This is a genomic window from Paraburkholderia sp. RL17-373-BIF-A (assembly GCF_046030175.1).
Lineage (GTDB): Bacteria > Pseudomonadota > Gammaproteobacteria > Burkholderiales > Burkholderiaceae > Paraburkholderia.
In genome coordinates this window covers 1-56,695 of the sequence record NZ_JARESO010000016.1, presented here as the reverse complement: position 1 = coordinate 56,695, position 56,695 = coordinate 1, and the positions used below count along the sequence as shown (strand labels likewise).

Sequence of the window (56,695 nt, the reverse complement as noted above, 5' to 3'; positions counted from 1 at the left end):
CGCGTGTGCGAACAGCGGCACCAAGCCGGTCACGCTCGAACTGGGCGGCAAGAGCCCGCAAATCGTTTTCGCCGACGCGCCGCGTCTGGACGACGTGGCGCGCCGCATCGCCGGCGCGATCACGGGCAACGCGGGGCAAGTGTGCGTGGCGGGCTCGCGTCTGCTCGTTGAGCGAAGTCTCGCCGAGCCGCTTGCCGAGCGCATCGGCAAGATCTTCGCCGAGCTGAAGCCCGGCGCGACATGGGCCGCCGGCACCACGCTTTCGCCGATCATCTCGGCGCCGCAGGCGGCGCGCATCGAAGGCATCGTGGGACGCACGCTGGAAGCCGGCGCGACGCTGCGCTACGGCGGCGTCCGTGCCGACGGCGGCGCGGACGGCGCGTTCTACAGCCCGACCTTGCTGACGGACGTCACGGCGCACTCCGAAGCGGTACGCGAAGAAGTCTTCGGGCCGGTGCTGACGCTGCAAACCTTCGATACCGAAGAAGAAGCGCTCGCGCTCGCGCAGCATCCCGAGTACGGCCTCGCGGCTGGTGTGCATACCGCCGACCTCGGCCGGGCGCTGCGTTTCGTGCGCGGACTCGAAGCGGGCACGGTGTGGGTCAACCGTTATGGCCGCACCTCGGACTTCATGATTCCCACGGGCGGCTTCAAGCGTTCCGGCATCGGCAAGGACCTGGGCCGCCAGGCCTACGAGGCCAACCTGCGTTTCAAGAGCGTCTTGATCGACCTGCGCGCCTGATCGCGTGTCATCCGCCTGGCATGCCGGCCGCAAACCCATCATGGGCAAGGCTTTCAGGCCGATCGCCGCATTCTGTGCTGTCCGCGGCCTCAAAACGCCTGGTTTGTGTCACCAGCCATGCCCTAATCAGGAACATCTATGTTTTTGCGCTGATTAAATCTTTAACAGGAATGAGCTTTTGCCTGTTTTCGCCAATGAGCTCCGACAGCGAGTTCACCATCACGATAGGACTGCACCATGATCGAATTCGAACCGAAATACATCACCTTCGACTGCTACGGCACGCTGACGAAATTCCACATGGCCGACATGACGCGCGAACAGTACGGCCACTTGCTGAACGGCGAAGACCTGGAAAAGCTCATCGCGTTTTACTCGGGCTATCGTCGCGATGAAGTGCTCGGTGCGTGGAAGCCGTACCGCGAGGTGGTGGTCAATGCGCTACGCCGTGCCTGCAAGCGCATGAACGTCGAATTCAACGAAGCGGGCGCCCAGAGCATCTATGAAGCAGTGCCGACGTGGGGTCCGCATCCGGACGTGCCGGAAGGCGTCGCTCGTCTGGCGAAGAAGTACAAGCTGGTGATTCTCTCGAACGCTTCGAACAACCAGATCCAGAGCAATGTCGACAAGCTCGGCGCGCCGTTCCATAAGGTCTTCACGGCGGAGCAGGCGCAGTCGTACAAGCCGCGCATGCAAGGCTTCGAATACATGTTCGATCAGCTCAACTGCAATCCGGAAGACGTGCTGCACGTGTCGTCGAGCCTGCGCTATGACCTGATGACCGCGCACGACCTGGGCATCAAGCACAAGGTGTTCGTCAAGCGCGGCCACGAACCGTCGACGCCGTACTACCAGTACTACGAGGTCAACGACATTCCGCATCTGGCTTCGGAACTCGGCCTGTAAGCGCCGTTTTTTCACGTCCTAAAGACTGCCTGCCGCCTCGCTCATTGCCCATCTCAAGGACAGAACGGATGAAGCTCGATTCCTACTGGCTCGACACCGCGCCGCCACTGCTGTCGGCGTGCGAGGGTCCGGTCGACGGCCAGACCGATGTGGTGGTGATCGGCGGCGGCTTCACCGGACTGTCGGCGGCGCAAGCGTTGGGTAAGCGCGGCGCCGCGGTGACCGTGCTCGACGCGGGCCGCATCGGCGGCGGCGCGTCCGGGCGCAACGGCGGACAGGTCAATACCGGGGTCGCGCAGGACTTCGTCGCGCTGGTCGCGCAACTCGGTGTGGAGCGCGCGAGCGCGTGCTACCGCGCGTTTTCGGATGCGGTCGACACGGTCGAGCGGTTGATCCGCGAGGAAAACATCGACTGCAATTACATTGCGACCGGCAAGCTGAAGCTGGCCTCCAAGCCGCATCACCTCGCGCATCTGGAGAAGACGGCGGAGGCAATCCGCCGTGAAGTCGATACGGATATCGAACTGATCGACCGCAGCCGCATCCGCAGCGAAATCCAGTCCGACAGTTTTTACGGCGGATTGCTGCAACGGCACGGCGGCCAGATGCATATGGGCAAGTTCACCGTCGGTCTCGCCGAGGCCGCGGTGCGCCGCGGCGCCAAGTTGTATGAGAACGCGGCGGTCACCGCCATCGTGAAAGACGGCGGCGGCTTTCGCATCACCACGGCGCGTGGCGAAGTGCGCGCGAAGCAGGTGCTGATCGCGACCGGCCCGTCGCGGCATGGTCCGTTTGGTTGGTATCGGCGGCGTCTCGCGCCGGTCGGTTCGTTCATCGTCGTGACGGAGCCCGTGTCGCCGGAGTTGCTGGCGCAAGTGTTTCCGAACCGGCGCGCGTATACCACGACGCGTTTGATGCACAACTACTTCCGCGTGACGCCCGATTCGCGTTTGCTGTTCGGCGGCCGCGCGCGCTTCACGGCGTCCGAGCGGCCGTCCGATGCGAAGAGCGGACGCATCCTGCAGGAAGGCCTCGCCGCGATGTTCCCGATGCTCGCGAGCGCGCGCATCGACTATTGCTGGGGCGGTCTGGTGGATATGAGCGCCGACCGTTTGCCGCACGCCGGCCAGCACGACGGCATCTATTTTTCTATGGGCTACAGCGGTCACGGCACGCAAATGTCGACGCACATGGGCCAGGTGATGGCCGACGTGATGGACGGTCATGAAGACCAGAATCCGTGGCGCGAGTCGGAGTGGCCCGCGATTCCCGGCCATACCGGCAAACCCTGGTTCCTGCCGCTCGTGGGCACGTACTACCGCATCAAGGACATTTTTTATTGATCGTTCGTTGTTCGATTGGCAATTAAAACCACGCAGCCAAGTCTGCTCAACCCCATTGCTCACCCTCGCGGAGAAGTTCGATGAATAAGGAAAACTCGCAACATGGCGCTCTTCATCTCGGCAGCGAGTTGGAGCGGTTGACCGCCAAAGGTGCGTCGCGGCGCGGTGTGCTGCGCGCGATGGCCGCAGCCGGGATGATGTCAGTGACAGGCGCCGGTCTTCTGACCGCTAGCGGTGAGGCCCTGGCGCAAGCCAAGCCGAAGCAGGGCGGCAAGATCCGCGTGGCGACGCAGTCCGCCTCCGCGGCCGATACGCTCGATCCCGCGAAGGGCGCGCTCGGCACCGACTACGTTCGTGGCTTCATGTTCTACAACTGCCTGACCGAGCTCGACCCGCATCTCGGCGCGAAGATGTCGCTGGCGACCTCGCTCGATACGAAAGACGCGACCGTGTGGGTCGTCAAGCTGCGCAACGGCGTGCAGTTCCACGACGGCAAAGCGCTCGCCCCGGCCGACGTGGTGTACTCGATCATGCGCCACAAGGATCCGGCGACCGCTTCGAAAGCGAAGACACTGGCCGACCAGATCAAGGAAGTGAAGGCGACCGGCCCGAACGAAGTGACCATCACGCTGGACGGCCCGAACGCCGATCTGCCGGTGATTCTCGCCACCTCGCATTTCCAGATCATCAAGGACGGCACCAAGGATTTCAAAACGGCGGTCGGCACGGGCCCGTTCAAGCTCAAGGAATTCTCGCCGGGCGTGCGCACCGTCGGTGTGAAAAACGAGAAGTACTGGAAGCCGGGCATGCCGCATCTCGACGAGGTCGAACTGATCGGCATCGGCGACGAATCGGCGCGCGTGAACGCGCTGCTCTCCGGCGACGTGCAACTGATCAACGCGGTGAGCCCGCGTTCGACCGCGCAGATCAAAGGCGCCGGCGGCTTCTCCGTGCTGGAGACGAAGACCGGCTTGTACACCGATCTGATCGTGCGCGACGAAGGCGGCCTGACCGGCAACGACGATTTCCGGCGCGGCATGATGTACCTGCAGGACCGCGAGCAGATGCGCCGCGCGATCTTCCAGGGTTACGGCACGATCGGCAACGACCAGCCGATCGATCCGACCAACAAGTACTACCTCGCCGGCTTGCCGCAGCGCGCCTTCGATCCGGACAAGGCGAAGTTCCATTTCCAGAAGGCCAAGGTCGGCAGCGCGCCGATCCAGATCTTCGCGTCGCCGGCTGCGGAAGGCTCGGTTGAAATGGCGATGTTCCTTCAGCAGGTCGCGCCGCAAGCCGGCTTGAATCTGCAGGTCTCGCGCGTGCCGGCCGACGGCTACTGGTCGAACCACTGGATGAAGCATCCGCTGGGTTTCGGCAACATCAACGCGCGGCCGAGCGCCGACGTGATCTTCACGCAGTTCTTCAAGTCGGACGCACCGTGGAACGAAGCGAACTGGAAAAGCCCGAAGTTCGACCAGATGCTGGTGGCCGCGCGCGGCGAACCGGACGACGCCAAGCGCAAGAAGATCTACGGCGACATGCAGGTGCTGGTGCATGAAACGGGCGGTATCGGCATTCCTCTGTTCCAGAGTTCGCTCGACGCGTATACGAACAAGCTGAAGGGCCTCGGCTCGATTCCGCTTGCCGGGCTGATGGGCTTCATGTTCGCGGAAAACGTCTGGCTCGAAACCTGAGCCGGACCCAGGTCACACCCTGCAACACGCGCGCCGCGGATCGAGCGGCGCGCGGCTTTAACTGCAACTCCGTTGCATGGGACCAGAGTAAGCGCTAAACCGCTAACTCTGGTCGACAGAGGAGACTCACGATGAAAGCACATGCGCAACGTCTCATCGCCGCACGCCTCGGCCTCGCGCTGCTCACGCTGCTGCTGGTGTCGGCGGTCGTGTTCGCCATCACCGGGCTGCTTCCCGGCGACGCGGCCCAGCAGGCGCTCGGCCAGGCGGCGACCCCCGAAGCCGTGGCCGCCTTGCGGCATCAGTTCGGCCTCGACCAGCCCGCGCTGCAACGCTACTTCGTGTGGCTTCTTCACGTGGTGAGCGGCAACTTCGGCACGTCACTATCGAACAATCTCCCCGTCAGTCAACTGATCGCGACGCGCCTGCCGAATTCGCTGGTGCTGGCCGGTCTGACGGCGCTGGTCTCGGTGCCGGTGGCGCTGTTGATCGGCATTTCGTCGGCGATGTTCCGCGGCTCGCTGCTCGATCGCACGCTCAACGTGCTGACCCTCTCCACGGTGGCCGTGCCGGAATTCCTGATCGCGACGATCGCCGTGCTGATCTTTGCCGTCAAGCTGCGCTGGCTGCCGGCGCTGTCGTATCTGTCGGAGGTGCATTCGTTCGGCGCGCTGCTGCGCATCTACGCGATGCCGGTGATGACGCTGTGCTGCGTGCTGGTCGCGCAGATGGCGCGCATGACGCGCGCCGCTGTGCTCGATCAGCTGAATTCGTCGTATGTGGAAATGGCCTTGCTCAAGGGCGCCTCGCCGGTGCGCGTGGTGTGGCGGCATGTGTTGCCGAACACCATCGGCCCGATTGCCAACGCCGTGGCGCTGAGCCTGTCGTATCTGTTCGGCGGCGTAGTGATCGTCGAGTCGATCTTCAACTATCCCGGTCTCGCGAGCCTGATGGTGGACGCGGTGACCAACCGTGACATGCCGCTCGTGCAGGGCTGCGTGATGGTGTTCTGCGCGGCGTATCTCGCGCTCGTGCTGATCGCCGACCTGTGTCAAATCATATCCAACCCGAGGCTGCGTCGATGATGAGCCAACCTACCAATCCCCACCACGTGCCTCACGCCGGCACGGAGCTGTACGACGTGCGCCGTGACGAAGTGGTCGTCGAACCGGCTCCTGTTGAAGCGCAGGCGCTGAAACACGGCGTGCTCAAACGCCTCGTGCACCGCTTCTCCATACTCGGCCTGATCGGTCTGCTGATGGTGGCGTTCTGGCTGCTGGTCGCGTTCATCGGACCGCTGGTCGCGCCATACAAAGGCGGCGCGCTGACCTCGACGGAAATTTTCGGCCGCTACAGCGCGGCCTATCCGCTCGGCACCGACTATCTGGGCCGCGACATGCTCAGCCGGATTCTCTACGGCGCGCGCTACACGGTCGGCCTCGCGCTTGCCGCGGCGGTGCTCGCCAGCGTGATCGGCACGTTCTTCGGGCTGCTCGCGGCGGTGTCGGGCCGCTGGGTCGATGAAATCCTGAGCCGTCTGTTCGACGCGCTCATTTCGATTCCGAGCAAGGTGTTCGCGCTCGTCGTGATCGCCGCGTTCGGTTCGTCGATCCCGATGCTGATGACGGTGGCCGCGGTGGCCTACATTCCCGGCGCGTTCCGCATTTCGCGCTCGCTCGCGGTGAACGTGATGGGCCTCGAATACGTGCAGGTGGCGAGAGCGCGCGGCGAAGGCATTTTCTATATTGCGCGGGTCGAGGTGCTGCCCAACATGATTCATCCGATGCTCGCCGATTTCGGTCTGCGCTTCGTGTTCATCGTGCTGCTGCTGAGCGGGCTGAGCTTCCTCGGTCTCGGCGTGCAGCCGCCGAACGCCGATTGGGGTTCGCTCGTGCGCGAGAACATCGGCGGCCTGTCGGAAGGCGCCCCCGCCGTGCTGATGCCGGCCGTCGCGATCGCGACGCTGACCATCGGCATGAATCTGCTGATCGACAACCTGCGGCGTCGCAGCCGTAGCCACGGAGGTGCGTGATGGCTGATCGCGACATGATCGAAGTGAAGGGCCTGAGAGTCGTCGCGGGGGCCGCGCCGGGGCCGGTGACGGAGATCGTCAAGGGTGTCGATTTTTCGGTGAAGAAGGGCGAAGTGCTCGCACTGATCGGCGAGTCCGGTTCGGGCAAGACCACCATCGCACTGTCGCTGCTCGGCTATGCGCGTGCGGGCTGCGCGATCAGCGGCGGATCGGTGCGCATCGGCGAACTCGAGGTGTTGTCGCTCGACGCGAAGGGCCGCCGCGCGTTGCGCGCGCGCACCGTGGCGTACGTCGCGCAGAGCGCGTCGGCCGGCTTCAATCCGGCGCGTACGATCATGGATCAGGTCACCGAACCGGCGCTGCTGCATCACCTCATGACGAAAGAAGCGGCACGCGCCAAGGCGATCGGGCTGTTCCGCGCGCTCGCGCTGCCCGCGCCGGAAACGATCGGCGAGCGCTATCCGCATCAGGTGTCCGGCGGCCAGTTGCAGCGTTTGATGGCGGCGATGGCCTTGATCACCGATCCGGCCGTCGTCGTGTTCGACGAGCCGACCACCGCGCTCGACGTCACCACGCAGATCGAAGTGCTCGCGGCCTTCAAGAAGGTGATTCGCGAACTCGGCACTACAGCCGTGTACGTGTCGCACGATCTGGCGGTGGTTGCGCAGATGGCGGACCGCATCGTCGTGTTGAACGGCGGCGCGGTGAAGGAGAACGGCGCGGTCGCGCAAGTGCTCGACGCGCCGGTGGATGCGTACACGCGTCAGTTGCTGGCGGCCACGCGTCGTCCTGAAGCCGTGCTGACGTTGCCGCCGAACCTGGGCAAACATGTGCCGCCGCTGCTGGAGATTCGCGGACTGTCCGCGGGCTATGGCCGCATCGACCGCCACGGCGCGCCCGCCGTGCGAGTGCTGGACGACGTCAGTCTGTCGATTCCGCGCGGCAGCACGCTCGGCGTGATCGGCGAATCCGGCTCCGGCAAGACGACGCTCGCGCGCGTGGTGGCGGGTCTCGTCGACCGGGCGCGCGGCGAGGTGCTGTTCAACGGTGAACCGCTGCCGGCGCAAATCTCGCGCCGCACGCCGGAGCAGTATCGGCAGATTCAGATCGTGTTTCAGAACGCCGACACGGCGCTCAACCCGAGCCATTCGATCGCCGATATCCTCGGCCGGCCGCTCGCGTTCTATCACCATCTGCGCGGCTCGGCAGCGAAGAAGCGCATGCTGGAACTGCTCGATCTGGTGAAGCTGCCGGCCGGCATCGCCACACGCACGCCGGCCGGACTGTCGGGCGGCCAGAAGCAGCGCGTGAATCTGGCGCGTGCGCTCGCCGCGGATCCCGCCTTGATTCTGTGCGACGAAGTGACCTCCGCGCTCGACACGGTGGTCGGCGCGGCGATCCTCGATCTGCTCGCCGAATTGCGGCGCGAACTCGGCGTGTCGTACATGTTCATCAGCCACGATATTTCGACGGTGCGCGCGATCTGCGACGAAGTGATCGTGCTGTATGCGGGGCATCGTGTGGAAGCGGGCCAGCGCGAGGTGCTCGCGGCGCCGCCGTATCACCCGTACACGGGCTTGCTGGTGGATTCGGTGCCGGCATTGAAACCCGGCTGGCTCGACGCGCGCCGTGACATCGTCGCCACTGCCTTGCCGGCGATGGGCGAGAGTGCCGACGTTGCCGAGTTGTGCTCGTTCCGCGCGCGTTGTCCGGTGCGTATCGACGGCAAGTGCAACATGACGCCGCCCTCGTTGAAGAAGCTGCCTTCCGGCGCGGAGATTCTGTGCCACCATCCGGTCGCCGAACTGAACCGTTTGCAGACGGTGGAGGTGACCCCGGCATGAGCGGACGATTCGTGCGCCTTGCGGAAACGGGCCGCAAGACCTTTCCGATTACCGTGGACGGCGTCGTGCGCGAGGCCGCCGAAGGGGACACGCTGATGGTCGCGTTGCTCACCGGCACGGCCACCTTGCGCGATTCCGAATTCGGCGACGGCCGGCGCGCCGGTTTCTGTCTGATGGGCGCCTGCCAGGACTGCTGGGTGTGGACCGCGCAAGGCGAGCGCGTGCGTGCGTGCAGCACGCCGGCCGTGCCGGGCATGTCGATCGTTACGAAGCTGGCGGAAGCCGGGGAGGGCGTATGGCCCCGCGCGTAGTCATCATCGGGGCCGGGCCGGCGGGCGTGCGCGCGGCGCAGGCGCTGGTCGAAGCGGGGCTGCGGCCTGTCGTGGTCGACGAAGGGCGGCGTGACGGCGGGCAGATTTATCGACGTCAGCCGGAAGGGTTTTCGCGCAGCTACGAGACGCTTTATGGCACCGAGGCCGAGCGTGCCGCGTCGCTGCATCAGAGCTTCGATGCGTTGAAGAGCCGCATCGACTATCTGCCGGAGACGCTGGTCTGGAACATCTCGCCGAATACCGTACATCTGGTGAGCGGCACGCGCTATCACACGCTCGTGTTTGACGCGCTGATCGTCTGCAGCGGCGCGACGGACCGGCTGATGCCGGTCAAGGGCTGGCACCACGCGGGCACTTATAGCCTGGGCGGCGCGCAGGTCGCGCTGAAATCGCAAGGCTGCGCGATCGGCTCGCGCATCGTCATGATGGGCAGCGGTCCGCTGCTGTATCTCGTGGCCGCGCAATACGTGAAGGCGGGCGCGCAGGTTGCCGCGGTGCTCGACACTTCGACGTTCATGCAGCGCGTGGCCGCGCTGCCGCGCCTGCTGGCGATTCCCGCCGCGCTCAGAAAAGGCATTGCGTTGACGCGTGTGCTGGCCGACGCGCGCGTGCCGGTTCATCGTGGCGTAGAGCCGCTCGAAATCAAAGGCTCGCCGCAAGACGGCGTGAACGCGGTTGAAGTCGCGCTACCCGGCGGCCAGCGCCTCGAACTCAAGTGCGATGCCGTCGCGCTCGGTTATCACTTGCGGCCCGAGACGCAACTCGCCGATCTCGCGGGTTGCCGCTTCCTGTTCGACGAAAACGCTCGGCAGTGGCTGCCGCAAATCGACGCCGACGGCCGCAGCAGCATCAAAGGCGTCTATCTGGCGGGCGACGGCGCACGCGTGCGCGGCGCCGACGCGGCGGAGCGCTCCGGCCGTCTCGCGGCGCTGGCCGCCTTGCAGGATCACGGCCTGCCGGTCAATGGCGTGGAGCGCTTGCGCGCCGAACTCGTGCGCTTCTCACGATTTGCCGCGGGCTTGCGTGAAGCGTTTCCGTGGCCGGCGAAATTCGCCGCGTCGCTGCCGGACGAAACGATAGTTTGCCGATGCGAAGCGATCACGGCCGGGGAATTGCGCCGCGTGGTGCAGGCGACCGGCGCTAAAGAGGCCAATCGCGCGAAGGCGTTTTCGCGCGTCGGCATGGGCCGTTGCCAGGGACGCTATTGCGGCCACGCGGGCGCGGAGATCATCGCGGCGGCCGCATGTGTGCCGCTGTCTTCAGTGGGACGGCTGCGCGGCCAGGCGCCGGTCAAACCGCTGCCCGTGGCGCTGACCGAAGAGGTGAGCGACGAGGTGAGCAAATGAGCGCGACGACCCGCAACGAAGCCGATGTGATCGTGATCGGCGGCGGCATCATGGGAACGACGACGGCGTTCTTCCTGCGCCGGCGCAACCGCTCGGTGATTCTGCTCGAACGCGGACTCACCGGACAGCAGGCGAGCGGCGTGAACTTCGGCGGCATTCGCCGTCAGGGCCGCGCGCTGCCGCAACTGGCGATGGCCAACCGCGCGCTGCGCACGTGGCAACGCTCGGCGGAACTGCTCGGCGAGGACATCGAGTTTCTGCCGTCGGGCCACACGCGCGTGTGCTACCACCAGAAGGACGTCGAGAATTTCGATCAGTACGCCATCGACGCGCGCGTCTACGGTCTCGAACTCGAAGTGCTGCACGGCGAAGCGCTGTTCAGGCGTTTTCCGTTTCTCGGCCGCGAGGTGCTGGCGGCTTCGATCTCGCCGCTCGACGGCCACGCCAATCCGCGCCTCGCCGCGCCCGCGTTCGGCCGCGCGGCGGCGCGGCTCGGCGCGCAGGTGATCGAAGACGCGGAGATCGTGCGCGTCGAAAAAGACGGCAGCCGGTTTCGCGTGGAAAGCGCGCGCGGCGACGTGTACTGGGCGGCACAACTCGTGATCTGCGCGGGCGCGTGGGCGAGCCGGCTGACCGAACAGTTCGGCGAACACGTGCCGCTGACCGCGCGCGGGCCGCAAATGTGCGTGACCGAACCGGTGCCCTACGTGTTCAAGTCGTCGATGGGCGTGTTCACGTCGATCAAGGAAGAGAGCATTTACTTTCGCCAGATTCCGCGCGGCAACATCATCGTCGGCGGCGGTCCGGCCGGTCCCGCCGACGCCGTGACGAGCCGCGCCTCGGTGCTGCCGGTCAACACCGTGCGGCAAATGGCGCAGATGCGCCGGCTCGTGCCCGCGTTGGCGCCGCTGCATGTGATTCGCGTGTGGAGCGGCGTGGAAAGCTATTTGCCCGACAGCGAGCCGGTGATCGGTCCGAGCGGCCAGGTCGACGGTTTGTTCTACGCGTTCGGCTTCAGCGGGTCGGGTTTTCAGATCGGGCCGGGCGTCGGCGAGACGCTGGCGGAGCTCGTCGATACGGGCAGCACGGCGATTCCTCTCGACGCGTTTTCCATCCGGCGTTTCACGACACAACCGGCGGCCCGCTCGAGCATCGTGACGTCATGAAACAGTCCATCAGCCTCAATGCCGCCCGCGCCTTCATCGAAGCCCATTTCGACGAACCGGTGACGCTCGCCCAACTCGCCGCGCTGTCCGCGCTCAGCGTGTCGCGCTTCGCCACGGTGTTCCGGCAGCAATACGGATCGTCGCCGTATCGTTATCTGTGCGGCCTGCGGATTCAGCGCGCGCAGACGCTGTTGCTCGAAGGCGTGCCGGGATCGGTCGTCGCGACGGAGGTGGGCTTCTTCGACCAGAGCCATTTCGGCCGCCATTTCAAGCGATGCTGCGGCATGACGCCCAGCATGTTCATCGCGCGCGCCGCAGCCAATGCGGCGCGGCATGGCGGCGCGAGTGGTTCGATCGGCTTGAGTGGCGCGCCTACGGCGTCGCGTTCAGCTTCCGCCATAACGTCGTCTTGCTGATGCCGAGCGCCTCGCAGACCGCGTCGCGATCGCCGTCGTGCGCGGCAAGCGCGGTGCGAATTTCGTCGGCTTCCACGTGACGGCTGCGTTCGCGCAGGGTTAAGGCTGACTTCTTCGCACGCGCGTGCGGCTCGACGATTTCAGGCGCGACCGTGCGCAACATGTCGCGTGTGAGAACGGGTTCGGTGGCGTCTTCGGGCAGTGCGTCTACGTCCACGTCGGCGAGTTCGACCGCGATCCGTTCGATCACGTTCTGCAATTCGCGCACGTTGCCAGGCCACGCGTAACGCTTGAATGGCTCGTCGAGCGCGGCGAGCAGGCGTTCGGCGGCGGCCGCGTCCTGCAGGCGCGCCGCGAGCCTCGGTTCGCGCGCCGCGGCTTGCAATAGCAGTTCGACGGCGAGCGGCAGCAGGTCGGTCGGCCGCTCGCGCAGCGGCGGCAGCGCGATGCTCAGAATATTGAGCCGGTAATAGAGGTCGGCGCGAAAGCTGCCCGCTTCGATGCCCTCGGTCAACGCGCGATGCGTCGCCGCGACCACGCGGATATCGACCCGCGTCGGCTCCGTCGAACCGAGCCGCACGACTTCGCGCTCTTGCAACACGCGCAGGAGCCGGCTTTGCAACGACAACGGCATCTCGCCGATTTCATCGAGAAACAGCGTGCCGCGGTGCGCCACTTCGATCAGCCCCGCCTTGCCGCCCTTGCGCGCGCCGGTGAACGCGCCTTCCTCGTAGCCGAACAGTTCGCTCTCCAGCAGCGCCTCGGGAAACGCGCCGCAATTGATCGCGACGAATGCGAAGTCGCGCCGTGCGCTCAACTGATGCATGCTCTGCGCCACCATCTCTTTACCCGTGCCGCTTTCGCCGAGAATCAGCACGGTGGCATCCGATCGGGCATAACGCCGCACGAGGGCGCGCACCCGTTCGATCGATTCGGACGCGCCGACGATATCGTCGAGCCGGTAACGCGCGCTGAACTGCTGCACGCGCTGGCGTGAACGCAGCGTCCGGTCGAGCCGTTCGACCGCGCGCGATTCCTGAAACGTCAGCACCGTGCCCGCCGCCGCGCTGCTGCTGGCAAGCGGCCCGCGATGCACGACATAGCTCACGCCACGTACCGTGCATAACGTGTCGCCGTCCGCGTCCGGCAGGCTGCCGGCGAGATCGGGCGCGAGTTCGAGCAGCACGCGGCCCACGGCATTCGCCGCGTCGAGGCCGAGCACGCCGGCGAGGCGCTGGTTCATCGCTTCGACGCGGCCTTGCGCGTCGAGCGCGACGACGCCGTCGCGCAGATGCTGCAGCAGATTGTCGAGCCGTTGACGCCGGATCGTTTCGCGGCGCGTGGCCTGCGCGACTTCGAGCGCGGTGTCGAAGGCCGCGCGCACCGACGCGCGCGAATACAAAAATACCGCCCCCATGCCGGCATTCGCGGCGAGATCGGTGACGAGTCCTGGGCCGACCACCACGTCGATGCCGCGATCGCGCAGATCGAGCACGACGCTCTCCGCGTCCTGCGCCGATTGATAGGAAGCGAACGTGACGTCGAGTGCGTAGGAAGTCGCGAAACGCCGCACTTCGTCAGGCGTATTGCCGTGTGTGACGAGCGCGACCTTCGCGCCGTCGCGGCGCGCTCGCGCGAGCGCATGCATCACGTCGAAGCCGGTCGGGCCGATCAGCACGACCGGCACCGATACGCGCGTCTTCAGATACGCGCCGTTCGAGCCGCCGGCAATCACCACATCCGGACGGCCCGCGCCTGCGGCGTCGACTTCGCGCACGGCGTCTTCGAAGCCGTGCGCGACGATACGCAGGTCCGCGCGTTCGACATATTCGCCGGCGATGTCAAAAAACAGATCGCGCAGGCGGCTGATACTGACCGCCCAGATGCGGGGGCGCTGGGCGGGTTCGAAAAGAGGTGTGCTCAAGGCTGGGCGGCTCGCGGCGGGGTGAGAACGTCCGCCTATTATGCGCGCTTCCATTTCCAATTTGAAATTCGCATTTCAGTTATGAAACGAAATGCAAACCATCGTGGACGTCCGTCTTTTGTGAAATCAGGCACTTAGCGTGCGTCGGAGCGGCTGGCCCATTCTTTGCTCTTAAGGCTGCGGTCAAAGCATCCCCCCATGCATCAGGAGACGAACCCATGAGCGAAGCAGACAACAGCACGCCGAACGCAGGCGCATTCAAACCGAAGAAATCCGTCGCCCTGTCCGGTGTGACGGCCGGCAACACGGCCCTTTGTACGGTCGGCAAGACCGGCAACGACCTGCACTACCGCGGCTACGACATTCTCGATATCGCCAGCGCCTGCGAATTCGAAGAGATCGCGTACCTGCTCGTGCACGAAAAGCTGCCGACCCAGGCCGAACTGACCGCCTACAAGACGAAGCTCAAGGCGCTGCGCGGCCTGCCCGCCAACGTCAAGGCCGCGCTCGAATGGATTCCGGCCGCCGCCCATCCGATGGACGTGATGCGCACCGGCGTGTCGGTGCTAGGCACCGTGCTGCCGGAGAAGGACGATCACAATCTGCCGGGCGCGCGCGACATCGCCGACAAGCTGATGGCCTCGCTCGGCTCGATGCTGCTCTACTGGTATCACTACTCGCACAACGGCAAGCGCATCGAAGTGGAAACCGACGACGATTCGATCGGCGGCCACTTCCTGCATCTGCTGCACGGCGTGGAGCCGTCGAAGGCGTGGGTCGACGCGATGCACGTGTCGCTGAACCTGTACGCCGAGCACGAGTTCAACGCATCGACGTTCACCGGCCGCGTGATCGCGGGCACGGGATCGGACATCTATTCGGCCATCACCGGCGCGATCGGCGCGCTGCGCGGGCCGAAGCACGGCGGCGCCAACGAAGTCGCGTTCGAGATCCAGTCGCGCTACCAGACGCCGGATGAAGCCGAAGCGGACATCCGCCGTCGCGTCGAGAACAAGGAAGTGGTAATCGGTTTCGGCCACCCGGTGTACACGATCTCCGACCCACGCAACAAGGTCATCAAGGAAATCGCGAAGAATCTCTCGAAGGAAGCGGGCAACAGCAAGCTGTTCAATATCGCCGAGCGGCTGGAGTCGGTGATGTGGGACGCAAAGAAGATGTTCCCGAATCTGGACTGGTTCAGCGCGGTCTCGTATCACATGATGGGCGTGCCCACGGCCATGTTCACGCCGCTCTTCGTGATCTCGCGCACGGCCGGCTGGAGCGCGCACATCATCGAACAGCGCGTCGACAACAAGATCATCCGTCCGAGCGCGAATTACACCGGACCTGACGACCTGCCGTTCGTGCCGCTCGCGAAGCGCGTTTGAGGGTGCCTTTTATCGAAGTCGGGCGCGTGAACGCGTAGCCGCGCGAATGCAAGCGTTTCTCCTCCATTGCGTCTTAAGAGCGCGGCGCAATGAAGTTGGGCCTTGGCTCGCTGAAACCCCGGGCCGAGGCCGTTTTTTGCGGCGCATTCACGTGGCCGCGCGCAAACCCGACCGGCACGCCGCCGCAAGCTAAACTACACGTACTGCCTGACTGGCCCGCCAGGGAGACGCGGTTAAAAAAGGGGCCGCCGACGTGATCGGCCGCCGCCATCGTCCCCGGATCATTACTGTTTTGTCCCCTACGCCATGAATACTGCAAACCGCAAACGCCTTCCCGGCACCCAGCTCGATTTCTTCGACACGCGCGCCGCGGTCGACGCAATCCAGCCCGGCGCTTACGACAAACTGCCGTACACGTCGCGCGTGCTGGCCGAAAACCTCGTGCGCCGGTGCGATCCGGTCACGTTGAACGCATCGCTCAGGCAGATCATCGAACGCAAGCGCGAACTGGATTTTCCATGGTTCCCGGCGCGCGTGGTGTGTCATGACATTCTCGGCCAGACCGCTCTGGTCGACCTTGCCGGCCTGCGCGACGCGATTGCCGCGCAAGGCGGCGATCCGGCGATGGTCAATCCGGTGGTGCCGACACAACTCGTGGTGGACCATTCGCTCGCCGTCGAGTGCGGTGGTTTCGATCCGGACGCGTTTGCGAAGAACCGCGCGATCGAAGACCGCCGTAACGAAGACCGCTTCGACTTCATCAACTGGACCAAGCGCGCGTTCAAGAACGTCGACGTGATTCCGCCGGGCAACGGCATCCTGCACCAGATCAACCTGGAGCGCATGAGCCCGGTCGTGCAGGTGAAAGACGGCGTCGCGTTTCCCGATACGCTGGTCGGCACCGACTCGCATACGCCGATGGTGGACGCGCTCGGCGTGATCGCGATCGGCGTGGGCGGGCTCGAAGCGGAAAGCGTGATGCTGGGCCGCGCGTCGTATATGCGCCTGCCGGATATCGTCGGCGTGGAACTGACGGGCAAGCCGGCTGAAGGCATCACGGCGACCGACGTCGTGCTCTCGCTGACCGAATTCCTGCGCAAGGAAAAAGTGGTCGGCGCGTACCTCGAGTTTTTCGGCGCGGGCACGGCCAAGCTGACGCTCGGCGACCGCGCGACCATCGCCAACATGGCGCCCGAATTCGGCGCCACGGCCGCGATGTTCTACATCGACGAACAGACCATCAAGTATCTGAAGCTCACCGGCCGCGACGACGAACTCGTCAAGCTGGTGGAAACCTACGCGAAGGAAACCGGCCTGTGGGCCGACAGCCTTGCGCAGGCCGAATACGAACGCGTGCTGAAGTTCGATCTGTCGACAGTGGTGCGCACGCTCGCCGGCCCGTCGAACCCGCATCGCCGGTTGCCGGTGTCGGAACTGGCGGCGCGCGGCATCAGCGGCAAGGTGGAGAACGAGCCGGGCCTGATGCCGGATGGCGCGGTGATCATCGCCGCGATCACGAGCTGCACGAACACCAACAATCCGCGCAATATGATCGCTGCGGGTTTGCTCGCGCGTAATGCGAACCGGCGCGGACTGACTCGCAAGCCGTGGGCGAAGACCTCGCTCGCGCCGGGCTCGAAGGCGGTCACGTTGTATCTGGAAGAAGCCGGGTTGCTGCCCGAGCTGGAGCAACTGGGCTTCGGCGTGGTCGCGTATGCGTGCACGTCGTGTAACGGCATGTCCGGTGCGCTGGATCCGGTGCTCCAGAAAGAGATCGTCGAGCGTGATCTGTATGCGACCGCCGTGCTGTCGGGCAATCGCAACTTCGACGGCCGTATCCATCCGTACGCGAAGCAGGCTTTCCTCGCGTCGCCGCCGCTGGTGGTGGCGTATGCGATTGCGGGCACGATCCGTTTCGACATCGAGAAGGACGTGCTCGGTATCGATGCCGACGGCCATGCGGTCACGCTGAAGGACATCTGGCCATCGGATGCGGAGATCGATGCGATCGTCGCGTCGAGCGTGAAGCCGGAGCAATTCCGCAAGGTGTACGAGCCGATGTTCGCCGTTTCTGTCGACACGGGCGAGAAAGCCAATCCGCTCTACGACTGGCGCCCGATGAGCACGTACATTCGCCGTCCGCCGTATTGGGAAGGTGCGCTCGCGGGCGAGCGCTCGCTCAAGGGCATGCGTCCGCTCGCCGTGCTCGGCGACAACATCACGACCGATCACCTGTCGCCGTCCAACGCGATTCTGGCGGACAGCGCCTCGGGCGAATATCTGGCGAAGATGGGCTTGCCGGAAGAGGACTTCAATTCCTACGCGACGCACCGTGGCGATCACCTGACGGCGCAGCGCGCCACCTTCGCGAACCCGACGCTGAAGAACGAGATGGTGCTCGAAGACGGCAAGGTGAAGGCGGGTTCGCTGGCGCGTATCGAGCCCGAAGGCAAGGTCACGCGCATGTGGGAAGCCATCGAAACCTACATGGAGCGCAAGCAGCCGCTGATCGTGATTGCCGGCGCCGACTATGGGCAGGGTTCGTCGCGTGACTGGGCGGCGAAGGGCGTGCGTCTTGCCGGCGCGGAAGCGATCGTCGCCGAAGGATTCGAGCGGATTCACCGCACGAATCTGGTGGGCATGGGCGTGCTGCCGCTGGAGTTCAAGCCTGGTGTGAACCGGCTCACGCTGGCAATCGACGGCACGGAAACCTTTGACGTGGTCGGCGAGCGCAAGCCGCGCGCGGACCTCACACTGGTGATTCAGCGCAAGAACGGCGAGCGGGTCGAGGTGCCGGTGACGTGCCGGCTCGATACCGCCGAAGAGGTTTCCATCTACGAAGCCGGCGGTGTGCTGCAACGCTTTGCGCAGGACTTTCTCGAGTCGTCGAAGAAGGCGGCTTGAGGCTGGCTGGTTTTTAGGTCGCTTCGCTCGATGCGACGAACGTTTTAACGCGGAACGGGTGATATGGCGCGATAGGCCATGGCACCCGCTCTCATCAGGACAGGACTTTCATGGCCCACCAACCCCAGATCAAGATTCCGGCCACCTACATGCGTGGCGGCACCAGCAAAGGCGTGTTCTTCCGCCTGCAAGACTTGCCCGAAGCGGCCCAGGTGCCCGGCGCCGCACGCGACGCGCTGCTGATGCGCGTGATCGGCAGCCCCGATCCGTACGGCAAGCAGATCGACGGCATGGGCGGCGCGACGTCGAGCACCAGCAAGACGGTGATCATCGCCAAAAGCAGCCGGCCCGATCACGATGTGGATTATCTGTTTGGCCAGGTGTCGATCGATAAGGCCTTCGTCGACTGGACCGGCAATTGCGGCAACCTTTCCGCCGCCGTGGGGCCGTTCGCGATCAGCGCGGGTCTCGTCGATCCGAGCCGGATTCCGCGTGACGGCGTGGCGACCGTGCGCATCTGGCAGGCGAACATCGGCAAGACGATCATCGGACACGTGCCGATGACCGATGGCGCCGTGCAGGAAACCGGCGACTTCGAACTCGACGGCGTGACGTTCCCGGCGGCGGAAGTGCAGCTCGAATTCATGGACCCCGCAGCGGAAGAAGAGGGCGCGGGCGGCTCGATGTTCCCGACCGGTAACCTGGTGGACGATCTGGAAGTGCCCGGCGTCGGCACGCTGAAGGCGACGATGATCAACGCGGGCATTCCGACCATCTTCGTCGACGCCGAGTCGATTGGCTACAAGGGCACGGAGTTGCAGGACGCGATCAATAGCGACGACAAGGCGCTCGCGATGTTCGAGACGATCCGCGCGCACGGCGCGCTGCGCATGGGGCTGATCAAGCATCTCGACGAGATCGCGACGCGCCAGCACACGCCGAAGGTCGCGTTCGTCGCGAAGCCGGCTGACTACGTGGCGTCGAGCGGCAAGCGCATCGGCGCGGGCGACGTCGATCTGCTGGTGCGGGCGATGTCGATGGGCAAGCTGCATCACGCGATGATGGGCACGGCGGCGGTCGCGATCGGCACGGCGGCGGCGATTTCGGGGACCCTCGTGAATCTCGCGGCGGGCGGCGGCGCGAAGGAGTCGGTGCGCTTCGGGCATCCTTCGGGAACGCTGCGGGTCGGCGCCGAGGCGAGCGAAAGCGGTGGCGAGTGGACCGTGACGAAGGCCATCATGAGCCGCAGCGCGCGGGTGCTGATGGAAGGCTGGGTACGGGTACCGCAGGAAAGATGAGGCGGCCGGCGCGAACGCGCCGATTCGCTTGTTAGTCTGTCGAAGGCCCGCTCGCCGCCGGTGGAGGTGACGCTCTCAGCGTGTCGATATGCGTCAACTCCGTCCGTCCGCCCTTGCTGGCAAAGGTGAAGACAGGGAAGTTGCGGCCGTGAAATTCCGGTCCCGCTTTTGACAGCATCTCTTCGAACTTCGGCTTGCTGTTCTGCCACGTCGTCCTGCCTGCCTGCCCCGACATGGGATCGAACATCAAGGCGGCGATACTGCCCGGCGCGATGCCGACCGTCTGAATCTCCGAATTTTCCAGCGAGCCGTGCTGCGCCTGATTGGATTTCAGCGTGCCGAGAAGGCCGCCTATCTGCTTCTTCCTGTCGTCCGGCGTGAGGGGTTTCATCGTATCTGTGATGCCGCCCGAGGAATGGTCTTTGTCATACACGCCGACCACGTGATTGCCGACCAGGTCGGGCATCGCGAGAACCGCACACGGACGGGCCATGGTGGACACGTTAGCGCCCATCTTGTAGTACTGCGGCTCGAGTTCCGCGTGGGCCAATGACCATTTGCGCAGGCCGCCGTGTCCGCCCGTTTTTGCCTGTTCGCGGGCAGCGTCGATCGAGACGTTGCAGTTGTGGAACTCGTGGTGCGCGTTCTTCATTTGCAGCGTACGGATCAACAGGCCGCTTGTCTTGAAGGCGTGCTGTATTTCCGCGGGCGTCCGGTCGTCGTGGTGAGCGGAGGCGACGTTTGCGGCCGCGCCGACGTTGCTCGTGGCCGAGGTCGGTCCAATCGCGTGCGTGGGCGCGACGCTGGAGACCTCGGTAGGCGCTGAGGTGCTCGACCTGGACGTCGAGGCGGATTGCACGTTTGCAGTAGATGCTTTGGCCAGGCGGAAAGAGGCCGGCGGGTCGTTGCGATTCGACACGGAGGGACCGCTCAACGTCGCGTTCGATTCTTCTTCGTTGCCCGCCGGCGCCTCGCCCTCGTTCTTGCTGGATGTTCGAGCATTGCCGGAGTGGCCGACCAGACTCGATGTCTTCACGGTCAGTCCCTGCGGCTTCGGTTTGATTGGCGGCGGCCCGGCCTTCGCACCCGTGGTCGTGCTCGCGCTCGTGGCCGTGGATTGTCCCAGCGGCTGTTTGTTGCTTGCGCCGGACGTGAGCGCGAAGCTGGCCGATGGCGTGTGCGGGGTGACGGCTGCCGGCGAGCGCGTCGGCGGCTGCTTCAGTGCTTCGAACGCCGCGATTTTTGACGACACCGAGGGCTGCGCAGCACTCTCTTTCTTTTCCTCTTTGGGGGTGGTGGCCTGATTGCTCGTGCCGGCGAGGTTCGTTGTCGACTGCGTTTCGTGTGTGCGCGTGAACATGTGGTTCTCCCATCTATCCGGGAGCCATCATGCGCGCAACGTCACGGGTGCTTTGTCGCGCTTGCGCAGGCGTGTCCAGTAAGACGAAGCGAGCCGTTCACGTCATGAGCCGGGGTAACGCATCGACCAATGCGTCGACCGCCAGACGCACCTTGCGCGGCAAGTGAGGTGTTTGCAGCCAGAGCGCGTACGCGTCGTAGAGAAAAGCCGGCTGATCCGGCAGCACCTGCACGAGCTCGCCCGCCTGAATGCGCTCGCACACCAGCCAGGAGGGGAGCCACGCCAGACCCATGCCCGTGGTCGCGGCGTCGGCGATTGCGTCGAGGTCGTCGAGCCGCAACCGGTTCGGTGGCGTGATCGCTATCGGCGGGTGGCCGGTTTGCGGAAACAGCCACGGGCGAATCCGGCCGGAGCGCCGGTAGATGATCGCCTGATGTCCGCCGAGTTCCTCGATCCGCCGTGGCTCGCCACGCATCTCCAGATACGACGGCGACGCGCACACGATCATGCGTTGACGCGCGATGCGCCGCGCTATCACCCCCGCCTTGTCCTCCAGTTCGCCGGTCCGGATGGCGAGATCGTAGTCGTCCTCGGCGAGGTCCGTGAAGCGGTCGTTGAACGACAGATCCAGTTCCAGCGCCGGATTATGTCGTGCGAACGCCAGCAGGACGGGCGCGACGCAGCGTCTGCCGAAGTGCACCGGCATCGTGACACGCAGCTTGCCGCGTGGCTCGGCAAGCTGGCCGGCGGCGAGCGCATCGGCCGCGTCGGCTTCGGCGAGCACGACGCGGCAGCGCTCATAGTAGGCGCGGCCGAACTCCGTCAGGCTCTGGCGGCGCGTCGTTCGCGTGATGAGCCGCGCGCCCAGGCGCTCCTCCAGAAACCGCACGTGCTTGCCGACCATTGGTCCCGACAGAGCCAGCGCGTCCGCCGCGGCCGCGAACGAGCCCAGATCGACGGCTTTGACGAACACGGCCATGCTCATGAGGCGATCCATATTCGGAAGCTCCGGTTTCGACTGTTCTAGTTATTGCGTCATTTATCCAGCTGATGCGGGCTGTCATAGTGTATTCGGTTCAATTGATTCCGAGTGGAGGCTATATGGCGCGCGCGATCCGTTTTGATCGGCATGGTGGGCCCGACGTGCTGCGTATCGAAGACGTGGAGGTTCCACGGCCCGCAGCGGGCGAAGTTCAGATTCGTGTGAAGGCGTTGGGCCTGAACCGCGCCGAGGCGTTGCTGCGCGCGGGCACTTACATCGAGACACCGGCGTTGCCGTCCGGTCTCGGGCTTGAGGCGGCGGGCGTGGTCGCAGCGGTCGGTGCGGGTGTGGGGGATTTCGCGTCCGGCGATGCCGTCAGCACAGTGCCGCCGGTATCGATGGCGCGCTGGCCCGCTCATGCCGAGTTGATCAATGTGCCGGCGGGGCGTGTGGTCAAGCACCCGTCGTCGCTCGGTTGGGAGGTAGCCGCGGCCCTTTGGATGCCCTACCTGACTGCCTACGGCGCGTTGATCGACATTGCCGGACTGAGGCGGGGCGAGTGGGTTGCTGTGACTGCGGCATCGAGCAGCGTCGGTCTGGCCGCGATCCAGATCGCCAACATGGTCGGCGCGAACCCGATTGCCGTGACGCGGACGTCTGCCAAGAAGGCGGCTTTGCTCGAGCAGGGCGCGGCTCATGTGATCGCTTCGGCTGAGGAAGATTTGGCTGCCAGATTGAGAGACGTTGCCGGGCCGGACGGCGTGAGGGTGGTGTTGGATCCGATCGGCGGTCCGATATTCGAGCCGCTCACGGCGGCGATGTCTCGCGGCGGCATGCTCATCGAATTCGGCGGCCTGAGCGCCGAGCCGACGCCGTTCCCGTTGTTCACCGTGCTGAGCAAGTCACTCACGCTGCGCGGCTACCTCGTGCACGAGATCCTGAGCGATCCGGCGCGCCTGGCGGCCGCCAAGGTGTTCATTCTCGATGGACTCGCGGCGGGGTCACTGAAGCCGGTCATTGCCGCCACATTTCCGTTCGAGCGCATCGTCGACGCGCATCGCTTTCTGGAGTCGAACGAACAATTGGGCAAGATCCTCGTGACGGTTTGACAACGGCGCGAAGTCAAACGGTCACGCGACCTTGCGGACATCCGGTTTCGTCCGGAAAGGACGAAGCCGGGAAAAATCGGGTTTGATGCAACGGTGAAGCCTAAGACATCAGCCCGAAGCTGGCGAGAACGAACCGAAGACCGAAGAAGCAAACGGACGAAAACAGCGGCAGGCCGAAAGCCAGCGACATACACCGCAAGCCGACGACGCTGGCCTTTGGCCATCGATTGAAAAAGTAGACAGCCGCGCCGGCCAGTACGCGGCCGACCCCGTTCATTGCCGCACCATCACGATCTCGAGATACTCGCTGGGCAGCACGAGTGTCCCGTCGCCGGAACGGTTGCGGCTTTCCATCAGCGTCATGAGATCGCGCTGGAAGGCCGCTTGCCGTTCGTCGTCCATCGCGGCGAATGCCTTGTTGATGGGGCCGTAGTAAGTCCGGAATACCTCGAGCCAATGCGCGGGCGAGCGGTAACGGAACATGAATTCGCGGCTCGTTACGGCGACACTCCGCACATTCCCGTGAAAGAGTTCGTCGAGCCGCGCCCTGGTGCCCCACAATGCCGGCGACTTGAGGCCAGGCGGCGGAGGCAGGTATTTGCCGATCGTCTTGAACACCTGGCCGATGAAGCTATCGGGCGTCCAGTTCGCGAGACCGATCTTGCCGCCGGGTTTGCACACGCGCGCCAGTTCGCTTGCCGCCTTCTCCTGATTGGGCGTGAACATGACGCCGAAGGTCGACATGACGACATCGAAGGTGGCGTCCGCGTAGGGCAGCGCTTCGGCGTCGGCTTCGCGGAACTGCACCGTTGTCAGACCTTCCGCTCGCGCGCGAGCCTGACCCGCGTCGAGCAGCGAGGCCACGTAGTCGGTCGAATCGACATCGCACCAGCGGCGCGCGGCGGCGAGCGTGCCATTGCCGTTGCCGGCCGCGACATCGAGCACGCGGCTGCCGGCGCGTAGATCGAGTGCCTCGCACAAATTTTCTCCGACGATCTGCAGCGTCGTGCCGACGACGGCGTAATTGCCCGTTTCCCACGCGGCGTGCTGGCGCGCTTTGACGTCAGCGAATTCGGAGGTGTGTGATGAAGAAGAGTGGACTTCAGACATGGGGATGCTCCAGAGAAAAATTTGTGCGATGCACGCTAGTGTTATGGCGCCAAGACTTATGAATTCATGTGGTGCCTCCTTAATTGACGTTAAGTATTCGATTCATTCAAGATTCCTTAGCATTGTTGTAAGGGATTCGCATGGATGCTAGTATCAGTGCGGCTGTTGAATCGATGAATGACCAGGCGTCCAGATCTTTTGTGCAGGACGCCGAAGTTCCTGGAAACAATGATGGATGCGCTCTCCGACGTCCTCCGCCTGGTTCGCCTTGGTGGTGCGGTGTATCTAAACGGCGACTTCACTGCACCCTGGTGTTTGTACGGCCAGGCGAACGCAGCGTTGTGCGGCAGTTTCCTTCCCCCAGCGGAACGTATCGTCTCCTACCACCTGATCACCGAGGGCGGCTGCTGGGCTGCGCTCCCGGACGACCCTGAATCCGCCATTTACGTCGCTGCCGGCGAACTGCTCGTCGTGCCGCAAGGCGAAGCGCATCTGCTCGGCAGTTCACTCGACATCACGCCCGGACCCACCGGCGAATTGCTCGAGAGTCAGCTGCGGAATTCACCGGGACAGTTGATGGCGCTTCGCTACGGCGGTGGTGGAGAGCGCACGCGTCTGGTGTGCGGCTTTCTCGCGTGCGACGACACGTTGAGCAACCCGGTGCTGTCCGCGCTGCCGCGCATCTTCAAGGTCGACATGCGCAACGACCCGCAGTCCGCGTGGCTCGAATCGTCGTTACGGTTTGCGGCGGCCGAGGCGGCGGAATGGCGTGTAGGCAGCGCGATCGTTCTCGCGCGTCTATCGGAACTGCTTTTCGTGGAGGCGGTGCGGCGTTGCATCGATGCGCTGCCGTCCGACCGGAAAGGCTGGCTGGCGGGCGTGGGGGATCGGTTTGTCGGTCGTGCGCTCGCGCTGATGCATGCGCAGCCGGCGCATGGTTGGACAGTCGACGAGCTGGCGCGCAAAGCGGGCTTGTCCCGGTCCGCGCTGGCGCAGCGATTTACGCAGTTGCTCGGTCAGCCGCCTATGCAGTATCTCGCGCATTGGCGTTTGCAGATCGCCGCGCAGGAGTTGCGTGGCGGGACGAAGTCGCTGGCGGCGGTGGCGGATCAGGTAGGGTACGAGTCGGAGGCGGCGTTCAATCGGGCTTTCAAGCGGGAGTTCGGGATGCCGCCGGCGGGGTGGCGGCGGAGCCGGGGTGAGATGGCTGGTGTTTCTGCTGCTGCCGTTGCGGCGGCAGGCGGCGTGGACGGTGCGTTCGATGAAAGAGGTGCTTAGACGCCACGGCCGTGTAGGCGAAGCGGCAAGAATCTGAAATTAGCGTCACTCCCGTAGAAATCTGGCTTTGTCGCCGCGGGGAGTGAGCAGCCCTAAAACGAGCGCCGCGAGTAAAAGCGCCGGCACGTCTCCGAGAAGATGGCCGCGGTACGGGGCATTCATCAGGGCCTGGATCGCCATGATCCCGCCATGCACCACGCTCGACCACACCGCGAACCCAGATGAGGCTCAGATGAGCGAGTGGATTCAGGGCCGCGAAAATCAGGAACACACCCAGCGTGGCGTACATGCCGACAATCATCAGGGGATATTCCGAATGTCCCGTATGCCAGACCCAACCGTCGGGCCAGACGATCATTAGCGGGTAAAGTCCAATGGACGTGATGCCCGTCAAGACCAGCGCGACGCGTAGGTAATTGAGCCGCTGAGTGTCGGTCATGATCGTCTCCTTCGAATCGCGCCGGGCCCTCACTTCACCCCATGCTTCGCCTGCCAACTCTTCATGAATGCGATCTCGTCATGCTGCGCCTTGATGATGTTTCTGGCCAGCCGCTTCAGCGCCGGATCCTTGCCGTACTTCAACTCGACCTGCGCCATTTCGATCGCCCCTTGATGATGCGGAATCATGTGTGCGACAAAGTCCTTGTCGGCGTTGCCCGTATAGTCGGCGCTCATGTCCTGCATCATCTTGTCGTCGGCGGCCTTGAAAGCTTGCGTCGCATCGCCGGAGCCTGCATCCGCTGACTTGGACATGTCCATGCCGGGCATGGCGGCCGGTTGCTGGGCGTGGACGGGCACGGCCGCGACAGCAAACGCAAAGCCGCTGAAGAGGTAAAGGGCACGAAAGGCGCGAAGTTTTTTCATTGTGATTGTCCGTTGGGAAAAAGGTTGTCCATCAGGCTCTCAGCGACGGATGAAAGCCCGCCGCCTCGATGGCCTCGATGAGTTGTTCGGCTGCCAGCGTCGACGTGACCTTGACGATTTTAACGGGGACATCGACTTCGAGCTTCGCTGCAGGGTCGAGACTCGTGACTGCACGCGTGATGGCGTTGGCGCAACCGCCGCACGACATATCCGGGATGGCAAATTCCATTTCCTACCTCCAATGAAAAGTCATGACTCAAGCGTGGACCTTCCCACGGCGGTAAGGTCAAGCAGGTTTTCGTGATTGGCTGAAAACCGTAGCCGCGTACGCAAAGCCATCACGCGCGGCATCGTCCCAGCCTTACGATTTTGCAAACCTGCGTGCTAGACTTCGTACCCATGTCTTACTGGCGCAAACTCTTCACTGTCGTGCTGCTTGTGCTGAGCCTCCCGGTTCAGTCGTTCGCGGCCGTCTCCATGAAATGCGAGTCCTCGCATTCCGTGGGCGATGCGACGCCCGCGCGCCATGAGGCAGGCGGTGCAATGGCCCAGCATCACGACCATGTCGCGATGATGGCCAAGCAAGCCGACAATAGCGGCAGTACCCATCTTCAGCATCATGGTTCCGCGGGCGGCGAGCATCATGCGCACGCGTGCTCCACTTGCGCGTCCTGCTGTTTCGGCGGCGCGCTGCCGATCACGCCCGTTGCGTCCCCGTCCGCCAACGCGGTTCATTTCGCTGTTCCCCTGCCTCCCACTGTCCGCGTCGCGTCGTTTCTGACCGGCGGCGTCGAACGGCCTCCCCGCATTTCTCTCGTCTAGTTCTTTCGCAGCCTCACGCTGCGTTGTTCCATTTCGCCTTGATGGACGGCTGTGCGTCGTCCGTCATGGCCGTACTTGACGAGACGAATCATGCGAACGTTCATTGCGGCGCTGCTCGGCGCGACGGCATGTCTGCCGACGCTCGCGCATGCTACACCCATACTTCCCGAGCCGACGGACCCGGCGGCATCCGTGCCGGCGATCGATGCGCCCTCCGCGCTGGCCGACTATCGCCCATACCGTGAGCAGCAAGCGCCGAGCTGGCAAGCGCTCAATCGCGAGGTGACGAATCCAGCGGGGCACGCTGGAGCGAGCCACGGTTCGATGCAGTCGAGCAGCGCTGACGCTAAAGAAGACGGCCACGGTTCTGACCGCGAAGGGGCGGAAAAATGAGGCCGTGCCTGTTTCCAGCCACCCGCACAATTGGAATTGCCATCGCGGTGACGCTGCTCGCCGGCTGCGCGACGTTCTCGAACGACGGCGGCTTCGGCACGGTGTCGACCGCCGCGTCCGAGCGGCTCGGCAAAGACGCCGTACTGATAAAGACCGACGAGGATCGAAATGCCGTCGCCAACCGCACGCGAGAACTGCTTTCCGCGCCGCTCAACATGGACGCCGCCGTCCAGATCGCGCTGCTGAACAACCGCGGTTTGCAGGCCTCGTACAGCGAACTGGGCATCGCCGAAGCGGACCTCGTTCAGGTCGGGCGCTTGCCGAATCCCGGCTTCTCGTTCAGCCGCACGCATGGTGGCGATGACCTGAGTATCAGCCGCACGTTCACGCTCGGCATGTTGCGCGTATTGACGATGCCGTTGACGACGCGCATCGAAAGCCGCCGTTTCGAACAGACCCGCTTACTGGCCGCCAACGCCATGCTCGAGGTCGCCGCCGATGCGCGGCGCGCCTACCTCCGCGCAGTCGCTGCCACGCAATCGGCCGCCTACGCGGAGCAGGTGAAGGACGCGGCCGAGGCCAGTGCCGAACTCGCATGGCGCATGCAGCAGGCCGGCAACTTCAGCAAGCTCGATTACGCGCGCGAGCAGGCCTTCTACGCGGAAGCCATCGCGCAAGTGGCAAGAGCGCAACAGCAGTCGGTGTCCGCGCGAGAAAAGCTCACTCGCGTGATGGGCCTCTGGGGTTCGCAAGCGCACTACGCACTGCCCGAGCGTCTGCCGGATCTGCCTGCCACACGCCCGGAGTTGCGCGATCTGGAAACCTTTGCGATGCAAAACAGGCTCGACATCCAGGCCTCGAAACTGCAAACGCAAAGCGTGGCCAGTTCACTGGACTTAAGCAAAGCGACGCGTTTCATCAACGTGCTGGACGTCGGCTATCAGAACAATTTCACGACTTCCGACGGGCGCGAGCAGGGCTACGAGATCGGCGTCGAGATTCCGGTTTTCGATTGGGGCAGCGCCAAAGTCGCGCGTGCCGAAGCGATCTACATGCAGTCGGCGAATCGCGTCGCACAGACCGCGATCAACGCGCGTTCCGAGGTGCGCGAAGCGTATTCCGCCTACGTGTCCGACTACGACCTCGCGAAGCACTATCGCGACGAAGTCGTGCCGCTGCGCAAGACCATCTCCGACGAGTTGCTGCTTCGCTACAACGGAATGCTCGCAAGCGTGTTCGAACTGCTCGCCGATTCACGTGACCAGATCGGCGCGGTGAATAGCGCTATCGACGCGCTGAAGGACTACTGGCTCGCGCAGGCCGATTTGCAACAGGCACTCGGCGGCCGTTTGCCGGTTGCCACTAACGCGACGCCACTCGCCTCCACGACGCAAACGGCGTCGTCCACTGAATCCGAAGGTCAATAGCATGATGTCACGTCGACATTTTATGAGCGGCTCGGGCGCCGCTTTGCTGGGAGCCGCGCTGGTGAGCAAGGCCGGCGCCGCGTCGCTGCCCGAAGCACCCACGATGGCCACAGCCTCGATGCAGCCGCCGCGCGCGCCGTCGAGTGGCCGGCCGTACATGCCGGTCGCCACGCTCAACGGATGGTCGTTGCCGTGGCGCATGAAGAACGGCTGGAAGGAGTTTCATCTGATCGCCGAACCGGTGGTGCGCGAACTCGCGCCCGGCATGAGCGCGAATCTGTGGGGCTACAACGGCCAGGCGCCGGGGCCGACCATCGAGGCGGTCGAAGGCGACAAGGTGCGCATCTTCGTGACCAACCGGTTGCCGGAGCACACCACGGTCCACTGGCACGGCATGCTGCTGCCGTGCGGCATGGACGGCGTGGGCGGCCTCACGCAGCCGCACATTCCACCGGGCAAGACCTTCGTCTACGAGTTTCAGCTGGAGAAGCACGGCACCTTCATGTATCACCCGCACGCCGACGAGATGGTGCAGATGGCGATGGGCATGATGGGGACGTTCATCGTCCATCCGAAAGATCCCGGCGTGATGCAGGTGGACCGCGACTTCGTGTTCATCATGTCCGCTTATGACATCGACCCCGGCAGCTTCACACCGCGCGTCAACGAGATGACCGACTTCAACATGTGGACGTGGAATGCGCGCGTGTTTCCGGGCATCGATTCATTGCCGGTGCGGGCGGGCGATCGTGTGCGGATTCGCGTCGGCAATCTGACCATGACGAATCACCCGATTCATCTGCACGGCTACCACTTCGAAGTGGTGGGCACCGACGGCGGCTGGATTCCGCCGTCCGCGCGCTGGCCCGAGGTCACCGCCGATGTCGCGGTCGGGCAGATGCGCGCCATCGAGTTCACCGCGAATCGTCCCGGCGATTGGGCATTTCATTGCCACAAGTCTCATCACACGATGAACGCGATGGGGCATCAGGTCCCGAGCATGATCGGCGTGCCGCAGCAAGACCTCGCCAAACGCATCAACCGGCTGGTGCCCGACTACATGGCGATGGGCAGTACTGGCGGGTCGATGGGGACAATGGAGATGCCACTGCCCGACAACACACTGCCGATGATGACCGGCACCGGCCCATTCGGCGCGCTGGAAATGGGCGGCATGTTTACGGTGGTGAAAGTGCGTGAAGGGCTGGGCCGCAACGACTACCGTGATCCGGGTTGGTTCAGGCATCCGAGGGGAACGGTGGCTTATGAATATACCGGTGAACTGCCGGACGGTTGACGTCGGCAGCGGCAGCGGCAGGTTGGCCGTGTGGATCGTAATTAACGTGGGAGTGTATGAGATGAAGAATGGGTTGGCTTCGATGGCGATTGGTTGCGTGATCATGGTTTTCACGTCGGCGTACGCGGCGGGTGAAGCCGCTGACGTGTCGGCGAGCGCGCACGCCAATGCGCAAGCCGCGATGTCTCATGGTGAAATCAGGAAGGTGGATAAAACTGCCGGTAAACTGACCATAAAACATGGTCCTCTGGAAAACCTCGGCATGGATGCGATGACGATGGTGTTCAAGGTGAAGGACGCGGCAATGCTCTCGCAGGTCAAGTCCGGCGACAGGATCGACTTCATCGCGGACGAGGTGGACGGGGCGCTGACGGTGGTGAAACTGGAGAAGCGAGAGTAGTCACCACACGCGGGTTGTCTGCCTATCGCATTGTTGCTGAACGTGTCATACGGATAAACCATTACCGTTCGCGCGTTGCCGTTTGGATGCCTCCCGCACACCGTCTTATCGTCCGACGTTGCATGGCTTCGCCCACGTCATGCAACCGCCGCAACTCACGGGGAAGTCTTACCGATTCCTTTGTGCGCTAGCTCACTAAGATACGCGGAACTTACTCGCCCCAGGCGTTTGAGATGTTATGCTCGGACGTCGTGAACTTCTTCATGCATAGACGCGTGCGAATTTAAAAATACCTAGATTTCATTAGGAGCCGGGCATGCTAAGAAAAGTAGTCGATCGGGCGAAACAGATCCGACGCAGCGAGGGGTTCAAGCATTCGGTCGCCACACCACGTCGCATTTCACTTCATGCCACGCAGCGATTAAACAGGGGAATCTTCGCCATCGAAATTCAGGAGAACTCTGGTTTTTTCTCCGTGATGCAGATGGTCCTGTTTATTCTGATGTATTGCGACGAGAAGTGTCTGACGCCGTGCATCAGCGCGCGCGGCGGCCTCTACGGAGACGCTGCAGGAGCGATCGACTGGTTCTCGTCCTTCTTCGAGTCCGTGAATGGCAAGGCGGCGGCGCCGTTCACGCACAAGGTGAGAAAGTCGACGGTTCGCGATCTGGTCCAGCTTGGGTTTCGTCAACGCTACGAGACTCAGCTTCAACTCAACAGCGCCAGCGAACTATTCTTCGCACATTACCGGCCAGCCGGCCATATCGGCGATGAAGTCGAAGCGATCTGCCAGAAGCTCGAGATCGGCGCGTCCACGCTCGGTGCGCATTTCAGAGGCACGGATAAATCGCTTGAGGCCATCCCGGTTTCATGGGGCGATTTCTGCCGCCACGTAGAAACGACGCTGGCGGAGAATCCGCACCTCGACAACGTCTTCGTTTCAAGCGACGAACAGGCGTTTCTGGACTTTTTCGTCGCCTGGCCGTTTAGCAAGCCGGTCAAAGTCGCCCCCGCTAAATTGCTCGCGTATGGCAATACGCCGGTTCATTTCAGCGGCTATCCGGGACTCGAAATCGGCCGTGAAGCGCTCCTATCCAGTCTGCTGTTGTCCCGTTGCGGTTATCTGGTGAAGACGCCGTCGTATCTGTCGGCATGGTCCAGAATATTCAACCCGTCGCTGCCGGTAAAACTCGTGTCGCCGCCGCGGCCGGACGCATTCTGGTTTCCCGACAGCCGTCTCTGGCTCGAACAGGTGGCGCAGGACAAAGCGGCCTGAACGCGGATGCGATCGGATCGCCTGGGTGGCTCGCAGTCGTGACATCGGTAGGAAGAATGGCGCGCATATAATGAAAGGCCGCCTGACGGGTTTGCGGGAACGGGTCGTTCGAGTCCGGCAAGCCGTCAGATACATCGTGACTGCAAAGAGGCCTTCAGCATGTACATTGCCATGAACCGTTTCAAAGTGACGCCCGGATCCGAAGCCGCCTTCGAACATCTGTGGACCACGCGCGATACGCACCTGAAAGAAGTGCCGGGTTTCGTGGAATTTCACCTGCTGAAGGGTCCACAGAAGGACGATCACGTTCTCTATTCCAGCCATACGATCTGGAAGGACTACGCGTCGTTCGAGGCGTGGACGAAATCCGACGCCTTTCGCGCCGCGCATCGCAGCGCAGGTGGCGACAACCGGGTGCTCTATCTCGGGCATCCGGAATTCGAGGGCTTCGAAGTCATTCAGACCGTCAAATGAATGCATGATCCTCGCGAGCGCCCCGTGCCATTCACGGGCGCCGTTAAGGGACTTCCCCCACTCATGATGAGCTTTCAGCGCGCGTTTCGCCCGCGCTAGCCTGTGCGCGTCCGACGACGCGCTGAGCAAGCTTGCGGTATTCTTTTGCGAGCATTTCGCCGCGACGCCTAACGCGCCGGCGCAACTCACAGAGGAATTGAAACATGAAAGCCGTCAAAATCGGTTCGCCCGCCGCTGTCGCCAATCTCCAGGTCGTCGACATCGCCGATCCCGGTCAGCCCGCGGCGGGCCAGATTCGCGTGCGCATTCACGCGAACTCCTTGAATTTTCACGACTACGGCGTGGTGAGCGGCAATCTGCCGGCGGACGCAGGGCGGATTCCGATGGCGGACGGCGCGGGCGTCGTCGAGGCAGTCGGCGCGGGCGTGTCGGAATTCAAAGCGGGCGATCACGTGGTGTCGTGCTTCTTCCCGTTCTGGGAAAACGGGCCGCCCGCCATCGCCGATTTCAAGACCACACCCGGCGACGGCGTCGACGGCTACGCACGCGAAGCCGTCGTGCTGCCGAGCCACTACTTCACGCACGCTCCGCGCGGCTATAGCCACGCCGAGTCCGCAACGTTGACCACAGCCGGGCTCACCGCGTGGCGCGCGCTCGTCGTGGACGGCCAGTTGAAGGCCGGCAACACGGTGCTCGTGCTCGGCACCGGCGGCGTGTCCATTTTCGCCTTGCAGATGGCCAAAGCGATGGGCGCTTCGGTGATTGCCACGTCTTCATCGGACGCGAAGCTCGCCAGACTTCGCGAGCTTGGAGCCGACCACACGATCAACTATCGCGACACTCCCGAATGGGGCAAGCAGGTCCGCTCGCTGACTGATGGCCGCGGTGTCGACCATGTGATCGAAGTGGGCGGTCCGGGGACTTTGCCGCAGTCGATCACCGCCTGCCGGATCGGCGGGCATATCGCGCTGATCGGCGTGTTGACCGGACGGGCAGGGCCGGTGCCGACCGCGGCGCTGATGGCGCGGCAGCAGCGTTTGCAGGGTTTGATCGTCGGTAGCCGTCAGGATCAGCGCGATATGATCCGGGCGCTCGAAGTGATGGGCATCAAGCCGGTGATCGACAGCACGTTCGAACTGGAGAAACTCGGCGAGGCGTTTTCGCACGAGGAATCCGGCGCTCACTTCGGGAAGATTTGCGTGGCGGTATAAGCGCTTCGTATGCGCGAGTGAACGCCGGGATGCCGTTTCGCTCGCGCTGTTTGTGGCGCTGCCAAGTGGCATGCAAGGGCGCGTTAGTCGTGCCTACCCAAGTCGGCGAAGTTGATGCTGCGCGCCTCGCACGAATTCGTAAAGACCTCGTCGTAGCTCGAGAAGAACACCGTGCGCGTTTGCGCCAGTGTCTTGAACAGATCGACCAGCACGGCGCGTGCGGCGGCGTCGAGTCCGCCGACGGGTTCATCCGCGATCAGCACCTGGGTTTCGCCAAGCACGGCAGCCGTCAGGAAAAACTTCTTGCGCGTACCGAACGACATCTGTTCAAAGCGTTTGTCGAGATGCGGCGTGAGGCCGAAGCGGTCCGCGAGCGACAGCGTGTCAGCGGTTACGGTGGTGTTTCTCGCCGATGCCACTTTGCTCAGATACTCGCGTCCGGTCTGATCCGAATAAGGCATGCAGTCTTCGGGCACGTAGGTGAGTACGGATTGCGCGGCGAGCGGTGCACTGCGCAGCGAATGGCCGCCGAGCCACACCTCGCCCGTATCGGGCTCGATCGTGCCCGCGAGAATGCCGAGCAACGTCGACTTGCCGCTGCCGGACTCATCGTTTAACGCGACGCACCCTGATGCCGCGTCGTAATGCAATCCCTGAAAGATGAGGCGTTCGCCGTAGCGCTTGCTGAGGTTTTCGAATCGAAGCATGGATTGGAGCGTGATTCAGGAGAAGACTCGCCGCATCGGGTCGCGCGGCAGATGTCTTCTACAGGTTGGCGTTGCGCAAGTGTAGCAGCGCAAGCCACAGCCGCTGTCGCGTCCGAAGCTTCATTCACCGATCCGCATCCAGCAAAAACTCGACCATCCGGTCGCACACACGGCCGAACATTTGCGTGCCCGTCACAGTCGGGCATCCGCGCGCGCGGGCGGCTTCGATCAACGGCGTGAGCGGCGGCTTCGTCACCACGTCGCCGACGAACGTCGTGGCCGGCAAACGCGACACGTCGATAGGCAGCGGGTCGTCCGCTCGCATGCCGAGCGGCGACGCGTTGACGACCACGTCGTACGCATTCGCATCCACGGAAGCGGCCACACTTCGCGCTTCACTTTGTCCGAGCGCATTCAACCGGCCGATCAGCGACGCCGTGCGTTCGGCATCGTTATCGCGCACGTCGAGCGACGCCACGCCGCCTTGAACCAGCGCATGTCCGATCGCGGAACCCGCGCCGCCCGCGCCGACCAGCAGCGCGCGTTTGCCGCGCAGATCGCAACCAGTATCGATGAGCGCGGCGACGAAGCCGGTGCCGTCGAACATGCCGCCATGCCAACTGCCGTCCGCCGTGCGGCGCAACGTGTTCACCGCGCCGAGAAAACTTGCCTGTTCGGTGAGCGAGCCGCAATATCCGGTGGCGCTGAATTTGTGCGGCACGGTAATGATCACGCCGTCGACATTGCGCATGGGTGTCACGCCTGCAAAAAACGCGGGCAGGTCGGCGGGCGCGACGTGCGCGGGGACCACCAGCGCATCGCGTCCGGCGGCGCGCAGAGCGGCGGTCACACCGGACGGCGAGCGTACCTGCGCGATCGGATCGCCGACGATGAAAATCACCCGCGTGGCGCCGCTGAGGCCTTCATCCAGCGAGGCGGAAAAAGAAGGGGCGTCGGGTTGCGTCATGTTGTATGTCTCCAGAGTGTTGCCCGGTTTTCATCTTGCGCGATGCCGGGCGATTTTGCTTGAGTGGGTTCGGCGCGAACGGATCCTTGACCGGTGGGTCCGTTCCTGCGAACTCTAACGTTTTGTGGAATAGTATTCAAGAATAAAATCATTTAGTATGAATGTGAAATGAAGCAGGTTGTCGATAGAAATCCACGGTCTGACGCAGTCCTTCGTCAAGCGACGTGTGCGGCAGATCGGGCAGCAACTCCTCAAGAGTTGGATCTACGGGGAACGACGTGGCGATCGGTAACGGCGCGCCGGTTGTATCGATACATGCGCCCGGCACGATCACGCCGATACGTTCGATGACCTGATCCACCGAAACGATGTCGCCCGCCAAGGTGAACACATGCGCGCCGCGCGGCGCTCGTACGAGAGCGGCTTCATAGGCGGCGGCGACATCGTCCGCGAAAACGAGGCCTGTCGAGCCGGTGAACGGAATCGTGTACGGCTCACCGCGTGCCGCTGCGCGGCACGCGAGGCTCGGTCCAGCACTCGAACCCGTTTCGCGTCCGGCGCCATACACGACGAGAGGCCGGAAGCCGACGCTGGCAATGCCGTGGTCGTGCCAGTACGCGCGCGCCGCGCCTTCGCAGGCGAGCTTGAACGCGCCGTAAAAGGTCTGCGGAAAAGGCACGGCGCCGTCATCGGGTCCGAAGACGCCCGCGCTGCTCGCGTACAGCACATTCTTCAAACCGGCCGCGCGTGCGGCTTCGAAAACATTGAGCGTGCCGATCAGATTGATTTGCGCGCCGCGCACCGGATCGAGCGCGCAAGCCGGCGTGAGCACGCCCGCGAGATGAATCACCGCGTCGCAGCCGTACAGTGCGCGCGACACATCGGCTGGATTCGCCATGTCGCCGCTCGCCCATTGCGCCGTTGCGGCTTGCTCAGACGCGAGCGCTTTCAGCAGGCGCGTGTCGGCGCGCAGATCGAACGCCCGCACGCTGATGCCTTTGCGGAGCAGGCGCCGCATGATCCACGCCCCCAGAAACCCGCTTCCTCCCGTCACCAATACGCGCATCGTCTTTCCTCCGTGAGTGCAGAAGTATTTTGCATTTTTGCGTTTGTGGAATAGTATTCCGAAATCAAAGCAAATTCTATAGATGCTGACGAACTGCGACGAACTAGTCGTCGCGGCTCAGACAAGGAGCAAAGGAGCAGGACATGGTGGAGACACTCAGCGGATTGCAGCAGAACGAAACGTTCGACGTCGTGGTGATCGGCGCCGGCGGGGCAGGGATGTCGGCGGCGCTGTTCGCTGCCATCGAAGGCGCACGCGTTTTGCTGGTGGAAAGCACCGAATACGTGGGCGGCACGACAGCCTATTCGGCCGGTACCACATGGATTCCCGATTCGATGCACGGCCCGTCCGTCAATCCGGACGACAGCAGCGCCAACGCCGAGGCTTTTCTGCGCCGCGCGGTGGGAGAGCGCAGCAGCGAGGCGTTGCGTCGCGCGTTTCTGGCCGCCGGCCCGCAGGCCGTCGCGCATATCGAGGCGAATTCGGATGTGAAATATCGGGCGAGGCCGTTTCATCCAGACTATCTGTCCGAACTCGAAGGCTCGACTTTACGAGGCCGCGCGCTGGAGCCGCTCGCTTTCGACGGCCGCAAGCTCGGCAAGCACTTCGCGCTGATCCGTCCGCCGATTCCGGAGTTCACGGTGCTCGGCGGCATGATGGTGGATCGCGACGACGTCGGTCATTTGCTCGGTATGACCAAGTCGCTCAAGTCCCTGCGCCACGCCGTGAAGCTGCTCGCGCGCCACGCTTGCGACCGCATGAGTTGGCCGCGCGGCACGCGTCTCGTGATGGGCAATGCGCTGATCGGCCGTCTGCTTTGTTCGCTGCTGGCTCGCAACGTCACCGTGCTGGTGAGCACGAAACTCGAAGCGCTGCGCACCGGCGCAAACGGCAGTGTCGGCGGAATCACGTTGAGCCAGAACGGCCAGCGGCGTCAAATCGCGGTGACAGGCGGCGTGATTCTCGCAAGCGGCGGCTTCAACCGGCATCCGCAACGGCGCAGCGCGATGCTGCCGGGCGTCGATCCGAGCTGGTGTCCCGGCGCGCCGGGACACACCGGCAGCGCGCACGATCTCGCGCTCGCCATCGGCGCACGTCATGGCGAAGGCGCGTTGAGCAACGCGTTCTGGGCGCCGGTCTCCGTACGCAAGCGCAAGGATGGCACGACCGCGGTGTTCCCTCACTTTCTGATGGATCGCGGCAAGCCCGGCATGGTGGTCGTCAATCAGGCGGGCAAGCGCTTCCTCAACGAAAACACTTCGTATCACCTGTTCGGTATCGCGATGCAGGAGGCGCATCGCCAGTCGCCGTGCGTGCCCGCGTATCTCGTCACGGATGCCGAAGGCTTGCGCAAATACGGTCTCGGCATGGTGCGTCCCGGTGGCAAAGGGCTCGCCCCATTTCTCGCCGACGGCTATCTGACACGCGCCGATACGCTCGACGAACTCGCGGGCAAGCTGGACATCGACCCACGTGGATTGACCGATAGCGTTGCGCGCATCGACGAATACGCGCAGACCGGCGTGGATGCGGATTTTCAGCGCGGCACGACCGACTATCAGCGCGCCAACGGCGACGCAAACTGGCCGGGACCGAATCCTTGCCTCGGGCCGATCGGCCGCGCGCCGTTCTACGCGGTGCGGCTCTATCCCGGCGACATCGGCGCGGCTACCGGACTGGCCAGCGATCAGCACGCCCGCGTGCTGGGTCGCGACGATCAACCTATCGGCGGCTTGTACGCATGCGGCAACGACATGCAATCGGTGATGGGCGGCGTGTATCCCGGACCCGGCATCACGTTGGGACCTGGACTCGCGTTTGCCTATCTCGCCGGCCGCGACGCGGCTGCGCGCGCCCAAACCGCTTCGGCCGCGCGGACCTCGTCGGCGGCGTGGTCGGAACCCGCTGACGTAAGCCCACAGCGGGCCAAAGAGAAAATCTTCTGATGAACCAGGGCTGAGCCTGGTTTGAATGAAGTTATAGAATGGAATAGTATTCAACAAATAGATCGGAGACGATCTCTTCCCAACCGACGAAACGAACTGGTAATGAAGCGCGATCCGATACTCGAATGTGATGTGCTGGTGCTGGGTTCCGGCGCGGGCGGCCTCTCCACCGCGGTCACCGCCGCGACGCGCGGGCTGCGCGTGATGGTGGCGGAAAAAGCCGCGGTGTTCGGCGGTACGACCGCATGGTCGGGCGGCTGGATGTGGATTCCCGGCAACCCGCTCGCAACGCGCGCAGGCATTGTCGAGGAACCCGAAGCATCGCGCACGTATCTGCGCAACGAACTCGGCGCGCACTTCGATGCGGACAAGGTCGACGCGTTGCTCGACTACGGTCCCGAGATGATCGAGTTCTTCGAACGCAATACGTCCATGCGTTTCGTCGACGGCAACCGCATTCCCGATTTTCATACCACGCCCGGCGCCGTGAGCGGCGGCCGCTCGGTGTGCGCAATGCCGTTCGACGGCCGCGAACTCGGGCCGCTGATCGAGCGGTTGCGCGAGCCGCTCGGCGTAGTGACGCTCAAAGGCATGGCGATCGGTTCAGGGCAGGACCTCGCGCATTTCTTCAACGCCACGCGTTCGGTGCGCTCCGCATGGCACGTGCTGCGCAGGCTCGCGGTGTTCGCGGGCCACAAGCTGCGTTACGGCCGATCCATGCATCTGGTGAACGGGAATGCGCTGATCGCGCGACTGCTCAAATCCGCTGCCGATCTCGGCGTCGATCTGCGCACCAACGCCGAGGCCGTCGCGTTGCTGCGCGAGGCGGGCCGCGTGGTGGGCGCACGTGTCGAGATCGACGGCGTGCCGCATGAGGTGCGCGCCGCGCGTGGCGTGGTGCTGGCTTGCGGCGGTTATCCCCACGACCTCGCGCGCCGTGCGCAAACTTTTTCCTATACGCCGTCGGGGCGCGAGCACTGGTCCGCCGCGCCGCTCACCAATACCGGCGACGGCATTCGCCTCGGCGAATCGATCGGTGCGCGCTTCGATGCTTCGCTCGAAACGCCCGCAGCCTGGGCGCCGGTCTCGCTCGTGCCGCAAGGTAAGGGGCGTGCGGACGTCGCGTTCCCGCATCTGATCGAGCGCGCGAAGCCGGGCGTGATCGCGGTGACGCGCGCGGGCCAGCGCTTCGTCAATGAAGCCTCGTCGTATCACGATTTCGTCAGCGCGCTGATCGGCACTACGCCTGCCGGTGAGGAGGTCTGCGCGTGGCTAGTTTGCGATCATCGTTTCCAGCGGCGCTACGGGCTGGGCTTCTCGAAGCCGTTTCCGTTTCCCACCGCGCCGTATCGCCGCTCGGGTTATCTGAAATGCGCGGACAGTCTTGCCGAACTCGCCGCGCAATGCGGCATCGATCGACATGGATTGGAGAGCACCGTGGCGGCCTATAACAGCTACGCGAAGGATGGCTTCGACCCGCAGTTCCACAAGGGCTCGACGCCGTACAACCGCGTGCAGGGCGACGCGCGGCACGCGCCGAGTCCGTGTCTCGCGCCGCTCGAAGACGGGCCGTTCTATGCGGTCAAGCTGCTGCCCGGCAGCCTCGGCACGTTTGCGGGCCTCGCCACCGATGCCACCGCTCGCGTGCTCGATCACGCGGGCCAGGCCGTGGCGGGCCTCTACGCGGTCGGCAACGACAGCGCCAGCATGATGGGTGGCTGCTACCCGAGCGGCGGCATCACGCTCGGCCCGGCGATGACCTTCGGTTATCTCGCGGGCCTTTCCATCGCCGGAGAAGCTCGGGCGGCGCACGTAGCGCAAGACGCATCAACACAGGCCGCCTTGAACACCACGAACACCACGAACACCACCATTCAGCCACAAGGACACATGTAATGACGCTCTACGACGTAGTGACACTGACGGTGAAGATCGGCGCGAACGCGCAGGTCTTCGAAAGCATTCAGGCAAGCGGCGATCAACCGGGCTTGAAGCTGCTCGGCTGCTGGCATTCCGATATCGGCGCGCTTGGCCAGGTGCTGGTGCTGCGCGGCTTCGATTCGGAAGCCGCGTTGATCACGGAGCGCAAACGCATGCTGCTCGATGGCAACCCGTTCGGCTGCGGTGAATTCGTCACGGACGTGAAGATCGACAGCTATTCGCTCTTTCCGTTTCTGCCGCCGATCGAACCGGCCGTATACGGCGGCATCTACGAGATGCGTGTTTATGGCACGAAGCTCGCGAGCCTGCAGCACACCATCGACGCGTGGGAGAAAGCGGTGCCCGAGCGGACGCAGCGTTCGCCGCTGGTCGGCGCGATGTATTCGCTCGACGGCAACGTGCCGCGTTTTCTGAACATCTGGCCGTATGCGAGCGTCGACGAACGTTCGCGGATTCGCGCTGAAGCGGTGAAGGACGGCATCTGGCCGCCCAAGGGCGGCCCCGCGCACCTGACCACGATGGAGTCGACGATCTGCGTGCCGGCGCCGTTCTCGCCGTTGCGCTGAGCGCGGACTCGCGGAGATGAAATCGAACTCAGGAAAGGACATGACCCAGCACAACTCAAGAGCGCTCTCGCTATCGGCGTTGACCGTGCTCGAACTGAGCCCGTCGCAAATGGTGGAGTGCGCGGCCGAGGCAGGCTACGGCTTCGTCGGGCTGCGCCTGTTGCCTGCCACGGATCACGAAGTACGCCACGACATCATCGGCGCGACGCCGTTGAAGCGCGAGACGCTTGCGTGTTTGCGCGACACCGGCGTCAAGGTGCTCGACGTCGAGATTCTGCGGCTCAAGCCCGATACCGATGTGGCCGCATATAAGCCGATGCTCGATACCGCCGCCGAACTCGGCGCGCGCTACGTGCTCGTTGCGGGCAACGATCCTGACGAAGCGCGCACCGCGGAGCATCTCGCGCAACTCTGCGATCTGGCTGCGCCGCTCGGCCTGTCGCCTTCGCTCGAACCGATGCCGTGGACCGAAGTGAAGGACATCACGCAGGGCGCGCGCATCGTCAAGGCGGCGGCACGGCGCAATACCGGCCTGATCGTCGACCCGATTCACTTCGACCGCGCGGGTTCATCGACTGACGCATTGCGCGCGTTGCCACGCGAGTACTTCGGCTACGTGCAGTTTTGCGACGCACCGGCCGAGCGTCCTGCCGACCTCGACACGCTGCTGTACCAGGCGCGTTGCGAGCGTCTGATTCCGGGCGAGGGCGGCCTCGACCTTGGCGGCATTCTGCGCGCGCTGCCGGATCATTTGCCGATCAGTATCGAAGTGCCGACCCAACGGTGGGCTCAAACCGCGCCCGCGGTGGAGCGCGCCCGCAAGCTGCGCGAGGCGACGCTCGCCGTACTCGAACGGACCTATGCGATGACGTAGCCCGTTTCATCTTCCTTCGAGCCGGTCCGCCGAAGCGCACGCCAAAGATGTCGCGCGGCATGAGACCGGCAACCTCAATCGATAGCGATAACGATAACAACAGTCCGGAGACACCTGATGGAACCTTCACTCAAGGCGCCGCGGAGACCCGCGTCCGCTTCGCGCGTCATCGACGTGCAGCAGTTGCTCGACGAACAACCCGTCGGGCGCTTTCAGATTCTCGTGTTGTTGATGTGCATGTTCATCGTCACGCTCGACGGACTCGATACCGTGATGGTCGGTTTCATCGCGCCGGCTTTGTCGAGCGCGTGGGCGATTCCGCGTGATGCGCTCGGCCCGGTGATGAGCGGCGGCCTGCTCGGCCTCGCATTCGGCGCGCTGTGCGCGGGGCCGCTCGCGGACCGCTTTGGCCGCAAGACAGTGATGACGGGCGCGGTGCTGTTCTTCGGCGTCTGGAGTCTCGGCTCCGCCTTCGCGAGCAACATCAGCGAACTCACGGTGCTGCGCTTTCTCACAGGCCTCGGTCTCGGCGCGTCCATGCCCAACGCCGCCACGCTGATGGCCGAATACGCGCCGCAACGCTGCCGCGCGCTGATGGTGACGACGGTGTTTTGCGGCTTCACGCTCGGCGCGGCCGGTGGCGGGTTCGTGAGCGCATGGCTGATCGCGTCGCACGGCTGGCATTCGGTGCTGATTCTCGGTGGCGTCCTGCCGATTCTCTACGTGCCGCTGATGATCAAATGGCTGCCCGAATCCGCGCGCTTCCTGGCGCTCAAGGAAACGCGCCGCGCGCGTCTCGTGACGGTGATGAACCGCCTCGAACCCGGCAGCGCCGATCAGTCCACGCGCTTCGTCGCGCACGACACGCCGCAGCGCGAACGCAGCCCGGTTCGTTTGATCCTGTCGCGCGACTACGCATTCGGCACGGTGATGCTGTGGGTCTGCTACTTCGCCGGCTTGCTGACCGTGTATCTGCTCGGCAGCTGGCTGCCGACGCTGATTCGCGGCGCGGGCTTCACGCTCGCCGAAGCGGCGGTGGTCGGCGCGCTGTTTCAGGCGGGCGGCACGATCGGCTCGCTGGCGATCGGCTGGCAGATGGACCGTTTCAATCCGCATCGAGCGCTGGGCGCGACCGTGTTCATGGGCGGCGTGCTGGCGTGGTACATGGGCTTGCCCGGCCACGGCATCACCGCGATCAGCGTGCTGGCGTTCGCCATGGGCTACTGCATGAACGGCTCCAACACGGGATTCTGCGCGTTGGCGGCGGGCTCCTATCCGACCCGCATGCGCGCCACCGGCACGAGCTGGATGCTGGGCATCGGCCGCTTCGGCGGGATTGCGGGGGCGATGCTGGGCGCCGGCATGCTGCACGCAAACTGGGGCTTCGGCCAGGTGTTCACGTCGCTCGCGCTGCCGGCCGCGGTCGGCGCGGCGGCGGTGCTGCTCAAGGGCGCACGCCATCGCGGGCCGGTGCTGCAGGTCAGCGCGGGCATCGGACACTGAGATCAGCAAAATTCATTGGCGCAACGTGCGGGCGCTCTTGAGTTCCGATATGGAATTGTGTTCTCATTCGGTATCGAAATCGAATCGAGAGTGCAACATGGCGGGGAATCTGGAGCGGGCGCTGGCCATCATCGAATTGCTGGCAAAGCAGGGCGGCAGCATGCAGTTGGCCGCGATCGCCGACACGCTGAATATTCCGCGCAGCGGCACCCATCGCCTGCTGGCCGAATTGAGCGAAGAGGGCTACGTGCGGCAGGACGAGCACGGCGAATACGTGCTGGCGCTCAAACTGGTGTCGCTCGCGCTGATGTGGCTGTCCACCGGCGGCGTGCTGGATATTTCGCAGCCGGTGCTCGACCGGCTGGCGGCCGCGTCGGGCGAACTGGCGCGGTTGGGAGTGGTGGAGGACGATCACATCACGTTCGTCGGCAAGGCGCAGGGCGCCAAATCCGGCTTGCGCTACGACCCGGACATGGGCAGCCAGCCGCCGCTGCATTGCACGGCGAGCGGCCAGGCGTGGCTCGCCACCATGAGCGACGAGGAAGCGCTCGAACTCGTGTCGCGTCAGGGCGGCATCGGCAAGGCGGGCCCGCGCGGCCCGAAGGCGCCGAAAACGATCCAGCAGTTCCTGCAGGACCTGGCGGGCGCGCGCAAGCGCGGCTACGGCGTCGCCAGCGAAACCTACGAGGCGGGCATGACTTCGATGGCGGCGGCGATCCGTCATCCGTTGACGGGGCTGGTGGTGGGGATCGTCAGTCTCGCGGGCCCGACCAGCCGTTTGCCGGAAGCGCGCCTGAAAGAGCTGGCGCCGGCCTTGCTCGAAGCCGCGTCGGATATGGGCGCGGCCACCATGAGTTCGCCGTATTTCAAGCGCAGTCTGCGCGTGGCGCCGGTGGCGGCCGTGGTGCAGCCGGTCGAGCCGAAGCGCAAAGGACGGCCGCGTGCCGCTTGAGTGTCGAGCGGCCTGCCACTTGCCCGCGCCGCGTCAAATTGCATCGTGCCGGGCCGTTGAGCTGAATAACCCGCTCGCGTTTCTTCCGTTTCTTTCCTGAAAATCTCCACGAATTCGTCGACGGCCACTCATGCACACTGCTGCCGGCAAAGCGGCCCCGCTGTCCCGCGCCGAACTCAGGCGTATCGTCGCCGCCATTGTGATCGGCAATGGTTTTGTCGCTTACGACTTCACCGTCTACAGCTTTTCCGCTGTCGTGATCGGCAATCTGTTCTTTCCGTCGCACAATCCGGCATCGTCGCTGTTGCTCTCGCTTGCCACCTTCGGCGCGGGCTTCGTGATGCGTCCGCTCGGCGCGATCATGATCGGCCACATTGCCGACAGCCGCGGCCGCAAAGCCGGACTCACCGTATCGCTCACATTGATGACGCTCGGCACGTGGCTGATCGCAAGTCTGCCGAGCTACGCATCGATCGGTCCGGCGGCGACCGTGCTGATGGTGCTCGCGCGCCTGATGCAGGGGCTCGCGGCGGGCGGCGAGATCGGCCCGGCGTCGGCGTCGCTGATGGAGTCGGCCGGCTACCGGCACCGCTGTTTCATGGTGAGCTGGCGCGGCGCCAGCCAGGGCGCGGCCGCTTTCGCCGCCGCACTGGTCGGGGCGGGCACCACGGCATTTCTGTCGCCCGCCGCCATGCACGACTGGGGCTGGCGCATTCCGTTCGTGCTGGGCGGATTGATCGGCCCGGTGGGCTGGTACCTGCGCCGCCGCATGCCGGCGGCCGCGCCGCAAGAGCGCACGCGGCTCAGCCCGCGACGGCTGTTTGCGGAGCACACGCGCCCGCTCGTCTGCGGCATTCTGATGATGGCGGCGCCTTCCGTGAGCATCTACGTCACCGTGTTCTACATGCCGGCCTATCTGGTGCGTACATTGCACCGGCCGCCGGCGATCAGCCTTTTGACGGCGTGCCTCTCAGGCGTGGTGATTCTCGTGGTGACGCCGCTGATCGCGCGCGCGGCCGACCGGCTCGCGAGCCGCAAAACGCTGCAATACGCGTCGCTCGTGGCGTCGCTGGCGGCGGCATGGCCCGCTTTCTGGGCGCTGACCCACGGCGCGGGCGATCTCGCGGCGCTCGTCATCATCACGTCTTACGTGGCGCTCGCGGTGAACAACGCCGGCGCCGCTTCGGTGCTGATGATGGAAGCGTTTCCGGCGCACCGGCGCGCGGCCGGACTATCGGTGATTTACAGCTTGGGCGTGGTCCTGTTCGGTGGATTTTCGCCGTTTCTGGTGACGTGGCTCATCAACCGGACGGACGATCCGATGATCCCGGCGTGGTACCTGATGGGCGCCACCGCGCTCACGCTGATCGCGCTAAAGGCGTTCCCGGAAGCGGAACCGGAGGCGGGCGCTCGCGCTACAAGCGCGTCGCAGCCGGCTGCCTGAAACGTTAGGCTGCGTTGCGCAAGTGCTGCAGGTCGAAGGCGCGGGCGCGCATGTCCTGCGGGCTCATGTCAAAGGCGCGGCGAAACGCGCGGGTGAAGTCAGACGCGCTCTGAAAGCCGAGTCCAAAAGCGATTTCCGCCACCTGCACGTGCGGATAACGGACTAGTTCGTCCGCCGCTTCGCGCAGCCGGCGGTTGCGAATATAGGCGCCGAGACCGCCTTCGTGCTCGAACCAGCGATAGATCGTCGCGCGCTTCAGTTGCAGCGTCTGAACCACGCTGGTTGGCGTGAGGTCGCCCTGGTGCAGATTGGCTTCGATATAGCGGCGTACCCGGCCCATCACCGCGGCCTGCAGCGCGGCGCGGCCCGCGCCGCTTAGGCGCGCCTCCTTGCGAAACGTGGCCACCAGCAACTGCGTCCCTGCCTGCAGGGCATCGATGGCGCTGGCCGGATCGAGGCGCGCAATGTCGCGGGCGAGCGCTGTCATGTGATCCAGTACGACGCCGGTCAGCGGCGAGCCTTGCTGGACGATGCGGCCGTGAATCGCCGCGCCGTCGCGTAACGCTTCATCCACCACCGCGGCCGGCACGAACAGGCTCAGAAGGCGGCATTCGGGGCGTTCGGCGCGGAACGGCTGGTTCAGATCGAATGCGACGATGCCTGGCACCGAACCCGGCGCGCTGCGTTTCTTGTGCATGCCGGTGACGTGGCCGACTTCCCCTTCCACGAAGAGCTGAAACACGTAATCGCGCCGCGAGTCGGTGGATACGCGGGCCACCGAGCGTTCCAGCAGCATCGAATCGGTGCGGCAGTCCGTAAAAATCATGCCGCCGACCGCGTATAAATCGATTTCACCGCGAAATCCCCCGGCAATCTGCGCTTTCGATGGCGGCGCGTCGACCACATGGCCCACGCGCTGGCGCCAGGCGAGGAATTGTTCGGCGGGTGCCAGTCCGTGCGTACTGAAACGGCTCGTCGAAATGGCGGAGCGCGAATCGGCCGCGGCGGCCGCGGCCAGATGTTGCGGCAGGGTGCGCTGGTTCATTGAATCGGTTGTTACAAGCGAGAAAGGCGTGCCGGCGGGGCCGCGGCGTGTCTACGCGGCTATTTCACGCGCCGTCGTCTAATTTTGAGACGTACGGTCAAGCCTAACAAAAAAGCGGCATTAATGTTGCGTGATTAGATGCAGATCGTTTTCGCTGACGGCGCGGCAGGCAGTCGACCGCCGCACGTTATCGGAATCGCAACTGCGCGCAGAAACAGCGCCGAGCCATTTCGCGCGGTGCAAGGGTGCGAGGTTCGCGCTTTGCCGGCAGGCAATTCACGGGGTATCAAAGATGAGCGGCACGAACATGCAACCGACCGTGCAACGCGGCGCTCGGCGTCCGGCTAGTCTGGTAGACAGCCAGTTGCAACATTTCGAGAACGTGGTGGAGTACCTGACGCGTGGGGACGCGTCAGGCGGGCTGTATCCGCTCGACCACGAGTATTGGGAAAAACGGATCCGGGCGCTGGAAGAAACTTACGAGTTGATTGCCAGCCAGCGGCACCGCCTGACGAGACTTCTCGACAGACTCGCTAGCGAAGCGCAGATGGCGCAGATGGCGCGGAATGCGCTGAAGCCGCGCACGGCCGCTTGAGTCGGTCGAAGCATAGGAACGCGAGAACCGGATTTCAGTCGGGGAGAACCAGATCGATGCATGCCGGCATCGCTAATAAAAGCAGCAGAACCTGAGAGCAAATGGCGATGGTGCGAACGGGCCCGAAGAGGCGCGTCGCACATCCCCAGCGCTTGAGTGTCAATGAACACCTGCGGCGCGAATCCGTGCCGCTGCGTCCACCGCCTCGCTCATGAGCCGGTCGATGACTTCCGCCACCGGCGCGCATCGCTCGACCAGCGCCGACGATTCCCCCGCGAACAACGCCATTTTCTCAAGATCGCCCACCGTTTCGCGGAGCGGCGAAATCGTGCTGAACTTGTAGATCGGCCCTTGATCATCGTGGGCGATTTCTTCCCGCGGCAACACATGCGGATGATTGCCGAACAGACGGTCGCCGGCCTCGCGCGTCACGCTGTTCGCCAGCACGCGCACCGGCGAGCCGGGCGGCCAGTTGATCGCATAAAGGTCGGTGTGCACGGTGTCGCCCGCTTGGGCATCGACGATTCTCTGCTTGTGATAGTCGTGCGCGAAAGACTCATGCGTCGCGACGAATAGCGTGCCGCACTGAATGCCCGCTGCGCCGAGCGCTAGCGCGGCAATCAGCCCTGCGCCGGTCGCGAAGCCGCCGGAGGCCACCACCGGCACGTGCAGACGCTGCGCGACTTCCGGCAGCAGCGCCATGATGCCGATGCGCCCACGCACGTGGCCGCCCGCTTCGACGCCTTGCGCGATGACCGCGTCCACGCCGGCCTGTTGCGCGGCAAGCGCCTCTTCGAGCGAGCCGACCTGCCAGAGGACGAGCGCGCCGGCATCTTTGGCCCGTTTTACAACGTCGGGCATGACATCCCAGAAGAAGCACATGGCCGGCACCTGCGCCGCGCGGCACACGGCGAGTTGCGCATCGAGCAGCGCGGGCTCAGTCCGGAAAGGAATCAGATTGACGCCGAACGGCCGGTTCGTCGTTGCGCGCACCGCGGCGATCTCACACTCGATCACTTCCGGCGCTTCCCCAACCATGCCGAGCAGGCCGAATCCGCCGGCGTCAGAAACGGCGACCGCCAACTCGGCGCGCGCCGGGCCGCCCATTCCGGCCGAAATCACGGGGTGCCGGCAACCGAGCAAACGCGTCAGCGCAGTATCGAACAGCGGGGTGTCGTCGTGCATGGCGGTCCTCTCATCGTGTCGCGCGGCGGTAATGCACAGGATTGTGCGGCTCGCCGCATCGAACCTGCATCCACGGCAGTCTCTTTAGAGTAGATGCAGACGAGCGCGGCGGCAGCGGGTATTTTTCGTCAGAAGATAGGCGAGCGCGGCAAGGTGATATTCAGTAATTCTGACCGCTTTTAAATAGGGAGCGGTTAATAGTAGATATGCAGAATACGCAATGAATTTAGCGCTGATAAACTGTGCGCCGGAGCAGTCTGTTACCGCAATGCACGCAGCGCTCGCTCCCCATAATCCGGCGGCTCGAAAGCGCCGGATAGACGGTAGAACTAGGCCTTTTCTGCGATTTGGAAGAAGCGGCGGCACGGCATACTGGCCGTGTGCACGTTGTTAAAAGGGACGTATGGTTGGGTGTCCTTTCTTCCGGTCATGCATGGTGTCGCATCAGTCGATCCCCCTCCGCCAACCTCTGCCCATCTGAACTTTGACAAGTATCGGGGCTCGCTTTGGGCCCGTTTTTGGAACTGACTCATGAAGCCGGGAAATAACTCGCTTGGTAAAAGACGCTCACGCAAGATCGCCATGTCGGTGACGGCGGCGCTTATCGCAGTGTTGCTCGCCTTTGGCGTGTGGCATTACCAGCAGCGCGCAGCGCAGGTCTCGCCGGCGCTGACCGGCGTTGCGAGCCAGATGCGCCACGATTCCTCGGCATGGACGCATGAAGAGAAAGACGCCTCGCAAATGTTGCGCGATATTCACGACGCCAAGGTTGCCGCGATCGGCGTGAGCCCCAACGCGATTCTGATTTCGAAGCGCGACGGCACGAAATACTTCGTCACCGACCACAACGCGACGTTCTCGCATGCGCTGCTGCTCGGCGAACCGAAGGCCGACGAGGCCGCGGCGTATCAACTCGTCTGGCTTCCCGATGCGGATATTCAAACCGGCGGCTCGCGCTGGGTGCAGGTCTTCGACCAGACGCGCGACGCCATCAGCCTGCTGTTGCCGCTGTTGTTGATCGGCGGCATGGTGTGGTTCATGCGCCGCGAAATGCGCGGCGGCGCCACGCTGCTCGCCAGGGCGCCCGCCCTGCGTTTCGACGATGTGATCGGCGCAGGCGAAGCGAAGGCGGCGCTCGCGGACATTCGCGGCTATCTGTCCGACCCGAAGCAATTCACGTCGATGGGCGTGCGCGCGCCGTGCGGCATTCTGATGGTGGGCGGCCCCGGCGTCGGCAAGACGCGGCTTGCCCAGGCGCTGGCCGGCGAGTGCGGCGCGAACTTCATCTCGATCACGGGCAGCTATTTCAGCGCGAAGTATTACGGCGTCGGCATTCAGAAGGTCAAGCATCTGTTCGAACTGGCGCGCAAGAATGCGCCCACGGTGATCTTTATCGACGAAGCCGACGGGCTCGCCAAGCGCACGGATACGGGCAGCGGCCCGGTCGAAGCGGAGAGCAACCGCATCATCAATCAGTTGCTGGCGGAAATGGATGGCTTCGCTTCGAACGAAGGCGTCATTATCGTCGCGGCCACCAATCACCCCGACAATCTGGACGAGGCATTGCGCCGGCCGGGCCGCTTCGATCGCACCGTGCAGGTCCGTTTGCCCGATCGCGAAGACCGCGCGAAGATTTTCCGTTTCTACGCGGAGAAGCTGAAGTCGAAAGCGGCCGACATCGACTACGATCAGTTGGCGCGCCTGACCACGGGCCTGTCGCCAGCAACGGTCGCGATGGTGGTGAATCAGGCGGGGCTCGTCGCGCGCAAATCCGGCGACACCGAAATCACCTCGAAGCATTTCATGGAAGCGATCAAGATTGCGCGCATCGGCGACGTGAGCGGCGCCGAGCGCGCGCTCAGCGAGGATGAACGCACGCGCATCGCCGTGCACGAAGCGGGGCACGGTCTCGTCGCCGCGCTGCTGGGCACGGGCGTGCTGGAAGAGGTCACGATCCTGCCGCGCGGCGGTGCGTTGGGTGTTGCGCTCATCACGAAAGCGCAGGACAAGCATTTGTATCGCGAGACCGAGATTCGCAACGAAATCCAGGTTTTGCTCGGCGGCCGCAACGCGGAAATTCTCACGTTCTCCGAAGCATCGAGCGGTGCGGCTTCGGATTTGCAGGAAGCGTCGCGCATCAGCCTCGACATGGTGTCGAAATTCGGCTTCAACAGCGACGGCGATCTGTTCAGCCTCGCGGCGCTGCCGTCGCAGTACGCGGGTTTGCAAATGAAGAGCGCCATCGAGCATGCGAATGTGCTGCTCAAGGAGCTGAATGAACTGTGCTACGGCTTGCTGCACGCGTACGAGCCGGTGCTGCGCGCAATCGCGGACGAATTGCTCGAGCAGGAGACCGTGCCCGGAGAAACCGTGTACCGGTTGATCAGGGAACACAAGAGCACGCTGAAGATCGTTCACGAGCCGGAAGCGGCGTGAACCGATGATCGACTGACTGCCTCGACGGCAAACGACGGGCGGCGCCAGTAAATGGCGCCGCTTTTTTATTGCCCGGCGCTAGCTAGTTACGCGAAATCGGACGGACCGGGCTCAGGAACTCCGGGAGGCGTTTCGGTGTCGCCCAGCGCCTCGCCATCAGCGTTGGCGTCGTCAGCGGGCGGCGGTGTTTCGCCTTTTTTTGGCAGCGGTTGATCGAGACCCGGTTCGACCGGCGTGGGAATTGCGTCGCCGATCGGCTTGGACACCTTGGTAGGCGGGCCGCCCGGGTCTTCTTCGGGCTGGCGCTCGGGCTCGTGCTCTTGCTCATTCGGGGAATTGGCCATGGTTGCCACGACGGGCTCTCCGGTTGATTAGGGATACACCGTTGTGCAGCAATGCGCGTACCACGGCCCGTTTTGCGTAAGCGCTAACGGCGCAAACCCTATAAAACGCCGGATTTCCAGATCATCTGCGCTGCGGCGGCCGCAACGAATACCAGCACGAGAACCCGGAACGCGGCGGGCGGCAAGCGGTCTCGCAAGGGCCGCACCAGCAGCATTCCCGCGATCACCGGCACGCTCGCGCAGGCCGAGATGGCGAGATCCGTCCAACTGGCATGCGCGCCGCCGCTGAATGTCGCGACGAGCGTGATGATCGACACCACCAGAATAATGGCGATCTGCTTCGTGAACGCTTTGCCCGTCGCGCCGGTGGCGATCAGATACATCGCGAGCAAGGGCCCTGGCACTGAAGCAATGCTCTCCATGAGGGCCGCGCCGAATCCTAGTACGAACCCGGCCGGCTTGGCCCACGTCGGCGACAGCGTCAGCCGTGGCGACGCCAGCAACAGCAACGCCGCGACCATCAGCAAGAGGCCGGCAGCCGCTTGCGCGCGATGCGGCGCGAGCGAAATCAATACGGTCACGCCGACGATATTGCCGATCACCGTGCCGATCAGCGGCGCGGCGATGCGCCGGACGGTCGGCAGCAGTTCACCGCCTTCGAGTGCCTGCGGGATATTGCCGAGGATGATCGGCATCGACAGCAGAAGAACCGCTTCCTTGATCGGCAGGAAATGGCTCAGGATCGGCATCGCCACGAGCGGTACGCCGATGCTGACCACGCCCTTGACCATTCCGCCCAGCAGAAGTGCGGCAACGATGCCGAGCAACGCGTAGAGGTTTAGCGCCTGCAGGCCTGCGCCCAGAACGCCGCCGGCGAAAGTGAGATGAGACATGATTGGAAAGCGCGTGTCGGAATCCGCGAGCCGGCCGCGCGGATCGGATCGACCGGACAGCGCGCGGGCGGTGGCTTGTTGTTATCGTTCGGCCAGTTCGGTGCCCGCGTGTCACGCAAGATCGGAAGCAGCCGGCTAAGTGAGGCCGCATGATACCGTGCCCTCACTTGCGCCGCTTGCCAGTGAAACGTAAGTCGCGCGTGGGTTAGACCGCGTCCGACGCGGCGCTCTCATTCCTCGACGAATGCTCCGCTCGCTCACGACGCGAGCGCAACGCAGCCGGCGTGTACGCCGAAGCGGACGTCGCGGCCGTTGCCGGCGCACGCCGTGTCTTCAAACGAAGGATCGGCTCTTCGATCAGCCGCCAGGATAGCATCGCCATCACGAGCGAAATCACAAACGACCCGGCGATGCCCGCAACGTGCGCCCACACGGGCACCGTGCCGCCGAAGAGCGCCGCCGCGTGATGGTTGCGGGTCAGGTCGGGGATCAGGTTGTGATAGAGATAGAAGCCATAGCTGATTCGCCCGAAGCTCACCAGCCATTTCGTTTCGAGCAGGCCGATCACGACGGCGTTGCGGCAGCAGGCAATCGAACACACCAGCGCAGCGATGCACACGCCATACGAGGCGCTCACCACGGTGAACAGCAATGGATTGTCCACCTGGCTCCAGATCGGCTCAGTCGCGCAAAAGCCCACGAGCCCGAGACTCAGCACGAAGAGCGTCACGCCGTGTCCTAGCCGCGCCCGCAAGCGGCCCGCTTTGCCCGCAATCATCAAGCCGCCCATGCCGCCCAACGCGAGCAGCCAGAAGTTCGTCAGCGGGTGCGTGTAGATGGTGATGTCCGGCCAATGCGCCGCGCGCATGGCCAGCAGCGACGCGAGCCCGACCGCGACGATCGCGAGACACACCGCGCGATGCCGGCGCGCGGCAAGCAGCAAGAGGAGTGGCGCGAACACGAGATAAAACTGCTCCTCGATCGCGAGGCTCCACAAATGCGAGTAGCGCCCCGGCCAGTAGTGCAGCACGGAGCCGATCCAGATGTTCGACAAATAGGCAAAATGAAACGGCATGCCGCTCGCCAGTTCGGGACTTGCTATGCCGAACGCCATCAGTACGCACATCACCACCAGCATCAGGTAGTAAATCGGAAAGATGCGCAGGGTTCGGCGAAACAGAAAGCGCTTCAATTCAGCGCCGAATCGACTGGCGCCGCTTTCAATGCGCGTGCGTTGCGCGGACAGAATGCCGATGATCAGAAAACCGCTCAGCGCGAAGAAGATCCATACGCCGAGATGGCCGATCTCGCCGATGTCGCCGAACAGGCGATGCTGAAAAAATACCATCAGGACTGCGATCGCGCGCAATCCGTCGAAGCCGGCAATTCTGTTGTTCATGTGGTCGTCTTCCAGTGCGAAGGTGGCGCGTGCGGCGCAGCCGTTCTGGGCGGTAATGGAAGGACCTGCGCGCATCGGTGACGCTCAGGTCGGCCGTGGCGGTTGGAAAGGCGTCGCAATGACGCTCGGCGTGCCGGCCGATCGCGGATCGGCCGGCCGCGTGTCCGGTCCACATGAGTGGACGCCGTCAAAAGGTGGCATCGCGCGAAACGCGCGAGGTCCGACGGGCGTGCATGAAACCATCCTACGATGAAAAAAGCAAAAAAAATCGCGCATCGCTCTCTGCGATTTATTTTTTGCGCTGATTACCGATTGCATTCGCGCCCGGCGAATTAAAGCCGCAAATCTTGCCGCGAACCGAATGCGTGATGACTCAGTATTACCGCATGCCGACAACGGAATTTCAAATCGCCGCCACGTAATTTGAAATTAGAGGCAGGTTGTCAGCGCGCGCCGATGGACCGCGCAGCCTCGCTGGGAACGTTTTATTGTCATGGTGTTCCTACGAAAAACGACGCGCGGCAGACGCGCGCCTATCCTGCGAGAACCTGAATGGAAACCCGTCGCGGCCGCCCCGGAGGAAGTCCCCTTGGAGGGCGCTCGATCGAAGTGGACTTCTTCCGCGGCGTCGTGCTGATCGTCATCGTGCTGGATCACATTCCCGGCAGCACGCTGTCGCATCTGATGCTGCACGCGTATGCGTTGTGCGATTCGGCGGAAGTGTTCGTGTTTCTGGGCGGATATGCGTCGGCGGCGGCGTACACGGCGGTGCTCGCGGGCCGCGGTGAGAACGCGGCGAAAATGCGCTTTGTCAGGCGCTGCTGGGAAATCTACCGCGCCTATCTGTTGACGGCGGTATTGACGCTGCTGTCCGGCGCGATCCTCGCGTCGCTCAATCTGAACCGTCCCATGGTCGATCTCACCGGCTGGCCGCCTTTCGCGGTTCAGCCGCTGCGCGAAGCCTTCGATATCATGCTGCTGCGGCGCCAGCCTTATCTGTCGAGCGTGTTGCCCATGTACGTGATCTTCGCGCTGTGCGTGCCGTTCGCGGTGCCGCTGGCGCGGCGGTCGTCGCTCATGGCGCTCGGCTTGAGCTTGCTGATCTGGGCGTTGGCCCGGCCGCTGGCCGCATTATTCAGCATTGACGACGTGGCCAACTGGGCTTTTAATCCGTTTGCATGGCAACTGATGTTCGTGCTCGGGATTCTCTGCCGGGTGCAGCCCATCAGCGAGCGCTTTCACGCAACCCGTACCGCGCGCTGGCTCACGCGGATCGCGGTGGTCGCGGTGTTGGCGTTCGCTATCGTCAAACTTTTCGTGCTGACGCAACCGTTGCCCGGCACGTTTAAACAGAATCTGTCTCCCGACCGCGTGATCAACTTTATTGTCATTGCCTGGCTCGCCGCGCAGTTCGTGCGCATGGGCAGTATCGCGTGGCTCGCGCGGCGCTTGCCTGCCGTGGTCACGGTCGGCCGCACGGGGCTTGTGTGTTTCGTTGCGGGCACACTGGTTTCGCTGATCGTCGATACGGCGACGCCGCATATGTTTCATGGCTTTCGCGGCGTGCTGATCGGACTCGGCGGCGATCTCGTCGCCATCGGCGCCGTGCTGATGATCGCGCGCGGCTGGCGCGGCTGGAGAGGGCAGCAGTCGGCGGCGGCTGCCAATGGCGCGGGTTACGGATGAGGTCGCGCCGGCGCCGTGCGCGTGTCGCGCGAGACTCGCGCGCGGTCATCCACGTTGTCGGCGCGATGTTGTGGCTCGCCGCTCACCCGGCGCTCGCCGCTCTCAAGGAAGCGCCGCTCGCCATGCGCTGTGCGGAATTAGCGGGCGCCGTTCTGCAGCCCGAACTCATTGCGTTGCCGACCGCCGGCGTACAGATCGAAAGCGCGGCGATGGTGAGCGCCACCGCGCCGGGCAATCAGCAAGGCGGCGAATTTTGCCGCATCACCGGCCGCATTAAAGGGTTCAACGCCACCACACCCGATATCCGTTTCGATCTGAACTTGCCGCGTCGCTGGAACGGCCGCGCGCTGCAGATCGGCGGGGGCGGTTACAACGGCGTGGTGGTGAGCGGCACCGGCGTGATGCCGTTTTCGCCGAACCGCGCGCCGCTCGCGCAAGGCTATGCAACCTTCGGCGACGACTCGGGGCACGTCGGCGATTCATCGGTCGCGGTGTTCGGCCTCGTCGACGAGGCGGTCACGAACTTCGGCTTTGCGCACCTGAAGAAAACTCACGATGCCGCGCTTGCCCTGATTGCGCGCGCGTATGGACGGCCGCCGCAACGGATGTATTTCGCCGGCGGCTCGACCGGTGGCCGCGAAGGCTACACCGTGATGCAGCGCTTTCCCGACGACTACGACGGTGTGATCGCCAATTCGCCCGCGCTCAATTTTTCCGGCGTGCGCCTGCTCGGCGTGAAACTCGGCCAGGCGGAATACACCACGCCCGGTGGCTTCATTCCGCCGTTGCTGCTCGAACACGTCTATCAACGAACCCTCGCCACGTGCGACCGGCTCGACGGCGCGGCGGACGGTATCGTCAGCGACGTCGCCGCGTGCCACGACCACGAAACGGAGATCATCGACTCGTTGCGCTGCAGCGGACGCACGCCGTCGCACGATGAATGCCTCACGAACACGCAGCTCTCCACTTTGCTTGTGATGCGCGACGGGCTTTCCTTGCCTTATCGTCTGGCGTGGGACGTCAACGGCTATGGCGGCTACAACATTTTTCAGGGCACGCGTCTGACCGGCCTGCTCGGCCTCGCGCATCAGCCGGAGCGCCTGCCGGTGCCGACGTTCTTCGCCAACGGCTACCTGTTCGCGCAAGGCGACGGCTACATCCGTTACTTCGTCACGCGGGACGCCAGCTTCGACTCGCTCAGGTTCGACCCGCAACATCCCGGCAAATATCGCGCGCAACTGGTCGCGCTGTCGCAGACGATCGGCGCGATGAACCCCGACCTCACGCGCTACATTGCGCGCGGCGGAAAGCTCATCACGCTGCAAGGACTCGCCGACGAAGTCATCAGCCCGAACCAGACGATCGCGTATTACGACACGCTGGTCGACCGGTTCGGTGTCGACCAGGTCAATAGTTTCATGCGCTTGTACATGGTGCCGGGATTCCAGCACGGCAGCGGCGCGTTCATTCCATCGGTCGATCTGCTAGGCGCGCTCGATAATTGGGTGACGCGCGGGGCATCGCCCGAGACGTTGACGGCAACGGATATCGCTGCGGCGACCAATGGACGCTCACGTCCGCTGTGCCGCTATCCGCTGTTTCCTCGCTATGTCGGCAAGGGCAATGTGAATCTCGCCAGCAGTTTTGTTTGCGCGGAGCCGTGACCGGCAGTTCTTGAAAAAAATGCCTCGCAGGTGGCAAGACCCACATGCGCGTCAGTGGCCTTTTGAACGCCTGACTTCCGTTCCAGAAACAGTAGGGCGGGGGGGCCCATGAGAGGCGCCCCCCCCCCACGTGGTAGA

50 protein-coding genes and 1 pseudogene (1 of these 51 cut by a window edge) are annotated in these 56,695 nt (G+C 64.1%); 35 read left to right on the top strand and 16 right to left on the bottom strand.

Annotated elements, in window-relative coordinates; genetic code table 11:
* The 11 genes from P0D80_RS20815 to P0D80_RS20765 form a co-directional block, all read left to right on the top strand.
* Window positions 1-742 carry the end of an aldehyde dehydrogenase family protein gene (locus P0D80_RS20815; protein WP_408286448.1) on the top strand. The gene continues 743 nt to the left of window position 1, outside the view, so only the last 742 of its 1,485 coding nucleotides appear in the window; its start codon lies off the left edge, out of view; its stop codon occupies window positions 740-742.
* Window positions 743-979: 237 nt separating this feature from the next.
* Entirely contained in the window at window positions 980-1,648 is a 669-nt protein-coding gene (locus tag P0D80_RS20810) for a haloacid dehalogenase type II (RefSeq protein WP_408177853.1), read from the top strand.
* Between the two features lie 68 nt (window positions 1,649-1,716).
* Complete coding sequence (locus P0D80_RS20805) at window positions 1,717-2,991, top strand: NAD(P)/FAD-dependent oxidoreductase (RefSeq protein WP_408286446.1); 1,275 nt, start codon at window positions 1,717-1,719, stop codon at window positions 2,989-2,991.
* A gap of 80 nt (window positions 2,992-3,071) precedes the next feature.
* Window positions 3,072-4,688 carry an ABC transporter substrate-binding protein gene (locus P0D80_RS20800; protein WP_408177854.1) on the top strand — a complete coding sequence of 539 codons (1,617 nt, stop codon included), beginning with the start codon at window positions 3,072-3,074 and terminating at the stop codon, window positions 4,686-4,688.
* Between the two features lie 131 nt (window positions 4,689-4,819).
* A complete protein-coding gene (locus P0D80_RS20795) occupies window positions 4,820-5,773 on the top strand; it encodes an ABC transporter permease (protein WP_132381910.1) in 954 nt (317 codons plus the stop codon).
* On the top strand, window positions 5,770-6,720 hold the full coding sequence (locus tag P0D80_RS20790) for an ABC transporter permease (RefSeq protein WP_132381912.1): 951 nt from the start codon (window positions 5,770-5,772) through the stop codon (window positions 6,718-6,720). The genes P0D80_RS20795 and P0D80_RS20790 overlap by 4 nt, the downstream gene beginning before the upstream one ends.
* Window positions 6,720-8,564, top strand: coding sequence for an ABC transporter ATP-binding protein (locus P0D80_RS20785; protein WP_408286444.1), 1,845 nt, complete (start codon window positions 6,720-6,722; stop codon window positions 8,562-8,564). Before P0D80_RS20790 ends, P0D80_RS20785 begins: the two co-directional genes overlap by 1 nt.
* Entirely contained in the window at window positions 8,561-8,875 is a 315-nt protein-coding gene (locus tag P0D80_RS20780; RefSeq protein WP_408177856.1) for a (2Fe-2S)-binding protein, read from the top strand. The genes P0D80_RS20785 and P0D80_RS20780 overlap by 4 nt, the downstream gene beginning before the upstream one ends.
* Window positions 8,860-10,242 carry an FAD/NAD(P)-dependent oxidoreductase gene (locus P0D80_RS20775; RefSeq protein ID WP_408286442.1) on the top strand — a complete coding sequence of 461 codons (1,383 nt, stop codon included), beginning with the start codon at window positions 8,860-8,862 and terminating at the stop codon, window positions 10,240-10,242. The genes P0D80_RS20780 and P0D80_RS20775 overlap by 16 nt, the downstream gene beginning before the upstream one ends.
* Window positions 10,239-11,408: an NAD(P)/FAD-dependent oxidoreductase gene (locus tag P0D80_RS20770; RefSeq protein ID WP_408286440.1), complete on the top strand. Its 1,170-nt coding sequence runs from the start codon at window positions 10,239-10,241 to the stop codon at window positions 11,406-11,408. Before P0D80_RS20775 ends, P0D80_RS20770 begins: the two co-directional genes overlap by 4 nt.
* Entirely contained in the window at window positions 11,405-11,824 is a 420-nt protein-coding gene (locus P0D80_RS20765; protein WP_132381922.1) for a helix-turn-helix domain-containing protein, read from the top strand. The genes P0D80_RS20770 and P0D80_RS20765 overlap by 4 nt, the downstream gene beginning before the upstream one ends.
* On the opposite strand, the gene prpR is transcribed toward P0D80_RS20765, so the two are convergent.
* Window positions 11,781-13,748 (bottom strand): propionate catabolism operon regulatory protein PrpR, encoded by a 1,968-nt coding sequence (prpR, locus tag P0D80_RS20760; RefSeq protein WP_408286438.1) that lies wholly within the window; start codon window positions 13,746-13,748, stop codon window positions 11,781-11,783. The two genes, P0D80_RS20765 and prpR, sit on opposite strands and share 44 nt — an antisense overlap.
* Window positions 13,749-13,966: 218 nt before the next feature.
* Here prpR and prpC point away from each other — a divergent pair, with 218 nt between their 5' ends.
* The 3 genes from prpC to prpF all read left to right on the top strand — a co-directional run bounded on the left by prpC (window position 13,967) and on the right by prpF (window position 19,338).
* Entirely contained in the window at window positions 13,967-15,136 is a 1,170-nt protein-coding gene (gene prpC / locus P0D80_RS20755) for a bifunctional 2-methylcitrate synthase/citrate synthase (protein ID WP_408286436.1), read from the top strand.
* Window positions 15,137-15,442: 306 nt separating this feature from the next.
* The gene (gene acnD / locus P0D80_RS20750; RefSeq protein ID WP_408177862.1) at window positions 15,443-18,040 is read left to right on the top strand and encodes a Fe/S-dependent 2-methylisocitrate dehydratase AcnD; all 2,598 of its coding nucleotides are present in this window, start codon (window positions 15,443-15,445) and stop codon (window positions 18,038-18,040) included.
* Between the two features lie 110 nt (window positions 18,041-18,150).
* The gene (gene prpF / locus P0D80_RS20745) at window positions 18,151-19,338 is read left to right on the top strand and encodes a 2-methylaconitate cis-trans isomerase PrpF (protein WP_132381930.1); all 1,188 of its coding nucleotides are present in this window, start codon (window positions 18,151-18,153) and stop codon (window positions 19,336-19,338) included.
* 31 nt (window positions 19,339-19,369) lie between these two features.
* Here prpF and P0D80_RS20740 read toward each other — a convergent pair whose 3' ends face one another.
* Together P0D80_RS20740 and P0D80_RS20735 are read right to left on the bottom strand one after the other, a co-directional pair.
* Window positions 19,370-20,698: a hypothetical protein gene (locus P0D80_RS20740; RefSeq protein WP_408286433.1), complete on the bottom strand. Its 1,329-nt coding sequence runs from the start codon at window positions 20,696-20,698 to the stop codon at window positions 19,370-19,372.
* Between the two features lie 97 nt (window positions 20,699-20,795).
* Window positions 20,796-21,695, bottom strand: coding sequence for a LysR family transcriptional regulator (locus tag P0D80_RS20735; protein ID WP_408286431.1), 900 nt, complete (start codon window positions 21,693-21,695; stop codon window positions 20,796-20,798).
* A 104-nt stretch (window positions 21,696-21,799) separates the two neighbouring features.
* Between P0D80_RS20735 and P0D80_RS20730 the strand changes: the two genes are divergently transcribed.
* Window positions 21,800-22,789 carry a zinc-dependent alcohol dehydrogenase family protein gene (locus P0D80_RS20730; RefSeq protein WP_408286429.1) on the top strand — a complete coding sequence of 330 codons (990 nt, stop codon included), beginning with the start codon at window positions 21,800-21,802 and terminating at the stop codon, window positions 22,787-22,789.
* A gap of 273 nt (window positions 22,790-23,062) precedes the next feature.
* On the opposite strand, the gene P0D80_RS20725 is transcribed toward P0D80_RS20730, so the two are convergent.
* Entirely contained in the window at window positions 23,063-23,899 is an 837-nt protein-coding gene (locus P0D80_RS20725) for a class I SAM-dependent methyltransferase (protein WP_408177867.1), read from the bottom strand.
* A gap of 231 nt (window positions 23,900-24,130) precedes the next feature.
* Here P0D80_RS20725 and P0D80_RS20720 point away from each other — a divergent pair, with 231 nt between their 5' ends.
* Window positions 24,131-25,177, top strand: coding sequence for an AraC family transcriptional regulator (locus P0D80_RS20720; RefSeq protein WP_132381938.1), 1,047 nt, complete (start codon window positions 24,131-24,133; stop codon window positions 25,175-25,177).
* A 45-nt stretch (window positions 25,178-25,222) separates the two neighbouring features.
* Here the strand turns inward: P0D80_RS20720 and P0D80_RS20715 are convergent, their stop codons facing one another.
* From P0D80_RS20715 to P0D80_RS20700, 4 genes and pseudogenes are all read right to left on the bottom strand, one after another.
* Window positions 25,223-25,339 (bottom strand): hypothetical protein, encoded by a 117-nt coding sequence (locus P0D80_RS20715; protein WP_408286585.1) that lies wholly within the window; start codon window positions 25,337-25,339, stop codon window positions 25,223-25,225.
* A 115-nt stretch (window positions 25,340-25,454) separates the two neighbouring features.
* Window positions 25,455-25,535: pseudogene (locus tag P0D80_RS20710) on the bottom strand (DUF6632 domain-containing protein); the annotation flags it as partial.
* A 110-nt stretch (window positions 25,536-25,645) separates the two neighbouring features.
* A complete protein-coding gene (copM, locus tag P0D80_RS20705; protein ID WP_408177869.1) occupies window positions 25,646-26,041 on the bottom strand; it encodes a CopM family metallochaperone in 396 nt (131 codons plus the stop codon).
* 31 nt (window positions 26,042-26,072) lie between these two features.
* A complete protein-coding gene (locus P0D80_RS20700; RefSeq protein ID WP_132381944.1) occupies window positions 26,073-26,270 on the bottom strand; it encodes a heavy-metal-associated domain-containing protein in 198 nt (65 codons plus the stop codon).
* Window positions 26,271-26,440: 170 nt separating this feature from the next.
* Between P0D80_RS20700 and P0D80_RS20695 the strand changes: the two genes are divergently transcribed.
* The 8 genes from P0D80_RS20695 to P0D80_RS20660 all read left to right on the top strand — a co-directional run bounded on the left by P0D80_RS20695 (window position 26,441) and on the right by P0D80_RS20660 (window position 33,341).
* Entirely contained in the window at window positions 26,441-26,863 is a 423-nt protein-coding gene (locus tag P0D80_RS20695; protein ID WP_408177870.1) for a hypothetical protein, read from the top strand.
* Window positions 26,864-26,953: 90 nt separating this feature from the next.
* The gene (locus P0D80_RS20690; protein ID WP_408177871.1) at window positions 26,954-27,256 is read left to right on the top strand and encodes a hypothetical protein; all 303 of its coding nucleotides are present in this window, start codon (window positions 26,954-26,956) and stop codon (window positions 27,254-27,256) included.
* Window positions 27,253-28,683 carry a TolC family protein gene (locus P0D80_RS20685; protein WP_408286425.1) on the top strand — a complete coding sequence of 477 codons (1,431 nt, stop codon included), beginning with the start codon at window positions 27,253-27,255 and terminating at the stop codon, window positions 28,681-28,683. The genes P0D80_RS20690 and P0D80_RS20685 overlap by 4 nt, the downstream gene beginning before the upstream one ends.
* A 1-nt stretch (window position 28,684) precedes the next feature.
* The gene (locus P0D80_RS20680; protein ID WP_408286423.1) at window positions 28,685-29,980 is read left to right on the top strand and encodes a multicopper oxidase family protein; all 1,296 of its coding nucleotides are present in this window, start codon (window positions 28,685-28,687) and stop codon (window positions 29,978-29,980) included.
* Window positions 29,981-30,041: 61 nt separating this feature from the next.
* A complete protein-coding gene (locus P0D80_RS20675; protein ID WP_408286583.1) occupies window positions 30,042-30,380 on the top strand; it encodes a copper-binding protein in 339 nt (112 codons plus the stop codon).
* Between the two features lie 316 nt (window positions 30,381-30,696).
* Window positions 30,697-31,656 carry a hypothetical protein gene (locus P0D80_RS20670; protein WP_408286421.1) on the top strand — a complete coding sequence of 320 codons (960 nt, stop codon included), beginning with the start codon at window positions 30,697-30,699 and terminating at the stop codon, window positions 31,654-31,656.
* A 159-nt stretch (window positions 31,657-31,815) separates the two neighbouring features.
* On the top strand, window positions 31,816-32,130 hold the full coding sequence (gene hmuQ, locus P0D80_RS20665; protein WP_310816162.1) for a heme-degrading protein HmuQ: 315 nt from the start codon (window positions 31,816-31,818) through the stop codon (window positions 32,128-32,130).
* Window positions 32,131-32,333: 203 nt separating this feature from the next.
* Window positions 32,334-33,341 carry a zinc-dependent alcohol dehydrogenase family protein gene (locus P0D80_RS20660; RefSeq protein WP_408286418.1) on the top strand — a complete coding sequence of 336 codons (1,008 nt, stop codon included), beginning with the start codon at window positions 32,334-32,336 and terminating at the stop codon, window positions 33,339-33,341.
* An 83-nt stretch (window positions 33,342-33,424) separates the two neighbouring features.
* On the opposite strand, the gene P0D80_RS20655 is transcribed toward P0D80_RS20660, so the two are convergent.
* From P0D80_RS20655 to P0D80_RS20645, 3 genes are all read right to left on the bottom strand, one after another.
* On the bottom strand, window positions 33,425-34,048 hold the full coding sequence (locus P0D80_RS20655) for an ABC transporter ATP-binding protein (protein WP_408286416.1): 624 nt from the start codon (window positions 34,046-34,048) through the stop codon (window positions 33,425-33,427).
* A gap of 124 nt (window positions 34,049-34,172) precedes the next feature.
* Window positions 34,173-35,015, bottom strand: a complete 843-nt coding sequence (locus P0D80_RS20650; RefSeq protein WP_408286414.1) for a shikimate dehydrogenase family protein — start codon at window positions 35,013-35,015, stop codon at window positions 34,173-34,175.
* Between the two features lie 148 nt (window positions 35,016-35,163).
* Complete coding sequence (locus tag P0D80_RS20645) at window positions 35,164-36,081, bottom strand: NAD-dependent epimerase/dehydratase family protein (protein ID WP_408286412.1); 918 nt, start codon at window positions 36,079-36,081, stop codon at window positions 35,164-35,166.
* 143 nt (window positions 36,082-36,224) lie between these two features.
* On the opposite strand from P0D80_RS20645, the gene P0D80_RS20640 reads away from it, so the two are divergent.
* From P0D80_RS20640 to P0D80_RS20610, 7 genes are all read left to right on the top strand, one after another.
* Window positions 36,225-38,027: an FAD-dependent oxidoreductase gene (locus P0D80_RS20640; protein ID WP_408286410.1), complete on the top strand. Its 1,803-nt coding sequence runs from the start codon at window positions 36,225-36,227 to the stop codon at window positions 38,025-38,027.
* 102 nt (window positions 38,028-38,129) lie between these two features.
* A complete protein-coding gene (locus P0D80_RS20635; protein WP_408286408.1) occupies window positions 38,130-39,923 on the top strand; it encodes an FAD-dependent oxidoreductase in 1,794 nt (597 codons plus the stop codon).
* Window positions 39,923-40,534, top strand: a complete 612-nt coding sequence (locus P0D80_RS20630; RefSeq protein ID WP_408286406.1) for an NIPSNAP family protein — start codon at window positions 39,923-39,925, stop codon at window positions 40,532-40,534. Before P0D80_RS20635 ends, P0D80_RS20630 begins: the two co-directional genes overlap by 1 nt.
* Before the next feature lie 40 nt (window positions 40,535-40,574).
* A complete protein-coding gene (locus tag P0D80_RS20625; protein ID WP_408286404.1) occupies window positions 40,575-41,408 on the top strand; it encodes a sugar phosphate isomerase/epimerase family protein in 834 nt (277 codons plus the stop codon).
* A gap of 117 nt (window positions 41,409-41,525) precedes the next feature.
* Window positions 41,526-42,911 carry an MFS transporter gene (locus P0D80_RS20620; protein ID WP_408286402.1) on the top strand — a complete coding sequence of 462 codons (1,386 nt, stop codon included), beginning with the start codon at window positions 41,526-41,528 and terminating at the stop codon, window positions 42,909-42,911.
* A 97-nt stretch (window positions 42,912-43,008) separates the two neighbouring features.
* Window positions 43,009-43,863, top strand: coding sequence for an IclR family transcriptional regulator (locus P0D80_RS20615; protein ID WP_132381976.1), 855 nt, complete (start codon window positions 43,009-43,011; stop codon window positions 43,861-43,863).
* Window positions 43,864-43,993: 130 nt separating this feature from the next.
* Window positions 43,994-45,307, top strand: a complete 1,314-nt coding sequence (locus P0D80_RS20610) for an MFS transporter (RefSeq protein WP_408286400.1) — start codon at window positions 43,994-43,996, stop codon at window positions 45,305-45,307.
* 4 nt (window positions 45,308-45,311) lie between these two features.
* Here P0D80_RS20610 and P0D80_RS20605 read toward each other — a convergent pair whose 3' ends face one another.
* Window positions 45,312-46,352 (bottom strand): AraC family transcriptional regulator, encoded by a 1,041-nt coding sequence (locus P0D80_RS20605; RefSeq protein WP_408286398.1) that lies wholly within the window; start codon window positions 46,350-46,352, stop codon window positions 45,312-45,314.
* 307 nt (window positions 46,353-46,659) lie between these two features.
* Here P0D80_RS20605 and P0D80_RS20600 point away from each other — a divergent pair, with 307 nt between their 5' ends.
* A complete protein-coding gene (locus tag P0D80_RS20600; RefSeq protein WP_207915772.1) occupies window positions 46,660-46,947 on the top strand; it encodes a hypothetical protein in 288 nt (95 codons plus the stop codon).
* 159 nt (window positions 46,948-47,106) lie between these two features.
* Here P0D80_RS20600 and P0D80_RS20595 read toward each other — a convergent pair whose 3' ends face one another.
* Window positions 47,107-48,132: an NAD(P)H-dependent flavin oxidoreductase gene (locus P0D80_RS20595; RefSeq protein WP_408286396.1), complete on the bottom strand. Its 1,026-nt coding sequence runs from the start codon at window positions 48,130-48,132 to the stop codon at window positions 47,107-47,109.
* A 531-nt stretch (window positions 48,133-48,663) separates the two neighbouring features.
* Between P0D80_RS20595 and P0D80_RS20590 the strand changes: the two genes are divergently transcribed.
* Window positions 48,664-50,568 (top strand): AAA family ATPase, encoded by a 1,905-nt coding sequence (locus tag P0D80_RS20590; protein ID WP_408286394.1) that lies wholly within the window; start codon window positions 48,664-48,666, stop codon window positions 50,566-50,568.
* Between the two features lie 86 nt (window positions 50,569-50,654).
* Here P0D80_RS20590 and P0D80_RS20585 read toward each other — a convergent pair whose 3' ends face one another.
* The 3 genes from P0D80_RS20585 to P0D80_RS20575 form a co-directional block, all read right to left on the bottom strand.
* A complete protein-coding gene (locus P0D80_RS20585; protein WP_408286392.1) occupies window positions 50,655-50,921 on the bottom strand; it encodes a hypothetical protein in 267 nt (88 codons plus the stop codon).
* Between the two features lie 89 nt (window positions 50,922-51,010).
* A complete protein-coding gene (locus P0D80_RS20580; RefSeq protein WP_408177888.1) occupies window positions 51,011-51,805 on the bottom strand; it encodes a TSUP family transporter in 795 nt (264 codons plus the stop codon).
* 205 nt (window positions 51,806-52,010) lie between these two features.
* Complete coding sequence (locus tag P0D80_RS20575) at window positions 52,011-53,204, bottom strand: acyltransferase family protein (protein ID WP_408286389.1); 1,194 nt, start codon at window positions 53,202-53,204, stop codon at window positions 52,011-52,013.
* 552 nt (window positions 53,205-53,756) lie between these two features.
* Here P0D80_RS20575 and P0D80_RS20570 point away from each other — a divergent pair.
* A complete protein-coding gene (locus tag P0D80_RS20570; RefSeq protein ID WP_408286387.1) occupies window positions 53,757-54,890 on the top strand; it encodes an OpgC domain-containing protein in 1,134 nt (377 codons plus the stop codon).
* Complete coding sequence (locus P0D80_RS20565; protein ID WP_408286385.1) at window positions 54,887-56,557, top strand: tannase/feruloyl esterase family alpha/beta hydrolase; 1,671 nt, start codon at window positions 54,887-54,889, stop codon at window positions 56,555-56,557. The genes P0D80_RS20570 and P0D80_RS20565 overlap by 4 nt, the downstream gene beginning before the upstream one ends.
* Window positions 56,558-56,695 lie beyond the last annotated feature (138 nt).

What these genes read in the sequence shown, in the direction of transcription:
- P0D80_RS20810 (WP_408177853.1), top strand. Translation starts at nt 980, where the DNA reads ATGATCGAATTCGAACCGAAATACATCACCTTCGACTGCTACGGCACG.
- P0D80_RS20805 (WP_408286446.1), top strand. Translation starts at nt 1,717, where the DNA reads ATGAAGCTCGATTCCTACTGGCTCGACACCGCGCCGCCACTGCTGTCG.
- P0D80_RS20800 (WP_408177854.1), top strand. Translation starts at nt 3,072, where the DNA reads ATGAATAAGGAAAACTCGCAACATGGCGCTCTTCATCTCGGCAGCGAG.
- P0D80_RS20795 (WP_132381910.1), top strand. Translation starts at nt 4,820, where the DNA reads ATGAAAGCACATGCGCAACGTCTCATCGCCGCACGCCTCGGCCTCGCG.
- P0D80_RS20790 (WP_132381912.1), top strand. Translation starts at nt 5,770, where the DNA reads ATGATGAGCCAACCTACCAATCCCCACCACGTGCCTCACGCCGGCACG.
- P0D80_RS20785 (WP_408286444.1), top strand. Translation starts at nt 6,720, where the DNA reads ATGGCTGATCGCGACATGATCGAAGTGAAGGGCCTGAGAGTCGTCGCG.
- P0D80_RS20780 (WP_408177856.1), top strand. Translation starts at nt 8,561, where the DNA reads ATGAGCGGACGATTCGTGCGCCTTGCGGAAACGGGCCGCAAGACCTTT.
- P0D80_RS20775 (WP_408286442.1), top strand. Translation starts at nt 8,860, where the DNA reads ATGGCCCCGCGCGTAGTCATCATCGGGGCCGGGCCGGCGGGCGTGCGC.
- P0D80_RS20770 (WP_408286440.1), top strand. Translation starts at nt 10,239, where the DNA reads ATGAGCGCGACGACCCGCAACGAAGCCGATGTGATCGTGATCGGCGGC.
- P0D80_RS20765 (WP_132381922.1), top strand. Translation starts at nt 11,405, where the DNA reads ATGAAACAGTCCATCAGCCTCAATGCCGCCCGCGCCTTCATCGAAGCC.
- prpC (WP_408286436.1), top strand. Translation starts at nt 13,967, where the DNA reads ATGAGCGAAGCAGACAACAGCACGCCGAACGCAGGCGCATTCAAACCG.
- acnD (WP_408177862.1), top strand. Translation starts at nt 15,443, where the DNA reads ATGAATACTGCAAACCGCAAACGCCTTCCCGGCACCCAGCTCGATTTC.
- prpF (WP_132381930.1), top strand. Translation starts at nt 18,151, where the DNA reads ATGGCCCACCAACCCCAGATCAAGATTCCGGCCACCTACATGCGTGGC.
- P0D80_RS20740 (WP_408286433.1), bottom strand. Translation starts at nt 20,698, where the DNA reads ATGTTCACGCGCACACACGAAACGCAGTCGACAACGAACCTCGCCGGC.
- P0D80_RS20735 (WP_408286431.1), bottom strand. Translation starts at nt 21,695, where the DNA reads ATGGATCGCCTCATGAGCATGGCCGTGTTCGTCAAAGCCGTCGATCTG.
- P0D80_RS20730 (WP_408286429.1), top strand. Translation starts at nt 21,800, where the DNA reads ATGGCGCGCGCGATCCGTTTTGATCGGCATGGTGGGCCCGACGTGCTG.
- P0D80_RS20725 (WP_408177867.1), bottom strand. Translation starts at nt 23,899, where the DNA reads ATGTCTGAAGTCCACTCTTCTTCATCACACACCTCCGAATTCGCTGAC.
- P0D80_RS20720 (WP_132381938.1), top strand. Translation starts at nt 24,131, where the DNA reads ATGGATGCGCTCTCCGACGTCCTCCGCCTGGTTCGCCTTGGTGGTGCG.
- P0D80_RS20715 (WP_408286585.1), bottom strand. Translation starts at nt 25,339, where the DNA reads ATGAATGCCCCGTACCGCGGCCATCTTCTCGGAGACGTGCCGGCGCTT.
- copM (WP_408177869.1), bottom strand. Translation starts at nt 26,041, where the DNA reads ATGAAAAAACTTCGCGCCTTTCGTGCCCTTTACCTCTTCAGCGGCTTT.
- P0D80_RS20700 (WP_132381944.1), bottom strand. Translation starts at nt 26,270, where the DNA reads ATGGAATTTGCCATCCCGGATATGTCGTGCGGCGGTTGCGCCAACGCC.
- P0D80_RS20695 (WP_408177870.1), top strand. Translation starts at nt 26,441, where the DNA reads ATGTCTTACTGGCGCAAACTCTTCACTGTCGTGCTGCTTGTGCTGAGC.
- P0D80_RS20690 (WP_408177871.1), top strand. Translation starts at nt 26,954, where the DNA reads ATGCGAACGTTCATTGCGGCGCTGCTCGGCGCGACGGCATGTCTGCCG.
- P0D80_RS20685 (WP_408286425.1), top strand. Translation starts at nt 27,253, where the DNA reads ATGAGGCCGTGCCTGTTTCCAGCCACCCGCACAATTGGAATTGCCATC.
- P0D80_RS20680 (WP_408286423.1), top strand. Translation starts at nt 28,685, where the DNA reads ATGATGTCACGTCGACATTTTATGAGCGGCTCGGGCGCCGCTTTGCTG.
- P0D80_RS20675 (WP_408286583.1), top strand. Translation starts at nt 30,042, where the DNA reads ATGAAGAATGGGTTGGCTTCGATGGCGATTGGTTGCGTGATCATGGTT.
- P0D80_RS20670 (WP_408286421.1), top strand. Translation starts at nt 30,697, where the DNA reads ATGCTAAGAAAAGTAGTCGATCGGGCGAAACAGATCCGACGCAGCGAG.
- hmuQ (WP_310816162.1), top strand. Translation starts at nt 31,816, where the DNA reads ATGTACATTGCCATGAACCGTTTCAAAGTGACGCCCGGATCCGAAGCC.
- P0D80_RS20660 (WP_408286418.1), top strand. Translation starts at nt 32,334, where the DNA reads ATGAAAGCCGTCAAAATCGGTTCGCCCGCCGCTGTCGCCAATCTCCAG.
- P0D80_RS20655 (WP_408286416.1), bottom strand. Translation starts at nt 34,048, where the DNA reads ATGCTTCGATTCGAAAACCTCAGCAAGCGCTACGGCGAACGCCTCATC.
- P0D80_RS20650 (WP_408286414.1), bottom strand. Translation starts at nt 35,015, where the DNA reads ATGACGCAACCCGACGCCCCTTCTTTTTCCGCCTCGCTGGATGAAGGC.
- P0D80_RS20645 (WP_408286412.1), bottom strand. Translation starts at nt 36,081, where the DNA reads ATGCGCGTATTGGTGACGGGAGGAAGCGGGTTTCTGGGGGCGTGGATC.
- P0D80_RS20640 (WP_408286410.1), top strand. Translation starts at nt 36,225, where the DNA reads ATGGTGGAGACACTCAGCGGATTGCAGCAGAACGAAACGTTCGACGTC.
- P0D80_RS20635 (WP_408286408.1), top strand. Translation starts at nt 38,130, where the DNA reads ATGAAGCGCGATCCGATACTCGAATGTGATGTGCTGGTGCTGGGTTCC.
- P0D80_RS20630 (WP_408286406.1), top strand. Translation starts at nt 39,923, where the DNA reads ATGACGCTCTACGACGTAGTGACACTGACGGTGAAGATCGGCGCGAAC.
- P0D80_RS20625 (WP_408286404.1), top strand. Translation starts at nt 40,575, where the DNA reads ATGACCCAGCACAACTCAAGAGCGCTCTCGCTATCGGCGTTGACCGTG.
- P0D80_RS20620 (WP_408286402.1), top strand. Translation starts at nt 41,526, where the DNA reads ATGGAACCTTCACTCAAGGCGCCGCGGAGACCCGCGTCCGCTTCGCGC.
- P0D80_RS20615 (WP_132381976.1), top strand. Translation starts at nt 43,009, where the DNA reads ATGGCGGGGAATCTGGAGCGGGCGCTGGCCATCATCGAATTGCTGGCA.
- P0D80_RS20610 (WP_408286400.1), top strand. Translation starts at nt 43,994, where the DNA reads ATGCACACTGCTGCCGGCAAAGCGGCCCCGCTGTCCCGCGCCGAACTC.
- P0D80_RS20605 (WP_408286398.1), bottom strand. Translation starts at nt 46,352, where the DNA reads ATGAACCAGCGCACCCTGCCGCAACATCTGGCCGCGGCCGCCGCGGCC.
- P0D80_RS20600 (WP_207915772.1), top strand. Translation starts at nt 46,660, where the DNA reads ATGCAACCGACCGTGCAACGCGGCGCTCGGCGTCCGGCTAGTCTGGTA.
- P0D80_RS20595 (WP_408286396.1), bottom strand. Translation starts at nt 48,132, where the DNA reads ATGCACGACGACACCCCGCTGTTCGATACTGCGCTGACGCGTTTGCTC.
- P0D80_RS20590 (WP_408286394.1), top strand. Translation starts at nt 48,664, where the DNA reads ATGAAGCCGGGAAATAACTCGCTTGGTAAAAGACGCTCACGCAAGATC.
- P0D80_RS20580 (WP_408177888.1), bottom strand. Translation starts at nt 51,805, where the DNA reads ATGTCTCATCTCACTTTCGCCGGCGGCGTTCTGGGCGCAGGCCTGCAG.
- P0D80_RS20575 (WP_408286389.1), bottom strand. Translation starts at nt 53,204, where the DNA reads ATGAACAACAGAATTGCCGGCTTCGACGGATTGCGCGCGATCGCAGTC.
- P0D80_RS20570 (WP_408286387.1), top strand. Translation starts at nt 53,757, where the DNA reads ATGGAAACCCGTCGCGGCCGCCCCGGAGGAAGTCCCCTTGGAGGGCGC.
- P0D80_RS20565 (WP_408286385.1), top strand. Translation starts at nt 54,887, where the DNA reads ATGAGGTCGCGCCGGCGCCGTGCGCGTGTCGCGCGAGACTCGCGCGCG.